The organism is Hymenobacter artigasi, assembly GCF_012275535.1.
Taxonomy (GTDB): domain Bacteria; phylum Bacteroidota; class Bacteroidia; order Cytophagales; family Hymenobacteraceae; genus Hymenobacter; species Hymenobacter artigasi.
Window position 1 is genome coordinate 189,956 of sequence record NZ_JAAVTK010000007.1, and the last position, 56,656, is coordinate 246,611.

Sequence of the window (56,656 nt, forward strand, 5' to 3'; positions counted from 1 at the left end):
CCCCGCGGCCGCGGGGCGCGTCCCCGACGCGCCCCCCCCCGCGGCGCCCTCGGCCCCCCACGCCTCTGCGCCTTCTGCGGGCTGAAAACCGTCAGAACCCTACTTGCGAATCAACGCGCCGGCCTGCTTCTCGAACTGCTGAATCAGCTTCTGCATCACCTGGTCAATGGCCTGCTCGCTGAGCGTCTGGCTGAAATCCTGCAGGGTGAAGCTTACCGAGTACGACTTTTTGCCCGCGCCCAGGTTCTCGCCAGCGTACACATCGAATACGTTGATGCTTTGCAGCAGCTTCTTCTCGGTGCGCCGGGCAATCTGCTGGAGCTGGTCAAACGTCACTGTGGAATCGACCACGATGCTCAAATCGCGGCGTACTTCCGGGAATTTCGACAGCTCGCGGGCCACCAGCGTGGGCTTGTATTTCTTCGAAAGCGCGTCCCAGTCCAGTTCGGCATACCACACCGGCTGCGTCACGTCCAGCCGCTTCAGCACCGAGGCTGACACCGCGCCCAGCTGCGCCACCGGCTGGTTGTGCACCAGCAGCGCGAGGCCGCCGGCCAGGTACTCATGCTGCACTGGCTGCGAAGCCGCGCCCCCGAAACCCAGTGCCGCCAGCACCTGCTGCACCGCCCCGGCCAGGTCGTGGAACGCCGCCTTTTCTGACTTGTGCTGCCAGGTTTCACCATCGGCGTTGCCCGTCAGGTAAATCACCAGCTTATTCTTCTCTTGGTACTTGCCGTTCTCGTTCTGCGAGTAGGCTTTGCCGAACTCGTACAGCTTCAAGTCGCGCTGGCGGCGGTTGATGTTGTGCCGGATAACCTCCAGGCCCGAGTGCAGCAGCGTGGGCCGCATCACGTTCAAATCAACGCTGTTGTAGTTCAGAATGCGGACCAGCGCCTGGTTTGGCTCGGCCTCTTTCTCAAAATACAGCGAGTTGGTGAGCGAGTTGGTGAGAATTTCCGAGAAGCCTTGGCCACTCAGCAGCGAGGCGATTTTCACGCGCGTCACCTCGGGGTCGGGGTTCGGGAATTTGGCCAGGAATGAGGCCGAGTTGTTTGCCCGCAGCGCCACGTTGTTGTAGCCGTAGATGCGCAGGATTTCCTCAATCACATCGGCCTCGCGGGTCACGTCCACTTTGTGGGGCGGCACGGTCAGGGTCCAGGTGTCCTGGTCGCCCAGGTCGGGGTTCTCTTCGCTGATTTCGATGTCCAGGTCCGTCAGAATCTGGCGGATGCGCTCGGGGGCAATGTACTGGCCCACCAGCCGCTCCACGCGGGGCAGGCGCAGGCGCACGGTAGCCGGCAGCACAGGCGCGGGGTACTCGTCCACGATGGGCGCGGCAACGGTAGCACCCGCCACTTCCTGCAACAGCAGCGCGGCCCGTTGCAGGGCTGTTATCACCATATTCGGGTCGGTGCCGCGCTCGAAGCGGAAGGACGCGTCGGTTTTCAGGTTATGCGTCTGGGAGGTGCGGCGCACGGCGGCGGGGCCGAAGTAAGCGCTTTCCAGGAACACGCGGGTGGTGCTCTCGCTCACGCCCGAGGTCTTGCCGCCGAACACGCCGGCCAGTGCCATCGGCGCGCCATTGGCATCGGCAATCACTAAGTCCTCGGCTTTCAGGCTGCGCTCGGTGCCGTCCAGCGTCACGAATTTCTCGCCGGCTTTGGCGCGCTTCACGCGAATCTGGCCGCCGGTAATCTGTTCGGCATCAAAGGCATGCAAAGGCTGGCCCAACTCGTGCAGCACGAAATTGGTCACGTCCACCACGTTGTTGATAGGGCTCAGGCCGATGCTGCGCAGGCGGCGCTGCAGCCACTCCGGCGACGGGCCGACGTGCACGTTCTCCAGCAGCAGGCCGGCGTAGCGCGGGCAGGCTTCGGCATCCTCAATAACGACGCTGATGTTGGTTGCGGCCGAAACCGGAGCCGCGAAGCCGCTCACATCCGGCAGATGGCAGGGCTGGCGCAGCAGGGCGCGCAGCTCGCGGGCCACGCCGTAGTGCGAGGCGGCATCGGCGCGGTTTGGTGTGAGGCCGATTTCGTATACCGTATCGGAGCCCAGGCCGAAGTAGTCGGCGGCGGGCGTGCCGTTGGGCAGTTCGGTGGTGAGCACCATGATGCCGGCGTGCGACTCACCCAGGCCGATTTCGTCCTCGGCGCAAATCATGCCCTCAGAGGCCGCGCCGCGAATCTTACTTTTCTTAATTTTGAACGGCTCGCCCTGGGCAGGGTGGAGCATGGCACCTTCCAGGGCCACCACCACGCGCTGGCCAGCCGCCACGTTGGGGGCGCCGCACACAATCTGGCGTGCCGTGCCGTCGCCCACGTCCACGGTGGTCAGGCTTAGCTTGTCGGCGTCGGGGTGGGGCTCGCGGGTGAGCACGGTGCCCAGCACCAAGCCGCGCAGGCCGCCGGGAATGCTTTCCAACTCCTCGGCGCTCTCCACTTCCAGGCCCGAGCCGGTGAGCAAGGCGCCAATCTCGGCGGCAGGTTTATCGGTAGGAATGAGGGTTTTAAGCCAGTCGAGGGAAATACGCATGGTTGGTTGTCCGTTGCTAGTTGTTCGTTGTCAGGGAGCAAAGGTACAAAGCGAGGCAAGGCGTCTGGGAGGATGTGCCCGGGGGATTTCCAAAACACAGAAGGCTGAGTGCAGCCGAAGCATGACCGGTTTAACGGTATCAACTCAAACTGCTTATTAGGCCCTACATCAGGTAATAGGCTTCGGCGGGTATGGGAGTAGGTACATCTTCTTTCTCCAGCAGTTCCCGCAGGTTTATCTCAATGGTGCGGGCAATGGCCGTGACGGGTGTATCGGTGGGCAGGTTGCTGAAGGGGTCCTGCATGTAGCGGGCGGTACGCTCGACCAGGAAGAAGGTAACGGCGAACATCACCAGAATCGGTATTTCCCAAAGGCCGTTGGTTTCAACCAGGCTGAGCGATAAGGTGCCCAAAAACAGATAGATAAGAAAGTGCACCAGCCGCCGATAGTTGGTCGGAAATACCGTGCTTTTAATGCGCTCGGCTCGCCCCATCGAGTCGCAGAGGCGTACCAGCGTATCATCGAGCTGCACTTGCTGATAGGGATTGATGGCCTCCTGCTCATACAGGATTTTGAACTGCTGGGTGTGCAGCGACAACAGCGCCAGCGACTTGTTGGCCTGGCGCCCCGCGTAGGCCAGCTCCTGCGCTGACAGGAAGCGGGCAAGCGTGGCCATGGGGTTCTGGCCCCGTAGCGTTTCGCCCAGGCCGTAGCACCACGCCATCTGCCGGCAGGCCAGGCTATTCAACAGGCCTTCCGATAGATAATCTGCCTTTATAAAGGTGCGCGCCTGCAGTACCAGCGTGCGCGAATCGTTGACGATGGCACCCCATATTTTGCGCGCCTCCCACCACCGCTCGTACGACTGGCTGATGGTGAAGGCCAGCAGCAGCGAGATGGCGCTACCCAGAATGGAGGGCAACGACAGCGGAATGGGGGGTAAATAAGCGGAGAGGTACGTTTTGAGCAGCAGGAATACCGCCGAGATGAGCAGCACCAGTGCCATGTCGGGCCCAATACGTCGTAGAATAAAGCGAACAGGAAGTTTTTTGTCCAGTAGCATAGGCAATCTGAAGATATTGTAAAGCTTGTTTCTACGCACCTGGGCAGCGGATAGCTAAAACCGGGCTGAAGCAGCCAGCCAGTGCAAGTCCACCATGCTACTATTCAGCGTCTGCAGTTCCGAGGAAGTGTTTTCGCAGCAGGAGCTGGCAGCAATGGCGGCCGCCAACCCGGCCTTTACGCTGCTGCTCGCCAACGGAGAAGTCGCAATTACTCGTGAAACGACTTTTCGCCGGCCTGAATGGCGACCTGTAGCCGGTTTTCGGCGGGCGGGACCGGGCAGCTGTATTCGTTATTGTAGGCGCAGTAGGGATTGTAGGCGCGGTTGAAATCGAGCTCGATTTCCGGTTCGTTAAACTTCGGAATAGGTGCATCGAGGTAGCGGCCGCCGCCGTAGGTTTCGTGGCCGTTGGTGAGGTCGGTGAAGGGAATAAATAGCGTGGAATCGCGGCCGTTGGCTTTCAAATACACCCGCAATTGTTGGGGTGAATTATTGATGTTGAATTTCACCACGCCCCAATTCAGGTATTTCTCGGCTTTGTTATCGCTCATTTGCAGCAGCGTGGTATCCGGGGTTTCGGTGCGCGAAATATCGGCGTGTGGCACGAAAGCTAAATCGGCTGCGTAATATTTCAGGCTGTCGAACTGCGCTTTTTGCGCGGCAGAAATTGGCGATTCTTCCGACTGCCGAAAAGCGCGATTTTTCTCGCTGCGAAATTTATTTAATTGCGCTAAATAGACGCTGTTATTTGGTTTCGCGTCGTTGAGCGAATAGAAGATAATGCCGATAATGGCGACGGCGAGGGCTATTTTCTTAATCATGGGCGAAACGTGGCCGGAAAGTTAAGGACCGATGCGTTGGGTTGCGACGCGCCGGTTGGCTGCTGGCTGCGGCGCGGAAAAGCTTCTGCGCGTCGGCCGTACTATTACTGCGGGGGCATTGCCGAAAGTTGTTCCCGCACTGTAACTATCCCGGGTGGGGGCAGTATCCACCGCCAACCACCTTTTTCTGCACCATGATTTTTTCTGTCCCGAAGCGCTTTTCCGGTTTGCTCCTGGGAGCCTGGCTGCTGGCGGCTACGGCCGTCGCCCAGGCCCCGCCGGAAGTACCGGCCGCACCCGCCACCTATCGCGCCGCTGCCCGCAAAGTAAACGACCTCGTGCACACCAAGCTGGTCGTGCGCTTCGACTACGCCAAACGCTACCTCTACGGCCAGGCCGAATTGACCCTGAAGCCGCACGGCGTAGCCACCGATTCGCTGCGGCTCGATGCCAAGGGCATGGACATCAAAACCGTGGCCCTGATGCAGAACACCGGCAGCATACCGCTGAAATTCGACTACAATCAGCACCAATTGCTTATCCATTTGCCTCAACCCATTCCCGCCAGCCAGGCCTACACCGTTGCCATCGAATACGTCGCCAAGCCCGACGAGCTGAACGCCAAAAGCAGCAACGCCATCGGCCCCGCCAAGGGCCTGTTCTTCATCAACCCCGACAGCGCCATTGCCGGCAAGCCCGTGCAAATCTGGACGCAGGGCGAGACGGAATCAAATTCCGCCTGGTTTCCCACCATCGACAAGCCCAACCAGAAAACCACCACCGAAATCAGCCTGACGGTACCATCCAAGTACGTTACGCTCAGCAACGGCCGGATGGTGAGCAGCGCTACCGCCGGACCCGGCCTGCGCACCGATACCTGGAAACTGGCCGAGCCCTGCGCGCCCTACCTAGTGATGCTGGCCGTGGGCGATTTCAAAATCACGAAGGACACCTGGCGCGGCAAGGAAGTTAACTACTACCTCGAACCGCGTTACGCCGCTCAGGCCCGCGCCATTTTCGGCCAGACGCCCGCGATGCTGGAGTTCTTCTCGCAGCGCCTTGGCGTGGATTTTCCGTGGAATAAGTACAGCCAGATTGTGGTGCGCGACTACACGGCCGGGGCCATGGAAAACGCCTCGGCCTCGCTGTTTGGCGAGCAGGCCCAGGGCACGGCCCGGGAATTGCTCGACTGGGAATACCCCGGCGTGGAGCGCGAAATTGCCCACGAGCTGTTCCACCACTGGTTTGGCGACTACGTGACATGCGAAAGCTGGAGCAACCTGACCGTGAACGAGTCGTTCGCCAACTTCAGCGAAATCATCTGGGCCGAACACGCCCACGGCCCCGATGCCGGCGCCGAGCAGGCCGAGCGCAGCCGCCGCACCTACCTGCGCGACCCCAGCAACTACGCGCATCCGCTGGTGCGCTTCCAATATGCCGAGCAGGACGATATGTTCGATAACGTGAGCTACCAGAAGGGCGGCAGCATCCTCAATATGCTGCGCACCGAGTTGGGCGAGGAGGTGTTTTTCAAGGGCTTGCAGCTTTATCTGAAGCAGAACGCCTTCGGCAACGGCGAGGCCCACCAGCTGCGGCTGGCCCTGGAAGAAGCTTCGGGCCGCGACCTGAACTGGTTTTTCAACCAGTGGTACTACCGCGCCGGCCACCCCGTAGTTAGCATTGATTACCAATGGGATGCCGTCCGTCAGCGCCAGGCCGTGGTAGTGCGCCAGACGCAGACTGGCGCGCCGTTCGTGCTGCCGCTGCAGGTGGATGTGTATGCCAACGGCCGCGCCCAACGCTACCCCGCCACCCTGCGCCACGCCGTCGACACCCTCTACTTCCCCGCCGCCACCCGGCCCGATTTGGTGAACATAGACGCCGAAAACGTGCTGCTCTGGCAAAAGCAGGACCACAAGACCCTGGCCGAATTCGCCTACCAGTACCGCCACGCCCCGGGCTACCTCGACCGCCGCGAAGCCCTGGCCGCCGCCAAAGCGGAGCCGGCCAACCCGCTGGCGCAAAAACTGCTGCTCGCCGGCCTCACCGATAAGTCGCCCGCCCTGCGCCAGTTGGCCACGGAGTCGCTCGACCTCAAAAACGCCTCCCTGCGCAAAGCCGCCGCGCCGCTGCTGGCAAAGCTGGCCGCCACCGATTCATCGGGCCCAGTACGGACCGCCGCGCTCACCGTGCTGGGTGGACTGAAGGAGAAGCGCTACACCGCGCTGTTCACCAGGGCCCTGGCCAGCCAGTCGTACCGGGAGCAGGGCGCGGCGCTGCTGGGCCTGTTGCCGCTGGCGCCCACCCAGGCGCTGGCCCGCGCCAAAGCCTTCGAAGCCGACAACCAGGGCGCCCTGACGGTGGCGCTGGTAAACGTGTACGGCCAGGCCGGCGGCCCCGCGCAGTGGCCCTCGATGCTGGCCAAATACGATGCCGCCGACCCCAACGGCCGCTTCGGCATGCTGGAAGGCTTTGTCGCCATCCTCGGACGCCTCGATGATGCCACGGCGCTGGAACAGGGCCTCACCCGCCTGCGCGACTTCACCGTGAAGTACAAGCCTTACATTCCTTGGGAGCGGATAATTGAGCAGTTTCAGCAGGTGCAGCAGCGGCAGGCGGCCCGCCCCCAGGCGGCGCGGGCGGCGGCGCTGGTGGCGCAGGCGGTAGCGGCTATTCGGGCGGCGAAGTGAGGGGTATTGGTAAATTTGAAACACCGTTTCAGTAAACCGAAGCGGGCAAGCCCATCTGCACGGCACTAGGCCGTAATTCCTACCTGTCTTCTTAGCGCGGATTGGCTGGGTTGCCCTTTTGTTTTTTATATGCAACAGAGGCGAAGATGAGCGATAATGCGCCCACAAAGGACAGCCCCTGCCCCAGCTTTGCCAAGGAGTCGTTGCGGCCGGAATAGTAGCCCGCCATGAAGATTCCGCCCAAGGCCAAGAGCAGGCATAAAGTGGCAACAAAGTAGAAGGAGCGGGATGGGTTTTTCATAGGGATTCGCAGTCGGTGGTGTCGTGGGAACAAAAAGGTGCCAAGGCCGTGGATTTCTTCTGGCAAATCTGGCATTTGGACGAGCCTTGCAAGATACCTGGTTTCGGGTATTTTTTGAAGCGCTTTCGGCCAGCCAAAGGTCAAATAAACACTCCTTTCGGTGAACTACTAACAGTGGCCCGAAAACGAGTGGCCCGGAAGCTACTACAGTGTCAAGCGAGCTTACGAAACCCGTCTACGAATCAAAGTTTACGAAATGCCCAAAGGGGATGAGTTTCGTAAACGCCCTCAATCCCCAGAATTATCCGGGAACAAGCAAGAATACCTACCTCAGTGTTGTCAGTTTAGGGATGCTGTTTTATCCATTTAGTTGAATTCGCCTGGCGTTCTATGCCTCACAATTTTCGGAGAAGACGTTTAGCTCACTAACTCGGCAAACAGCCGCGCCAGTGTGGCGGCTGCGTCGGTGGTGCGGCCGGGGTGCAGCGGCGAGCACTGCACCACCGTGCTGCGCGTGGCCGTGAGCCAGCGGAACCGCTCGGCCACCGGCAGCTGCCCGATAACGCCCCCGGCGGCCCGGCCCTGGCAAATTTGCTCGAAGGCGTGCAGGCGGGCGGCTACTTCGGCCTGGTCGAGGGCCGGGGCGAAGGCGTGGAGCCGGGCTTCGGGCAGCAGCCAGCGCACCTGCAAAAAGCCCAGGCCGCGGCAATAGAGCACCACGCCCACGTTCAGAAATTCTTCGCGCTCCACGCGGGGCACCACCCGCAGCACGGCGTACTCAAATACGTGCATCGCGGGCGTCGTTAATTTCCTGAATAAAAGCGGCCGATTGCGCCAGTCGGTTTTTGAGAAAGCCGACGTAGGCAGCCCGCTCTTCGGCGGGCGTGCCGGCGGCGTGGGCCAGCCACGCATCGGGCACCAGCGCCACAATGGCCCGGATAACTTCGGGCGTGAGGCGGGCGTGGCCGAGGGCATCGGCAGCGGCCAGCTCGGTGGCCTGGGACAGCAGGACGTGGGTTTTAATCTGGGGGAACGGGCGGGGGCGCGGCGCGGCCCACTCGGGGCCGGCATGGTGCACATACAGGGCCGCGCCGTGGTCGATGAGCCACAGCTCCTTGTGCCACATCAGCATGTTGGTGTTGCGGGCGGTGCGGTCCACGTTCAGCGTGAGCATATCGAGCCACACAATGAGCGAGGCCAGGCCGGGCTCCACGGTGGTCACCAGCGCATCGTAGGTGATGGCGCCGGAGAGGTAGTGCAGGGCCAGGTTCTGGCCGGTGCTGGCTTGCAGCAGGTCCTGGATTTCCTCGTCGGGCTCGGTGCGGCCGAAGGATTCGTCGAGCTCGCAGAATACCAGCTCGGGCATGCGCAGGCCCAGCACGCGGGCTATTTCGCCCACAATGAGCTCGGCAATCAGGGCCTTCACGCCCTGGCCCGCGCCCCGGAATTTCACCACGTAGAAGAAGTTGTCGTCGGCCTCCATCAGGGCCGGCAGCGAGCCGCCCTCGCGGAGCGGCGTCACGTAGCGCGTGAGCACGACGGTGCGGATTTCGGGGGCAAGGTTTGCCGGCATAGGGGACGATAAAAGGGAATTGCTGCGACTGCAAAGAACGTCATGCCGCGCGCAGCCTGCGTCACCTCACGAGACCCCTGCGGGGCGGGCCCCTCTCCCGCGGAGAGGGGAGCCTGACGATTCCATATCCGCGCCGCCGTGGCTCCCCTCTCCGCGGGAGAGGTGTCGGCGTTGAACGAGCTACCGCCCCTTCCGCAGCGCCAGATAATCCAAATAATACAGCACCTTCACCGACAGCGAGTTATTGTGCGGCGTGTTGATGGTGTTGTTGAAATTATCGAAGAACTGCGGCGTGGCTTCATTGGCCTGCAAATAGGTGGAACCGGCGTTTTTCCAGACCACGCTGATTTGCGAGCCGGGCGCGAACCACCACGAGTACACCGCGTCCACGTTGAAGGCGTTGTAGGTATTGTCGCGGTTGCGCTGGTAGGCGGCGAACTGCTCCTCGGCATTCTTGCCGAGGATGGTGAAATCGAGGTAGCGCACATTGCTGGTGTAGTGGCGCACGCGCAGCGTGAACGACATGCGGTTGGTGAACGTGTAGGCTACCGAGGCCACGTTGGCCACCGTGGCCACGTTGCGGCGGCCCAGCAGAATCTGGCCGGCGAAGGGCTGGTCGAGGGGTTCGGCCTTGTCGAGGCCGCCGTTTACGTAGCCGATTTGGTTCTGGCGCAGGCTCCAGTCCACGCTGTAGCGGAAGGTGAGGTGGGTATTCACGCGGTAGCGCGGGTAGAAGCCCAGGCTGTAGCCGGTGCGGCGGGCGCGGACCAGCCGCTCATCCTGGCCATAGCTTTGGAAGCCAGTGTTCCAGCTGATGGCCAGCGGCTTGCGAGAGTCGGAGTTGAAGAACACGGACAGGCGGGAGTTTTCCGGCACCCGCACGTAGTAGCCGCCCAGCGGGGCGGTGCGCGGCTCGTAAAAGTCGTGCGTCACGGGGTCTACGTTCAGGTCGAAGCCAATCTGGTTGAAGCTTTTGGTGAAGGTGGTATTGGCCCCGAGGTAGAAGTTGAGCGCCTGGTACAAAGTGGGCTTGTAGAGCAGCGAATGCGTCACGTTGCCAAACACATACAGGTTGTTAACCTTCCAGAAGGGCTGGTATTTGCCGTAGCTCAAATCCAAGGATTCGGTGATGTTGTTGTTGCCGAACAGGATGCCCAAATCGTTCGGGTTATAGGTGTCGGACTCGATGCCGTGGGTCAGGTTCCAGGTGAAACTGCCCGAGATTTTGCCCACGCCCACGCGGTACTTGTAGCCGTCCTGGTCGCTGATTTGGTCGGTGCTGCCGAAGCTGGTGCCCCGGCGGCGCGAGTAGATGGCGCGGCCGTCAATGGCGTAGCGGTTGGCCTTGTTGGCGAAGCGGAACAGGCCGCCGGTCACGTTGGCGTCGTAAGTGCTGCCGGCACGCGTCACGTTGGTGTTGATGAGCGAAACGTAAGAGTTGTTTTTCAGGCTCTGGTCGAGCACGGCGATGTTGTAGTTCGAGAACGGCTGCGTCAGTATCTGGCGCTCCTGCCCGGTTTCGGTGTTGCGGATGGTGGCGTAGGTGTCGTTGCTCAGGGCATTGAAAATGCCCACGCCCAGGCCCTTGCTGGTGCGTCCCGATACTTTGGTGGCGTTCAGCAGCGGCGTTTCGGAGGGGTTGCCCGTGATGATTTCGTTCGCGCCCGCCTTCACGTCGTAAAAGCCCACCGGCGTGGCCCCTACCCTTCTCGAATAGAACAGGTTGCCCTTGTTAAACAGCTCGGTGCCCTCCGTAAAAAATGGCCGATTCTCGTTGAACTGCACCTCAAACGGCGAGAGGTTGAGCACTTGGTTGTCGCTCTGCACCTGCCCGAAATCGGGCACCAGCGTGGCATCCAGGGTGAAGCTTTCGTTGATGCCCCACTTCACATCGGCCCCGCCGTTGAAGCGGGTGGTGAGGCGCTTGGTACCGTCGGCGCTCAGCGGGTTGTGGTTTACGTAGCCCGACACATAGGGCGTGAGCGAGAGGCGCAACGGCGGTTTCACGCCCTGCACACCCGTCAGGTCGCCCCACTGGTTCACGAAACCGTCGACCTGCGGCTTCACTTCGTTCCAGAAATAGACCGCGTTGTCGCGCTTGCGCTGCCGCATAAAATTCAGTCCCCAGTGCTGCACATCGGCCGTGCTGAAACGGATGGCGGAGTACGGAATCCGCATTTCGGCCACCCAGTCGGTGCCGCGCAGGGCGGTGCGGCTTTCCCACACGGCGTTCCAGTTGAAGTCCTCGCCGCCGGCCGGCGAGTAGCGCGAATCGAGCTGCACGCCGCTGCTGGTCACGATGAACGCATAGCCGTTGAGTTGGTCGTGGTAGGTATCGAGGAAGATGCCGATGAAGTCGGAGTTGCCGGTGTTGTCGCGCGCCGTCAGCTCGCGGGGGATGGAATCCGGCGATACATCGTGCATAATGGCCCCCACGTAAATCGCGGCATCGTCGTACAGCACACGCACTTCGGTGGGGTGTTTTTCGTGCGGGCCGGGCTTGGGGCGGTTCTGGATGAAATCGGTGGCCGGCAGGGCCTCGCGCCACGCGGCCTCGTCCAGCACGCCATCGAGCTTGATGGGCTGCGCGATGCGCAGGGCGGCCAGCTGGCGCTTGGGCGCGGCCGTGGCGGCCACGGTTGCCGCAGAAGGGGCCGCCGGCGTCTGGGCCCGGGCCGATGCAAGGGCCAGACTCAGCATTCCAAAAACAAAAAAACAGACGCGCAGAAAGAAAGGGTGCAACATGGCGAAGGACAGTTGAAGGTGGTTCGAGGACCTATTGGAAAGGATTTTGCAGCCTGACAGCCACCCTGAGTCAATGGAGCGGGGCGGGGTGCAGCCGGCGCACACTCACCAGGTGGCCGGGCCATACCGCTCCCATCCGGGCTGGTTTGCAGACCAGCGCGGGCGGTGCCCCAGCTCCATTGTGTCAGGTTTTTGGCGCAGCCGACGGGCCGTTAACACCCCGTCAGCTTTCGCGGTAAAACGTTTTTAATCAGGCAACAAGTATTCGATTGGCAGCCGTTGTGGCTCCATTTCGCGTGGAAACTCCCGCTGTTGGGATTGGTTACTTCCGTTTGCGGAAATAAACGTCGTTGCTCACTGATTCGAGCTTGACGAGCGGGCCGCTGCCGCTGAGCGTGCCGTGGAGCTGGTAGCCCACGATGGGGTTTTTCCGCTGGGCGGTGCTGAAGGCAATGTCCTGGTCGGTATAAACCTCGCCCGTAATGGTTTTGAGCGACAGTTCCGCGCCCTTCGCGGCGGGCCAGGCCACGTCCACAAAGCCGCTCAGCGACTTGGCTTCGATGGCATTATTGATGCCGGCAATGTCCACGTTGCCGCTGTAGGTAAATACGCGCAGGGCCACGTCGGCGGGCAGGGTGATTTCATAGCTGATGTCGTCACACACCTGCTGGCCATACCACATGTTGCGGTCGCCGGTGCGGCTGGGGCAGTCGCCGGGCCGGGCCTGACGCAGCATTTCCTTATCGAAATCGGCGGTCAGGCGCAGCTCGTCGCCGGTCGGACTCAGGTCGATTTGCAGGGCATCGTTCAGCCGATTCGAGTTGATGCTGACGGTGGCCTTCATGGTCATTTTGCCGGCCGCCCCGGGCCGGATGCGGATGTTGCTGGCCTGCTTCAGATTGAGAAATACCCGCTGGCCAGCAGTCAGATTAGCGGATTTCTCGATGATTTTCTGGGCCGAAGCCGACTGGCAGGCGGCTGCGGCGCACACCAGCAAAAGGAGGAAGAAGAACTGGCGCATGGTGTGAGAAGAATTAGCGTGAAAGGTGATATTAGGCAGGTATGTGGGGATGCGCTGGCGGGTCACCTCACGAGACCCCTGCGGGGCGGGCCCCTCTCCCGCGGAGAGGGGAGCCACGGCGGCGCGGATATGGAATCGTCAGGCTCCCCTCTCCGCGGGAGAGGGGCCGGGGGTGAGGTGACCCGCGTTAGGCATTGCTATCTACTTCGCTTTCCGCACGTAGATATCCCCACTCACCGTCTTGAACGACAGTGTATTGCCGCCGCCGTTGATGTTGCCATCCACCACCTGGCCGCCGATGTGGCTCATGTTGTCCTGGCCCTTCAGGTTCATGTCGAAATCGGTGTAGATTTCGCCCGAAATGGAGCGCAGCTTGACGGTGGCTTTGGTGTTGGTGGGCATGCTCACGTCCACGTCGCCGCTCACGGTGGAGATGGAGCTGGGGCCCTGGCGCATGGACGCGAAACGCACCAGAATGTCGCCGCTCACGGTGTTGGCCACCACGGGGCCGGCCACGTTTTTCAGGCTGATGTCGCCGCTGGTCATGCTCACTTCGATGTCGCCGCCCAGGTCGCGCATCGCCACGTCGCTGCTGCCGTTCCAGCCGGCCTGCTTGTACTGTACCGAGGCGTTGCGCGGCACCCGAATGAGGTAGCTGGCCTCCTTACGCGAGGCCCGGGAAATGCGCACCACATTATCCTGCTGCACAACGGAGAGGCCAATCCGGGTATTGTCCACCGCCGAGTTGTAGATGGGGCGCAGGCCTTTGGCGCGCTCCGGGGCCTCTTCAAAGCCGTCGCCCTTTATCACCAGGTCGCTGCCGTCGATGCCTTCCACCGTCACGTCGCTGCCCTGCATGTCGATGACAATTTTCGGGTCTTTGGCGTTGAGTTTGGTTCGGAATTCCTGGGCGTGGCCCGGCTGGGTAAATAGTAAACCCGCGAAGGCGAGTAATAAGAGCTTATTCATGGTATTGAGAAGATTACGGAGGGAAAATAGAACGTCATGCGGAGGAGGTAGCTGGTCATGCAGAGCGAAGCGAAGCATCTCGCTCACATCGTTACACGATTGGGTTACTACCACACGCGAGATGCTTCGCTACGCTCTGCATGACTCGTTCTGTTGGTTGGTTACTCAAATCAGCTTGCCGATGCCGGCCTCGGCCTGGGCCCGCACCACGGGCAGGGCATCGGCCTTTTTGGCGAGGCGCTGAAGCTGGGGCACCGCGCGGTGCACGCGCAGCGATACCACCATGTCAATCAGCGCAATCTGCACATTAGGGTCGGTTTGGATGGGCAGGGAGTTGGCCAGTCCCTCGCGCACGCCGGGGGCATCGCGGAGGCGGTAGAGGGCTTCGCAGGCCGCCAAGCGCACATTGGGGTTGGGGTCGAAGTTGAGGGTATTGAGCAGTACCTGCACCGTGGCATCGTCGGGGGCGGCGGCGGCTTTGGTAGCGTTGGTCACGAGCTGAATCCGGTCACTGGCCGATACGGGGCGGCCGTTGTCGTTGGTCAGCGCGTTGGCCAGGGTGGTGGGGGCATTTTTCTCGGTGGTGGTGGCCACGCTGTTGGCATTGTCACCCCAGTGCAGGTTGCGGCCCAGGAATACGCCGGCGGCAATCAGGACCAGGCTGGCGGCGATGCGCAGCCAATTATCAGCCAGCGCCGTGGGCCACATCGACACCACTTTGGCATTGGGCTGGATGGGGGTGGGCGCGGCAGCAGCTTCGGGGTTCAGCAGCTGCTTTTGCTGCTCCAGCATGGCCATAAAGTTGGCGCGGAGGGCCGTGCGGGGCACTTCGGGCAGGGCCGCGTCGAGGTCATCGGAGAGGGCGCGGAGTTGGGTTACCTGCAGCTGGCAGGTGGGGCAGGCGGGCAGGTGGGCGGCCACGCGCTCGGCCTCGGTGGCCGGCAGGCTGCGCTCGACGTAGGCCGGCAGCAGGGCTTCGAGCTCGTGGCAGGCAGAAAGTTCGGGCGTTTTCATGGACTTAATTGGCGAAATAAATTTTGCGCAACGCTTGCAGGGCGCGGTGCGCTTTCACGCGGGCGGCTTCGGCGGTGCAGCCCAGCAGCTTCCCGATTTCCTCGTAGCCGAACCCCTGAAAGCGGTTCAGCACCAGGATTTCGCGCTGCGGCACGGTCAGCATATCCAGGGCTTCGTGCAGGTCGTCGTGGTGGTTGTTCACCCGCATTTGCGAGAAGGCCGCGCCGCGCAGGCCGCCGGTGCGCTCCACTTCGGCTACGTCCACATCGGCGGCGCGCACTTTTTGCTGGCGCTGCCAGTAGTCGGCGTGCACGTTGCGGGCCATCTGGTACACCCAGGCTTTGAAGGGCTGGGTGGGCTGGTAGCTGCCGCGGTATTTGAGGATGCGCTCGAACACGGTTTGGGTGAGGTCTTCGCTGGTTTCGCGGTCGTTGGTAAGGCGGGTGAGGTAATTGAACAGGGGCCCGTGGTAGCGCTCGAACAGCGGCACGAGCTGGTCAAGGTCGTCGGCCCGGACGGCGGCCATCAGTGCTTCGTCGCTCGTGGTTTCCACGGAAAGTGTTTAGGTAGGAGTTGGAATGAAAGGAGTACCCGGAGTTGAGGCAGACGTTACAGCGGTGCTCAACTTTTTTTCGGGAAGGTCGGCATTAGTCCCGGAAGCACATAAAAAGGCCCCGGCGGGGCGGCCCTTGTGCGCACAAGGGCCGCCCCGCCGGGGCCTGAAAACTGCCAATCGCCTCTACTTCGCTTTCCGCAGAAAAATATCCCCGTTGAAGGTTTTCAGCATTACCTCGGGGCCGCCGCCGTTCACCTTGCCGTAGGTCCAGTCGTCGGTGCTGAGGCGGGAGAGGCCGTTCTGGCTGGTGCGGGTCACTTTGGCGGCGCCTTTGTCCACGGCCACGTCGAAGTCGCTGTACACGTCGCCGCGCTCCGATTTCATCTTGAGCGCCGCCTTAATGGAGCCCGGGAATGTCACATCAACCTTGCCATTGAGGGTGGAAAAGGCCATGGGCGCACCCGCCGTCACGCTTTTAAACACCACAATTAGGTTGCCGTTCACCGTATTCGCCACCGCCGAGCCGGCCACCTGGCTGAGCTGAATGGCCCCGTTCACGTTGGTTATTTCCAGCTCGCCGGTCACGTTGTCAACGGTGATATCGCCGTTGTTCACGGTGCTGAGCTTGAGCGAGAAATTCTGCGGCACCTTGATGGTCAGGTCGATGGGATGCTGGTAGGAGTCGGTGGTTATTTCGACGTGGTTGTTCTTTTCCTCGGCCGTCAGGTTGAGGCTGTTGGCAGATGAAAGGCGTTTCATGCCGTTGGTTTCAGCCTTGCTGCTGGAGCGCCGGTCGCCCTGCCGGGGCCGGGCCACGGCGTCAATCATCACCTCCTTGCCGCCGTAGCCAGCTACGTGGATGGAGCCGTTCACGAGGCTCAGCTCCAGCGAGCCGGGCTTGCCGGGCGCGCTCAGGGCCACGGTGAGCTGTTCTTTGGCGTCTTTTTCGGAATCCTGCGCCTGGCCGGGCCGGGCGCTACCAATCAGCAGCAGGCTCAGAACGAGAAGCGGCGAAAGTCGTTGCGGGAATAATCGGAATAAAATATTCATGGTAAAGAACTGATTAACTATTGCTTGGTGACGGTCACATCACCGTTGAGGGTTTCAAAATGCAGGTCGGGGCCGCCCTGGCCGATGCGGACGGCCGTGTCCTTGGTCAGCTTGTACATGGTGCCGCTGCTGTGCCCTTCCCGGTTTTTGGTGACTTGCACCGGCAGCATTTCGGCATTGGGAAAATCGGTGTAAAATTCCCCGTGCATGCTCTTGAAGTGCATATCGGCCGCGAAACCAGCCGGGTATTTCACCCGAATCTGGCCGTTGATGGTGTGGTACGACGACGCGCCGGGCGGATTGGCCGCGTAGCTGGCATCCACGTTGCCGTTCACGGTGCGGGCCTCGGTGCTGCCCTTCACATTGGCCAGCGTGATGGGGCCATTCACGTTGAAAACGTGTAGCGGGCCGGTCACGTCCTGCACCTTCACCTCGCCGTGGTTGATGGTCGAAACCCGCACGTTGAGCTGGCAGGGCACTTTTACCACGAAGTCGAAATCGTAGCGGTAGTTGATTTCCTTGCGGTCCCCGCCGCGACGGTCGTTGTTGTGGGGCCGCGAGTCCTGGGGGCCGGTCAGGTACACCACCACGCTGTCGCCGTGCTGCGCGAAGCCCAGCTGCGCTTCCGCCTTGCCAGTTTCCAGCGTTTTGGCATCGTCGGCCGAGATGGTTTTGGTGGCTTCCACCAGCACCTTGCTGCCGGCGTAGCCCTGCACCGTCACCGAGCCGTTGATGTTATACAGGGCCAGTGTGCTGCGCCCAGCCTCGGCCGTGAGCATGAATTCTTTGGTAATCTGCTCCTTGGATTGCAAGTGCCGGCTGGCCTGGGCCTGGCAGGCGGGGCTGCTACACAGCCAGAGCAGCGCGGGCAGGCTGAGGAGAAAATTGGGTCTGGTCATGGCGTTGGGGGGTTGCGGGGGCGGCCGGGGGGCCGTCGCTCAGGGTTTGGATGCTTTGCTCGATTTTGCTTTTCACCATGTTGTCCAGGTTTTCCTGTTTCAGCAGGCGGCGCAGCGGCGGCACCGAGCGGCGCTCCTGCAGCTGCACCATGGCATCGGCCAGGGCCGCCTGCACCAGCGGCGAGTCCTGCTGGGCCAGGGCATGCACCAGGCCCAGGCGCACGGTGGCATCGGCCTGGGCCAGGGGCGTGAGGGCTTCCAGGGTGGCCAGCCGCACGTTCACATTGTCGTCGTGGTTGAGGGTGCTCAGCAGGGCGTTCACCACCTTGGAATTGGGGTCGGGCAGCTCCTTGGTGTAGCCCACGGCCCGCAGCCGCTCGGTAGCCGAGGGGTTGTCGATGAGCGAGAGCAGCATTACCTGGCGCATTTCGCCCACCTGGGCGGCCAGCGCGGCCAGCTGCTGCTGGTCGGCGGCGGCGGTTTTGGAGCCGCTGTTCAGCCAATAGCCGCCCAGCACGCCCACGCCCAGCAGGCACAGGCTGTAGGCCAGCCGTAGCGCCGGGCGCGGAATGGACCAGGCCCGCAGCCGCAGCCACAGGCCCTGGAGCGAATAATCGGGCGTGGTTTCCAGCTCATCCTTAAAAGTGGCGAGCATGGCGTAGAACGCGGGGCGGGCCTGAGGGCCGGGCTCCGGCACGGGGGCCTGGCCCAGCGTGTGCCACACGCGCTCCATGGCCTGCAGCTCTTCGCGGCACTCGGCGCACCCGGCGAGGTGGGCCGTGAGGGCGGCGTGCTCAGCAGCGGTCAGCTGCCGGCTGAGGTAGTCGACCAGTTGCGCTTTTAGGGGTTCGCAGTTCATGGGCGAGGGGTCAGTTTTCAATGCGGAGGAATGTCGTTTTCAATTCGTTCATGGCGCGGTGCACGCGCACTTTCACGGCGCCTTCGGTGGTACCCAGCAGGCGGGCTATTTCGGCGTATTTCAATTCCTGAAACCGGCTCAGAACCAGAATTTCGCGGTCTTCGGGCCGGAGGCGGTCCAGGGCCTGATGCAGCTGGGCCACATCCTGGGCCTGCTCCAGGCCGGCATCGGCGCGGGTACCGCCGGCGAGGTGCTCGGCCAGGTCGGCAACGTCGGTGTGGTGGGCGGCGTGGCGGTGTTTCTTCACGAAATCGGCCAGTACGTTGCGGGCCAGGTGGTACATTCAGGTGCGGAACTCGCCGTCGCCGGTGAAGGTATGGCGGTATTTCAGCATGCGGTAAAACACGGTTTGCACCAAGTCGTCGCAGGCGGCGGCCCGGCCCAGCATGTGGTAAAGAAACCCAAATAGTGGGCGGTGGTAGCGCTCGAAGAGCAAGCCCATCCGGTCGACATCGCCGGCTTTCACCCGCAGCATCAGCGCATTATCCGTTAGCGAGTCCAACCTGATGAAGGGGGGTTTTAAGGGTATTTGGCTGTGGACACCGCGCCCGTAGCGGAAGGTTACAACGGCGGGCCAACATTTCTCAATACCAGCCGATAAGCAGCCCGGATTATGCAGGCAATTTTACATATAATTCTAGCCTTATTTCGATTGTAAACAGTTGAGCTTAAAATAATTGCCCAAATTATCTTGTAACCCGAGCCGCCCTCCGCAACGTAAAGGCTGCATCATATAAAGAGGCTACGTCAGCAGTTCTTTCCCATCTCCATCCTTTCAACCAATACCATGAAAACCAGCAAAATCCTCTTCGCCGCCTTACTGACCTTCGGCTTTAGCAATGCCGCCTTCGCTCAAACGACCACCGGCGGCACCATGGGCACCACTTCGGGCTCGACCACCGGCACCATGGGCACCACCTCGGGCTCGACTACCGGTACCATGGGCACCACGAGCGGTACCATGGGTACTACTACCGGCACCACAACGGGCACCATGGGTACTACCAGCGGCACCATGGGCTCGACCACGGGCACGATGAATACCAGCACGAGCGGTTCCATGGGCACCACGTCCGGTACCACTTCGGGCAGCTCCACCTCGGGCCGCCGCACCAAAACCAAGGGCAACATGTCCAATGGCAAAGGCAAGATGAAAAGCAAGTCCACCATGTAGTAACTTTTTGCGGCTCAGTGCCGTAACGAGTTGGCAGCCGGCTGTTTCTTCCCGAAGCAGCCGGCTTTTTTATTCCCCCATTCCCCCACCCCGCTATGAAATATTCCCTCTTACTAGCCGGCCTGCTATTTGCCGCCACGGCCCAGGCCCAAACCGTGCCCTTCGACCCCTCGGCCCCCGTGCGTGGCGGCAGCCAGGGCCAGACCACTGTGCCCCCCGTGAACCCGGCGCTCAACCAAAGCACCATTCAGGGCCCGCCAACCATGCAGCGCACGCCCACCAACCGCGACGCCCAGCCCACCCGCCAGCTCGACGACCAGGGCTTTTCGCCCGCCGCCACCCCGGAACAGTCGCCCAATGCCGTGCCCGATATCCGCGAGCAGCCCATCCGGCGCGCCAACATCCCGCGCCAGTCCACCGATGTGGTACCTACCCGCTCGCGTCGCAGCAGCAGCAGCAACATCGAGCAGAACACCGTACCTACCTACAATCCGAACACGCCCAAATAGCCCCGGCTACCGAACGCAAAAGCCCCGCCGGACTACTATCCGGCGGGGCTTTTTGGTTGAGGGGCGCGCGGCTGCTACGCCTTTTTGGCGGCGTGGGCCAGCAGGTCGCCGCCGTGGCGGCGCAGCAGGTCGGCCAGCTCGGTGAGCGGCTTTTTCAACTCGGCCGGGGCAGTGGCGCTGATTTCGCCAGTCTGGTCGCCCAGCATCGAGAGCGAGTTGCCGATGGCCGTGCTGCTCAGTACGCCGCTGCTGAGTAGCGACTGCAGGTTGCCGATTTCGCGGGCAATGTCCTGCAGGCCGGGCTCGCCGCTTTGCAGAAACTGCTGCTGCCAGGTTTCAGTATTGTCCATGGCCGAGCCCAGGGGCAGGCTGGTGAGGCCGTTGCGCAGGGCACTGACGGTGGCAAGAAGGTGGTCGGAAGGCATAAGGTGAGGTGGTGAAAGGTGAAATGGTGAGGTAATGGAATGCCGCGCGGCGTAATCCATCACCAGGTACGCGTCCTGTTGAAACAGGACTATTAAAGAATTGCTTTTTTAGCGCGCTTGGCCTTGGCAGGCGCGTTGGGGTCGGGGGGCAGCGTGAGGGGCGGGCTGATGGCATCGGGCGCGGCGGCGCTCAGGCCCAGCTCGCGCAGAATGGCCACGGCGCGCAGGGCGCTGGCTTCCTTGTTCTTGATTTCCAGCATCAGGTCGAAATCGAGGCCGTGCAGGTGGGTGAGGAATTCGCGAAACTGCTCATCTACCAGGTCATTGGTGTGCTTGCCTTTGCGCTCACCCAGGGCCTGCGAGCTGTAGTCCATCATGGGCACGCCGTCGGCGGTGGGGTGCCAGGTGGCGGCGGCCAGGCGCAGGGCCTCGGCCATGGGTTCGCCATGGTTTAGGCACTCGTGGTGGAAATTATCGAACAGAATGGGTACGCCCGTGAGCTGGTGCAGCGCCAGGCAGTCGCGCAGGGAAAACAGCCGGTCGTCGTTTTCAACCACCACGCGGGCTTTCACGGCCGGCGGCAGGGCAGCGTGCACCGCCGCAAAACGGCTTATGGCAAGCTCCCGCTCGCCATACAGCCCGCCCACATGAATCTGGAGCTTGGCCGTACCATCGAGCCCCATCAAATCCAGCATCGAACCCTGGTACACCAGCTCCTGAATGCTGCGCTGCACAATATCGGGGCTGGGCGAGTTCAGCACCACAAACTGGTCGGGGTGGAAGCTCACCCGCAGGCTGTTGGCCTTGATGTAGTCGCCAATGGCCCGAAAATCGGCAGCAAAGTGCGTTTGCCAGGCAAACGTGTTGATGGGATGCGAGCCAAACGGCACAATGCTGGAGCCAATCCGGAAGAAAAGCAGGCCCTGGGACACGTTCCATTCCAGCATACGGCGCAGGCAGGCCAGGTTGGCCGTCACGGCCGCCACCAGCCGCTCTTCTAAATACGAGGCCAGCCGGAAGGTATTGCCAGAGCTGCAATCCATCGCCTCATTCACGCAGGGATACCCAATTTTCATACATTGGGCTTACGCGGAAATGCAGCAGGCAGTTATCGGCTAGCAACAGGGACGGTCATGCCGAGCGCAGCCGAGGCATCTCGCGTGCAGCAGTAATCCATCCAATCGACAGGTTTACTATTGCATGCGAGATGCCTCGGCTGCGCTCGGCATGACGTTCTTCATTCCCACTGGCTCTCACGGCTGGTAGCCGCGATTATCCAAGAAGGCCTTGTTGTACTCGGCGCGGGCCTTGCGGGCTTTTTCGGCGCGCTGCTCGGCTTCAATCTGCTCCATTTTGCGGCGCTGCTTGCCCTCGCGGGAGAACTGGTCGTAGAGCAGGCTCACGGGGCTGGCGATGGTGGGGATGGGCGCTTTGGGCGCGGTCGAATCGACGGCGAAGAGCGGCTTGGGCTTGGGCGGGCGCTTGGCCCCGCTCACCACTGGCGGCGCGGGCCGCTTAACATTGCGCAGCGCCCGGTTGATAATGGCGCGGTCGGGCCGGTCGCTCACCACTTGCACTTCGCCCAGGCGCACACTGTCGCGGGCCAGCTGAATGCGCACCACCAGCTGCGACAGCCCCGTGCCGCCCAGCGCCATACGCTGCGTCTTATAGCCCAGGGCCCGAAACTGGACGGTATCCGTGGGCAGGGCATCGATGCTGAAATCGCCGGTAGTGGTGGTTACCACGCCGCGCCTGGTGCGCAGCACCTGCACCGTGGCCCCCGGAATGGGCAGCCGCGTCTGGGCCTCCGATACGCTGCCGCTCACACGTATCGGTTGCGGCGCCTGGGCCTGGGCCGCGCCGGCCAGCAGCGCCAGGGCCATGAGCAGGCCCCAGGCCCGCCCGCCGGGACGTTCGGTGCAACTAACAATTAACCAATGCGCTACGAATTCAACCATCTTACTAAGCCACTTCCATTTCGAAGTACTACCTACAAAGTAGCATCCTGTAGAGCAAAAAAGAGCCCACACCGTGGCGGCGTGGGCTCGAAATCATTGAAAAAAAGGCGCAGAATTATTTCTGCTTGATTTTTTCGCCGTCAACGGGCTTGAGCTTGATGGTGCCGTCGTCGCCAGCCATTTTCAGCTTGTTGCCTTCGGCATCCTTCATTTTCACGTCGCCGTCGCTCTTCACCTTAATCTTGCTGCCGTCTTCCATCTTGGTCTTGCCGGTTTCCATGGTGCTCATGGTGCCATCGGTGGCAGAGGACGTGGTGTTGTCGGCCGGGGCCATGCTCGAGGCGTCGTCCTGGTAGTTGCTGTCGTCGTAGGTCGAGCGGCTCGACTCGTAGGCCTGGTACTGAGTGGGGTCGGTGAATACAGTTTTAAACTCTTCGTCTTCGGCCATCATGGCGTTGCGGCGGTCGGCGGCCATGCCGGTGGTGTCGGAGGCGTACTTGGTGCTCATGTCGTTCATGCGCTTGTAACGGTTCACGTACACGGTGCGGATTTTGGTTTTCGTGGCTTCGTCCGAGATTTTCATGTCGGCTACCATTTTATCGGCAATGCGCTGGGCGCGGGCCTCAATCTGGGCGTCGGTCAGGGGCGTCATCGTGGTGGTGGTCGTCGTGGTCGTGGTGGCCATCCCATCGGCGGGGGCGGTGCTCACTTCGGTGGTTTTTTCCTGCGAGCAGGAGGCCAGCGAAAGGGCGGCAGCGCCCGCGAGAATCAACAGGGAATTTTTCATGACAAACGGAGGGATAAAAGAAAGAACCATTGTTGGTTTGGGGGCGCTTTACGCCAATGGCACGGCTGGGGTTACCTGACAGGGAATGAAGAACGTCATGCTGAGCGCAGGCTCAGCATGCCAAATGGCGTGGTAGAGATGCTTCGACTGCGCTCAGCATGACGTTCTTTTTTTGTTCAGACGCTTACGCCCGGCGCAACTCAAACACCGTGATTTCGGGCAGGAAACCTACCCGCCCCGGGTAGCCCAAAAAGCCCAGGCCCACGTTCACGTACAGCTTCTGGCGGCCCTGCTCATACAGCCCGGCCCACTGCTTATACACGTATTTCACGGGGCTCCATTTCAGAAAGGGCAGGTTCACACCGAACTGCATGCCGTGGGTGTGGCCGCTGAGGGTGAGGTCGATATCGGGGTAGTTGAGCACCTGCGCTTCCCAGTGCGAGGGGTCGTGCGAGAGCAGGATTTTGAAGGGCGCGTCGCCGCTGGCGGCGTGGGCCTGAGCCAGGTTGCCGTGCTTGGGGAAGTTGGCGTGGCTGCTCCAGTTCTGCACGCCGAGCACCGATATTTTATCGGTGCCGCGCGTGATGGTGTGGCTGGTGTCATTGAGAAGCGTCCAGCCAATTTTGGCGTGGTTCTGCATCAGGCGCTCCAGGTTGGCACGCTTGTCGGCGGGGGTTTCCCAGGCCACGTAGTCGCCATAGTCGTGGTTGCCGAGGCTGGAGAAAATGGGCAGCTCCGACTTGATGCCCGCGAGGGCCGGAATGTGCGGCTCTACCTCGGTAGCGCGGTTGTTCACCAGGTCGCCGGTCATCAGAATAAGGTCGGCGCCCTGGCGGTTTATCATGGCCACGGCCCGCTCCAGCGGCTCCGTCGAGTTGAAGCTGCCGGTGTGCAAGTCCGAGATTTGCAGCACTTTAAAACCGTCGAAGGCCGGCGGCAGGTTGGGGTAGCGCAGTGTCACGCGGCGCACCGTGTAGTCGGTGCCGCCCTTCACCATGCCCCACAGCAGCGCAAAAAACGGAATAGCCCCGATGCCCAGCGCCAGCTTCGCCAAGAATTCGCTGCGCGGAATAGCCGCCACGTCCGTGCCCGCCGGGCGGCCGGTCGAGCTCATTGCCCAGCGGCCCAGCCGCGTCACGTCTTCCAGCAGCAGCGGGATGAACATAATAAGCTTGGCCCCCAGCAGCAGCACGGGCAGGCTCATGAGGTAGCTTTTGAGCTGAATATTACCCGTTTGCCGGGTCGAGCCGGCCCAGCCCGCAATCATCCAGCTGCCCACCGTGAGCAGCCAGTAGCTGATGGCCGCCGCCCGCCGGACACCGGGCGAAAGGTGCTGCACCACCGTGCGTACTGCCTGATAACCATACCATTCGGCCAGCACCACCACGGCCAGCACTAACCATAAAACCAACGGATTTCGCATAAAACCTTTACAAATTCGAATTACACTGCCGCGCAATGTTGCAGCCACAGCTTCCGGGCTTAAACGCGCCCGGCTGGCTTTTGCTTTACATTTAATGCACTTTTTACATTCTACCGCCGCCCCACCGCATGGAACCCACCGACCACCTGCCCCAGCCCGACGCCGCTGCCCCAGCCTACGTGGCCCCGGCCGCCACCGGCATCAAGAGCTGGGCCGAGGACGACCGGCCCCGCGAAAAGCTAATGGCCAAAGGCCGCGCCGCCCTCTCCGACGCCGAGCTGATTGCCATTCTGCTGGGCTCGGGCACCACCAAGCTCTCGGCCGTGGATGTGGGCATGCTCATGCTGCAAGGCGTTGGCAACGACCTCAATGCCCTGGCCCGCGAGAGCGTGAAGCAGCTCTGCCGCCACCCCGGCATCGGCCCAGCCAAGGCCATCACGATAGTGGCCGCGCTGGAGCTGGGCCGCCGCCGCAAGGAGGCTGACGCCGCCCCGCGCACCACCATCACCTGCTCGCGCGACATCTACAATCTGATTCGGCCAAATCTGATGGACCTGCCGCACGAAGAATTCTGGGTAATCCTGCTGAACCGGGCCAACGTGGTGATGCGCAAAACCGCCATCAGCCGGGGCGGCGTGGCCGGCACCGTGGCCGACCCCAAAATGATTTTCAAGGAAGCCCTGGAGCAGCTGGCCAGCAGCATCATCCTGGTGCACAACCACCCCAGCGGCAACCGCAACCCCAGCGCCACCGACATTCAGCTCACCAAGAAGCTCAAAGAAGCCGGCAATTTCCTGGATTTACCCATTCTCGACCATCTGATTTATTCCGACCAGGGCTATTATAGCTTCGCCGACGAGGGGATGCTGTAATTCGATAGCAGACTATAAGTCTTGATAATCAGTTAAGCGGACGTGGACGAACTCCATGTCCAATGGTATAGGAAACTCATCTCCTAGCCGACTTTCGTAAACTTTGATTTGTAAACGAGTTTCTTAAACTCGGCACACGACATGAACAGCCGTTCCGAACGCTCGCGGAAGTTACAAGGCGTTTGGTTTAGCGGTTCACTAGAAGGAGCGTTTAAACGAGCAACTCCATGTTCTTACTTATCGGGTTGAAGGTTTGCGCATTTGTGGGCGTCATACCATCGCAACCAGCGCTTTTTGTCCTTCAGGAATAACTCCATGTTGGCGTACCCAACTTCATAATTCAGTACCGGGCCCATCGGCACGGCGGTATGCGTTTCGAGGAACGCCATGGCGTCCAACATTTCATCTGGCCCCAAGGTGTACACCTCCGCCCCGGTGTTGCGCTCGCGTGTGTAGGTTTCCACGACGTCAACGTGGTGAAAGAAGGCACGTTGGAAGGCCGGATTTTCCTGGCAACTGCGGCCACTATTCCCGTGCGCACACGCGGTAATTGCAAGGGCAAAGCCGGCGAAAAGCGCCTTCATAAGGGTAAGGACAGAATGCGGTTTCATGCTGGTTTGGGAAAAAAGGCCACCCGTAATGTAGCGTGATTCCGTTCATTCAAACGGTGGTTTAAGCTACAGCCGCAACTGGTGCTGCTAGCTACCGGTGTGCAGAAAAAAGCTCCCTGCCAATTAGCAAGGAGCTTTTTTAGGAAAAACAAAGTGCTATTATCGCGTCCGTTAGCGCCAACCACTACCGCGCCTCCACCACGCTGATGGCGTAGCCGCCGCCCGGCGCGCAATACTGCGCCAGCTTGGTCTTGCGCGTCACATTCATTTTGCGGATGGTGTAGGCCTGCGGGTTGGTTTCGTAGTGCGCGTCCTTGGCGTCGGCGTAGATGGTGGCCACGTACTTTTTGCCGGGGTCGAGGAAGCTCAGGCTGATGTTGGAGGTGCGGCCGTTTTCATCGCAGGTGCTGCCGATAAACCAGCTGCTCTTGCCCTTAGCCTTGCGGGCGATGGTGATGTAGTCGCCGGGCTCGGCTTCGAGCACGTGGGTGTCGTCCCAGTCCACGGCTACGTCCTTGATGAACTGGAAGGCGTCGAGGTGCTTATTGTAGTTTTCGGGCAGGTCGGCGGCCATTTGCAGGGGCGAGTACATGGTCACGTACAGGGCCATTTGCCGCACCAGCGTGCTGTGCACGAAGGACTTGTTGTTGGGATTGAGGACGCTGATTTTCGTCTGGAAAATGCCCGGCGTGTAGTCCATCGGCCCGCCGATGAGGCGGGTGAAGGGCAGGATGGTGGTGTGGTCGGCGTTGTTGCCGCCGAAGGATTCGTACTCCGTGCCCCGCGCCGCCTCGTTGCCGATGAGGTTGGGGTAGGTGCGGGCCAGGCCGGTGGGGCGCACGGCCTCGTGGCCGTTAACCATGATGTGGTGCTTGGCGGCGGTTTCCAGCACGTAGTTGTAGTGGTTAATCACCCACTGGTCGTAGTGGTGGTGGCCCAGCGGCACGATGTCGCCCACGTAGCCGGTTTTCACGGCGTCGTAGCCGTACTTGTTCATGAAGGTAAAGGCCGAGTCCAGGTGCCGCTCGTAGTTGCGCACCGAGCCCGACGTTTCGTGGTGCATTATCATCTTCACCTTCTTGCTGGCGGCGTACTGCTGTAATTCCGTCACGTTGAAATCGGGGTAGGGCGTCACGAAATCGAACACGTAGTCCTTGTGCTTGCCGAACCAGTCTTCCCAGCCGGTGTTCCAGCCTTCCACCAGCACCGCGTCGAAGCCGTGCAGGGCGGCGAAGTCGATGTATTCCTTCACGTGGGCCGTATTCGCGCCGTGCGTGCCGTTGGGCTTCACCTTGGTGTAGTCGATGGAGTCGAGCTTGATGTTGTCCATGTTCGTGTACGACCACGAGCTTTTGCCCGTAATCATCTCCCACCACACGCCCACGTATTTCACCGGCTTTATCCACGAAGTGTCCTTGAATTTGGTGGGCTCGTTCAGGTTCAGCACCAGCTTCGACTCCAGAATATCACCCGCCTTGTCGCTCACAATCACCGTGCGCCAGGGCGAAAGCGCCGGCGTCTGAATCCGGCCCTTGTCACCCACCGCGTCGGGCGTGAGGTGCGATTCCAGTACGAAATTCTTGTCGTCGAGCTCCAGGCTCATGCACGAATAATCAATCAGCGCTGCCTCGTGGATGTTGATGTACAGCCCATCCTGGCTCTTGAGCATGAGCGGCGTCTGCACGCCGGTGGGCGAGAAGGTGGTTTGCGAGGCGTTGCCCGTTACGGCCGCTTTCATTTTGCCGCGCACTTCCGACAGCTTCGACGTCACGGTGCTGTACTCCTGCGTGTCGTAGTCGCCGGGCAGCCAGAAAGCCTTGTGGTCGCCGGCCAGCGCAAACTGCGTACGCTCCTCCTTAATGGTGAAATAATCCAGCTTGGGCTGGCGCGGAAACTCGTAGCGGAAGCCCAGGCCATCATCAAACACCCGGAACCGCACCCGGATGCTCCGGCTGGTGGCGGCCTGCGTGAGCGTCACGGCCAACTCGTTGTAGTGGTTGCGAATGGTTTTCACCTCGCCCCACACCGGCTGCCAGCTCTCGTCAAAGGTGCGCTGCTTGGTATCGGCCACGGCAAAGCCGCTGATGAGCGAAGGCGTGTCTTTCAAATCCAGGCCCAGCTTGCTGGCCTTGATAACATCGCGGCCCTTGTAGGTGAGGTGGTACGTGGGCACGCCATCGCCTTGCAACGCAAATTGAAGGGTCAGTTGCCCATTAGGCGATTTGATGGTTTGGGCCTGGGCCGTGTTCCAAAGCAAAGCCAGGCAGCAAAGCGCCAGCAGCTGGCGGGTATAGTTCAGCATCGCAGAGTGGGGAAAAGTAGTGGAAGTAGCTTGTGCAAACGGTTGATTCCGGTCCGGTCTGAAAACCGAAAAACCCCGCCTGCACCAGGCAGACGGGGTTTAAAGTGGAGATGCAGGGATTCGAACCCTGGTCCAGACAAGGAAATCAACGTGCTTTCTACGTGCGTATCCAGACTTGGATTTTCATGGTATTCCAGGCGTCAGTCAGGCCTTTGAAATCCCCCTAGCTGCAGTTGGGTTTCGCCCCCGAGTCACAGCTCCTCGAAGGCTATTTTCTACTTACGACGCGCCGAACTCCCAGGTGTAGAAACTTACCCAGGCGGCACGATGGCAATTACCTAATTCTGAACTAGGCAGCCATGGCGTACGAATAGTCGCCAGTTGATTGTTGATAGATTTTTTGACAGGAGAGCTTCCATCAACTCCTGGCACGCTTACCCGCAATTTGCGCAAGCTGTCAATTCCGGTCATCCCCAAATGGTAAAGAACGAGTCCCGATTGGCCGGTTAGGGCCAGACGGGCCGCGAAGGTACGCGGTGAAGTTGAAACGATGGGGAAGGAGGGAAGGTTTCCGACGGGTTGGGTGTTTGAGTTGCATCGGAGTTGGAAAAAAGAACGTCATGTCGAGCGCAGCCGAGACATCTCGCTCGGGGTAGTAATCTAAATCGGGCAAACGATGCGAGCGAGATGTCTCGGCTGCGCTCGACATGACGTTCTGATAACCTGCTGATAAGCAAAACCGCTTCCAAAGCCGCCCATTTCTGGGTAGCTTTGTAGATAGAACTTATGGATAATTTCGTCGTTTCGGCCCGCAAGTACCGTCCTTCCACGTTTCGCAGCGTGGTGGGGCAGCAGCACGTCACCACCACGCTGCAAAACGCCATTCAGAGCCAGCACCTGGCCCAGGCGTTTCTGTTTTGCGGCCCGCGCGGGGTGGGCAAAACCACCTGCGCCCGCATCCTGGCCAAAACCATCAACTGCACCAATCTTTCGGCTGAAACCGAAGCGTGTGGCACCTGTGCCTCCTGCGTGGCCTTCCAGGAAAATGCCTCCTTTAACGTCCACGAGCTAGATGCGGCCTCGAATAACTCGGTCGAAGACATCCGCTCGCTGGTGGAGCAGGTGCGCTACGCCCCGCAGGCCGGCAAGTACAAAATCTACATCATCGACGAGGTGCACATGCTCTCGAACGCGGCCTTTAATGCGTTTCTGAAAACGCTGGAAGAGCCGCCGAGCTACGCCATTTTCATCCTCGCCACCACCGAGCGGCACAAGATTATCCCCACCATCCTGTCGCGCTGCCAGATTTTCGATTTCAGCCGCATCAAGGTGGAGGACATGCGCCAGCACCTGCGCTACGTGGCCACCCAGGAAGGTATCACCGCCGAAGACGACGCCCTGCACCTGCTGGCCCAGAAGGCCGACGGCGGCCTGCGCGATGCCCTATCGATGTTCGACCAGATGGTCACTTTCGGCGGCAACAACCTCACCTACAAAGAGGTGGTGCAAAACCTGCATATTCTCGACTACGACTACTACTTCCGCCTAATCGAGAGCCTTCTGACCGAAAACCTCTCGGCCGCCCTGCTCCTGCTTGATGAAGTGATGCAGAACGGCTTCGACCTGCACAACTTCGTGGTGGGCACCGCCGAGCACCTGCGCGGCCTGCTGGTGTGCAAAGACGCCGTAACCGTGCAGCTGCTGGAAGTGTCCGACGGCATCAAGCAGCAGTACGTGCAGCAGGCGCAGGCCGCGCCGCTGGCCTTCCTGCTCTCGGCCCTCAACCTCATCAGCCAGTGCGACCGCGAGTTCAAGCAGGCCAAAAACCAGCGCCTCCACGTTGAATTGGCGTTGATGAAGCTGGCTTACCTGAACGGGGCCGTGCAGTTCGTCCGCGAGCTAAGCCCCGCCAGTAACGGCGAGGCTAAAAAAAAAACTAGCAGCCTAACCGGTGGAGGCGAAGCCGCAGCCGTTGTCTCGGCCCCCGGCAGCAACGGCCACGCCCAACCCGCCCCAATAGCCTCGCCAACGGCCATAACCCCAGCTGCTTCCGCTGCTCCGGTTTCGGCGGCTTCTTATGCTGCCCCGGCGGCTTATGCTACAGAATCGCCGGCCGCGCCTTACGTAGCTGCGCCGCGCCCGGCGGCCGCGCCTACGCCGCTGCCCATGCCGGCCGGCGCACCCGTGGCCACCGGCCCCGCCCCGGCCGATGGTCCCGACCCGCTACCCGTCGAAAACGGCGTGGAGGAATTGCACGACACCCCCAGCATTGAGGCCGACCCGGATGCTGCCATCACCGAGCGCCACCAGATGCGCGACACGCTGCCGCACGTCGAAATCGGCGTGCCCAGCTTTGAGGGAATTGAGCCCGCGCCGCGCCCCTCACCGGCCGCTGCCTTCGCTAAAATCCCCAGCCTGGCCAGCAAAATCCCGAGCCTGAAAGACCTGAGCAGCCGCTCGGCCGCTGCCGCCAGTAAGTCGGCCCAGGACGCAGCCGCTCTGGCCGAGCCGCAGTCCACCGGCGGCCCGCTGGCTCCCGTCGACCCCGCGCTGCTACAGCGCGTGTGGAAGGAAATTGCCGAGGAGCGCCGCGCCCAGGACCGCATGAGCGAATTTTGGGTCCTGAACCGCCCCGTTACGGCCAATGCCGAGCACAGCATCGAGCTGGCCGTCGACAATCCTATCCAGATTGACCAGTTCAACGACATGCGGGTGGAGTTCCTGGCTGACCTGCGCCGCCGCACCGGCCATCCGCGCCTCAACGTGCAGCCCGTGCTCACAGTGGCCGCCCCCACAGCCAAACGGCTCTACACCACCTCGGATAAGTTCGAGTACCTGGCCGAGCGGTTCCCCGCCCTGCGCGAGGCCAAGCAACGCTTGGGCCTAGAAGCCGACTATTAGAACGAGTAGGGGCGGGGTGGTACCCAGTAGGGCTTGTCCCCGTCCGCCGTTCGCGCCGAAGCAACGATTCAGTTCAACGACGGGCGGGTACGACCCCGCCCTGCTTCCCGCAAACGATTGGGGAAGCCTCTCATTGCTGCGCCAATCAGCAGTTGGCCCTGGGAAAACCTTGCAAGATAAGACGAAATTTTGTTTTTTATTCCCCTATCAGCCAGCTACCTTTGTTTTTTGAACCCCCCAGCTACCCGCCTGCGACATTCGTGAAAAACAACTTTTTGCTGCTATTTCCTGCCCTGGCGGTACTGGGCCTCACCACGCAATGCCAATCGAGCAAGCCGGCTGTTGCTGCTTCCGCAGCCGCCAGCGCTGCGCCGGCTGCCGCGCCCCTGGCCGCCAAGGAATACCGCTACGAATCGGTGCCCGGCGACCCGCTCGGCGTGCGGATTTACAAGCTGGATAATGGCCTGACGGTCTATCTCTCAGACTACAAGGATGCGCCGCGCATTCAGACCTACTTGGCCGTGCGGGCTGGTTCCAAGAATGACCCCGCTACTGCCACCGGCCTCGCGCACTACCTGGAGCACATGGTGTTCAAGGGCACTTCGAAGCTGGGCACGCAGGACTGGGCCAAAGAAAAAATAGAGCTTGATAAGATTGAGGCGCTCTACGAAGTGTACCGTGGGCAGCGCAACGATGCCGCCGCCCGCAAGCGCACATACCACCAGATTGACTCGATTTCGGGCGTGGCCGCTACCTACGCCGTGCCGAATGAGTACGATAAAGTAATGGGCGCCATCGGCGCGAAAGGCTCCAACGCCCACACCTCGAACGAGGAAACGGTGTACCAGGAAGATATTCCCAGCAACCAGCTGGAGAAGTGGGCGGCCATTCAGGCCGAGCGGATGCGCGAGATGGTGCCGCGCCTGTTCCATACCGAGCTGGAGGCTGTGTACGAGGAGAAAAACCGGGGCCTGGATTCCGATTTCAACAAGGAGTTTGAGGCGCTGAATGCCTCGCTCTACCCCACGCACCCCTACGGCACCCAAACGACCATCGGTACGATTGAGCACCTGCAAAACCCGTCGATTACGGAAATTAAGAAGTATTTCGGCCAGTACTACGTGCCCAATAACGTGGCGCTGTGCCTGAGCGGCGATTTGGATTTCGACCAGACCATCCGGCTCATCGACAAATATTTTGGGGTGATGCCGAGCAAGCCGGTGCCGGTTTTCAACGCGCCGGTGGAACAGCCCATTACGGCCCCGATTACCAAGGAAATCATCGGGCCGCAGTCGGAGAATGTGATGATTGGCTACCGCCTGCCGGGCAAGGCCTCGAAAGATGCCGTACGCCTGCGCATGCTGGACAAAATCCTGACCAACGGCCAGGCCGGCCTCATCGACCTCGACCTGAACCAGCAGCAGAAGGTGCTGGAAGCCGCTTCGTTCACCGACCTCAACGACGACTATTCCACCCACGTCATCTATGGCACGCCGCGCGCGGGGCAGAAGCTGGAAGACGTGAAGGCGCTGCTGCAAGGCGAGCTGGCCAAGGTGAAAGCCGGCAACTTCCCCGACTGGCTGATTCCGGCCATCATCAACAACGAGAAGCTGACGCGCACCAAGAGCTACGAAAGCAACGAGGCCCGCGCCAGCGCCATGTACGAGGCGTTTATCGAACGCATCGACTGGAAAGATTACCTGCAGCAGCAGGACGATTTCGGCAAAATCACGAAAGCCGAAATCGTAAAATTCGCCAACGACAACTACGGCGAAAACTTCGTAACCGTGTTCAAGCGCACCGGCGTCGACCCCAACAAGGTGAAGGTGGTGAAGCCCGCCATCACGCCCGTGCCAGCCAACCGCGACGTGGCTTCTGCCTACTACAAGCAGCTCACGGCCCTGCCAAGCACGGAGCTGGAACCCGTGTTCGTCGACTACAAGAAAGACATTCAGGAAACGGAAATCAAGCCCGGCCTGCCGCTGTACTACACCCACAACGCCGAAAACGGCCTGTTCAACCTGTCCTACGTTTTCGACCTGGGCAAGAACAACGACCCGCGCTGGGGGCTTGCCGCCGATTACCTGCAGTACCTCGGTACCGGCAAGTACACCGCCGCGCAGTTGCAGCAGGAGTTCTACAAGCTGGGCTGCTCCTTCAACGTGAGCAGCGGCGCCGACCGCATTTTCGTGACCCTCAACGGCCTCGACAGCAACCTGGAGCCCGCATTGCAGCTGTTTGAACAGCTGATGGCCGCGCCCAAGCCCGACGCCACCGCCCTGAAAAACATGGTAGCCGGCGTGCTCAAGCAGCGCCAGGACGCCAAGCTCGAAAAGCGCGTGATTCTGAATGCAGCAATGGTGAGCTACGTGAAATACGGCCCCAAAAACCCCTTTACGAATAATCTGAGCGAGAAAGAGCTAAAGGCCCTGAAGCCCGAGCAGCTCACGGCCCTGATTAAGAAACTGGAGACATACCAGCATCGGGTGCTGTATTACGGGCCGCGCACTGAAGAGGCAACTGTAACTGTACTTAAAGCAGAGCATAAAACCCCCGCCAAACTCACGCCCGCTCCGGCGGCCAAAGACTTCGCCGAGCAGCCCCTGAAAGACAAAAAGGTCTACTGGGTGGACTACAACATGGTGCAGGCCGAAATCTTGTTCCTGACCAAGGGCGACCTATATAGTAAGGAGCTGGCTCCCACGCTGGCGCTCTACAACGAGTATTTCGGCGGTGGCATGGGCAGCATCGTGTTTCAGGATTTGCGCGAGAGCAAGGCGCTGGCCTATTCGGCCTACTCCGGCTACAACAGCGCCGACAAGCTGGGCCGCTCCAACTACAACCTGAGCTACATCGGCACGCAGAGCGACAAGCTGCCCGAGGCCATGGCCGGCATGGAAGCCCTGCTCACCGAGATGCCCGTGGCCGAAGCCAACCTGGAAATCGCCAAAAACGCCATTCGCAACAGCATCAGCACTGAGCGCATTACCAAGGGCAACATCCTGATGAGCTACGAGCGCGCCAAGCGCCTCGGCCTCGACTACGACCTGCGCCGCGACGTGTACGCGAGCACCCAGAAAATGACGTTTGATGAATTGAGGAAGTTTCAGCTAGCCAAGATTAGCGGACAAAACCAGGTTATTCTGGTTATTGGTTCGAAAGACCGGCTCAACTTCAAGGAGCTGGCCAAGTACGGCCAGGTGCAGCAGCTCACGCTGAAAGAGATTTTCGGGTACTAGGCAACGGTACCGTCCCAGGGGGCACCTCACCCCCCTAGCCCCCCTCTCCTTTGGGAGAGGGGGGGACTAGTTTCTGGCCCAGGCTGGAACAGTTCTAAGGCTAGAAATTAAAAGACCAAAAGCTAGTCCCCCTCTCCGCAAGGAGAGGGGCTAGGGGTGAGGTGACCCGCCTGAACATTAACTAAAAACACTACTTTACCCACATGGCAGAGCAAAAAATCACCATTAAAAACGGCAAGCTGACCGTTCCGGACAAACCCACTATTCCCTTCATCGAGGGCGACGGTATCGGGCCGGATATCTGGCGCGCCTCCAAACTGGTGTTCGACGCCGCAGTGGAGAAAGCCTACGGCGGTAAAAAGCAGCTGATGTGGAAGGAAGTGCTGGCTGGCGAGAAAGCCTATAAAGCCACCACCAACTGGCTGCCCACCGAAACCCTCGACGCATTCCGCGAATACCTCGTGGGCATCAAAGGCCCCCTGACTACGCCCGTGGGCGGCGGCATCCGCTCGCTGAACGTGGCCCTGCGCCAGGAGCTGGACCTGTACGCCTGCGTGCGCCCCGTGCGCTACTATGACGGCGTGCCCTCGCCGGTGAAGCACCCGGAGCTGACGGATATGGTCATCTTCCGCGAAAACACGGAGGACATCTACGCCGGCATCGAGTACATGAACGGCACGCCCCAGGCCCAGAAAATGCTCGAATTCCTGCAGGACGAGATGGGCGTGAAGAAAATCCGCTTCCCCGAGTCGTCCTCGTTCGGCATCAAGCCCGTGAGCAAGGAAGGCACCGAGCGCCTCGTGCGCGCCGCCATCAAGTACGCGCTGGAGCACAAGAAACCCTCGGTGACCATCGTGCACAAGGGCAACATCATGAAGTTCACCGAAGGCGCGTTCAAAACCTGGGGCTACGAGCTGGCCGAGAAGGAGTTTGGCGCGAAGGTGTTCACTTGGGCCCAGTACGATAAAATCGTGGCCAAGCAGGGCGTGGCCGTGGCCGACGCGCTGCAAAAGCAGGCCGTGGACCAGGGCAAGCTCATCATCAAGGACAGCATCGCTGATGCTTTCCTGCAGCAGATTCTGCTACGCCCCTCGGAGTACTCGGTGGTGGCCACCCTGAACCTGAACGGCGACTACATCTCCGATGCGCTGGCGGCTATCGTGGGCGGCATCGGCATCGCGCCGGGCGCCAACATCAACTACAGCACCGGCCACGCCATCTTCGAAGCCACCCACGGCACGGCCCCCAAATACGCCAACCTCGACAAGGTGAACCCCGGCTCGGTTATCCTCTCCGGCGTGATGATGCTGGAGTACATGGGCTGGAAAGAAGCCGCTGCCCTCATCAACAAAGGTCTCGAAGCCGCCATCGCCAGCAAGCGCGTAACCTACGACTTCGAACGCCAGATGGAAGGTGCCACCTTGCTCAAAACGAGCGAATTCGGCCAGGAAATTATCAAGAATATGTAGTAGCTTGGCTGCGGCCTAAGCACCAACAGAAACCCCCGCGTCGGCTGCAAAGCTGGCGCGGGGGTTTTGGTTTAATATTCAGACTGGCCATGCTCGTGATAAATGGGTAATTACCAAGAACAAGCCGTGCGTTAGCAGAAGCAGAATGAATAAAAAATGCGTAATCGGGCTATCGGTCGCGTCTAGTTAACTTCTTCCCCATGAAAATGCTCTTGCTACCTTGCTTTATCCTTTTGACTCGAGCCATGAGCATTCAGGTCCAGGTATCGGTGGTGGTAAACCCCGACGGCACGCATACTGTGGTGCATCAGAATGGCAATACCACCGTGGCAGTGAACCCGGATGGCACGCACTCGACCTTGATGCGCAACGGCAATATGGCCATTATCACCTACCCCAACGGGACCACCTCCACGGTTATCAACCCGGAAAGCACCCCAACGGTGATAGTAAACCCGGATGGCACGCACAGCACGCTACACCGCAACGGCAACACCACGGTGCTGGTCGGCCCCAATGGCAAGCACCGCACAATGGTCGAAAACGGCAACACCACCTTCCTAATCGGACCCGACGGCCGCACGCGTACCATCCTGCGGGCCGACAGCACCCGGTATCCCTTCTTCCCCTGGTCTTTCGGCAAGCGCCACAAATAGCTGTGAGCGTGCATGGAGTGGGGTTCCAGCCCCATTCCATGCACGTAGCCATCTCCCTGCGCTATGCCCCTGGCTTCAGCCGCTGGAACGCGTTGTTCAGTACTTCGCCCCATATCGGGGCCAGAATTATGTTTTCCAGCCCCTGCTGGCGCGCGTCTGCGACGCGCTGCCCGCTGGATTCGAGCCTGTGGCTCGGGCACTGAACAACGGGGCCAAACAGAACCACAACCCGAGCCGCAGGCTCGAATCCAGTCGGCAGCGCGTCGCAGACGCGCGCCAGCGCCACACAAAAAAGGGTGCCCACGCTCGGCGCGGGTGCCTTTCTCTATTGCCAAACGACTCCACGAAACCTAAGCCGCTTTCGGACCTTTCGTTGTGGCTGTTACTCCCCAAACTGGCGCGAGTTTAGCGCAGCGTAACTCGTGACCAAGCATGCCGGGGGGCTGAGCCTCCCCCGGCCGCGCCGATAGAAACCGGTAGCATCGTTCTACCGGGCGATTTGAAAACTCGCATCATAACCGGCACGAGTTACGCTGCGCTAAACTCGCGCTAGCGCCGCCAACTACTCCCCCGGTTTCAGCCGCTGAAAAGCATTATTCAGCACCTCACCCCACACGGGGTGGGCAAGAATCATATTCTCTAATTCCTGGTAGCGCAGGCCGCCCGCCATGGCCAGCTGGAACATGGTCATGATTTCGCCGCCCTGTTCGCAGAACACGGCCGCGCCCAGCAGCCGGTCGTCGTCGCCCACCAGCACCTCCACGAAGCCCTCGGTTTCGCCCGTTTGCACGGCCCGGCCGATGGTGCTGGCCGGCAGCCGGCTTACGCGGTAGGGGATGCCTTTTTCCTTCGCTTGGTTCTTCGAGAGGCTGATGCGGCCCAGCTGCGGCTCCGTGAATACCACGTAGGGCATGGGCCGGCCTTCGGTGGTACGCTGGCCGTTGTGCAGCAGGGCATCGCGCACAATGCGGTAATCGTCGTAGCTGATATGGGTGAATTGCGGGCCGCCCTTCACGTCGCCCAGCGCGTACACGCCGCGGGTGCTGGTTTGCAGGCGCTCGTTGGCTTCAATGTAGCCGTGTTCGTCGAGGGTGATGCTGGTGTGCTCCAGGCCGAGGTCGCTGGTGTTGGGCGTGCGGCCCACGGCCACCAGCAGGTGGCTGCCGCGTAGGCGGCGCTCGCCGTCGGGCGTGTCCACCGTCACGGTGAGAGTACCGTTGGCCCCGCGCGATACGCGGCGGGTGTTCGCATTCAGCACCAGCTCCACGCCTGATTCGGTCAGCAACTCTTCGAGCGGGTGGCTCACGTCGGGGTCTTCGCGCGACATCAGGCGGGGCTCCTTATCGATGATGGTGACGCGGGTGCCCAGCCGACAGAACATCTGGCTGAACTCAACCCCAATGTAGCTGCCGCCCAGAATGAGCAGGTGCTCGGGCTGCTCCGTCAGGTTCAGCAGGAGCGAGTCGCTGGTGAGATAGCCGCTGTCGGCCAGTCCTTCAATGTCGGGTACGGCGGCGCAGGTGCCGGTGTTGATGAAGATGAGCGGGGCCGTGAGGTGCTGCTCGCCGCCGCCCACCAGCGCCACTTGCAGCGAGTGGGGAGCCGTGAACTGCGCCCGCCCCCGGATAAGCGTAATGCCGTCGTGAACTTCCGTAATCTTGCGGTGGAGGCTGTCGCGCGAATGCTGGCGCAGCGTCTGCATCCGCTCAATTACGGCCCCGAAGTTCACCACCGGCTCAGGGGCTTCAATGCCCAGCGCGCCCGCCGTGCGCACGAGGTGCGCCCGTTGCGCCGAGGCCAGCAGCGCCTTGGTGGGCGCACAGCCGTAGTTGATGCAGGAGCCCCCCAGAAAATCGCTCTCGATGAAGGCCACGCGGCGGCCGGCGGCGGCCAGCGCGTAGGAAAGGGGCGTACCGGCCTGGCCGGCCCCAATAATGATGGCATCAAACGAATCAGCAGGCATAACGGGCGTGGCGAAGGAGATTAATTATGCCCTTACATACGGCCCGGCTTACGCGCGCGACTGAGCTCAACCCAGGAAATGCGGGAGAATGTCGGGCGGAAACACGAAATTGCCGTATCAGGCGTTGCCTGTCCTCATTCCTGCCCCGCCTCGCCCCGCTGTATGAAGCATTTGTTGCGTCTGATTTTCTTAGCTGTTTCCTCAGGCCTCACGGGCTGCGCCTCGCTGTATTTTCCGCCCCCGCCCCACGCGCCCATGCTCACGCACCAGGGCGAGTTCTACGGCACCGTAAGCACCAATCAGCACACCAATTATGCCCTGCAAGGGGCCTACGGCCTCACCAACCACCTGGCGGTAGCCGGCACGTTCTCCTCGTTGCACCGCAAAAAATCCGATAAAACCGAGAACATCGACTTCGGCGAAGCCAGCCTCGGCTACTTCACCCGCCTGCCCGACAAGCGCGTGCTGGAAGTGTACGTGGGCGGCGGCGGCGGGGCCACCGAGCGCATCGAGCGCAATGAGGCCCAAATCACCAGTCGCACCCTCGATGGCAGCCTGTCCAAAGTATTCGGGCAGGTTAACTACGCGCAGAAAAAACGCAACAACCTGCACCTCTTCAACCGCGACTTTCCGCTCACCTACGGCGTGGCCATGCGCCTGAGCTACATGCAGCTCAACAACTTCAAGATTGACGGCATGGCCGCGCCCGGCGAAAGCAACGTGTTTTTCGAGCCCATCACCTTCACCCGCACCCAGATTGCCGGCCCGGTGCAGCTACAGCTCATCAGCGGCCAGATTTTCGGCTTCCGCAGCAACAAGTACCTTAAAGCGGCTAATTCGGTGTTTCAGGTGGGCATTGTGATTAATCTGGACAAGAACACCACGCTGAACGAGTAGGCTTATTGTATGGATGTCGAGTTGGTTCCCGTGTTGGAAATTCCCATAATGGCGCAGAGGCGGCTACAGGAAATTCAGCGCCCACCTGCTACTTTCCAGCAAAACCCGATTGAGTGGGATGAGTACCAACGGCAACTTTTAGTAACGGCGGGATTCTCCGATTACCAGCGCGTAATTCAAGGTTGCAGTTTCGTGCGTGCTGACCAATGGAGCCTGACGGACTTAAGGATGCTGGTGCAGAATCATTTGGCCGGTGATAAGGAACCAATTCCCATAAAAGAGTCGTGCGCACTGTTTGGCGGATGCGTCCTTATCGTGGATGGCGTGCCGGTATTGGTGCCGCAGTGTTGCAGCACAATCGCTGATTTTGCCAGTTGGGAGGCAGTACTAACGCCACAGTTTACATCAGGGCCATTTTGCCTTGAAGGTCACCCAGGCCCAGAAGCGGTGAAAACCGATACCCGACTTATAATAACATGCGAAGACCAGGATGAAAGTTTCGACCAACCCGCGCAACCAAAAATAGAATTGGAAATAGTTGCTTTAGCTTTTGCCACGGAGCAGGCAAAGCAGATTATGGACGCGTTGTCCGATAAAATTGATTTCCTATCTACTGAGTTAGGCGTGGCAAAGGCTTCTCATTTTCTCGTTTGGGGAAAATCATGAAAAAAGGCCTCAGCATTAGCTGAGGCCTTTTTTGTGTAAACAGCAGGCTTAAATTACTTGCCGCCCAGTACGCGCAGCATGGTATCGCCAATCTCGGCGGGCGAATCCACAACGTGAATGCCGCACTCGCGCATGATGGCCATTTTAGCAGCAGCCGTATCATCGGCGCCGCCTACGATGGCACCGGCGTGGCCCATGCGGCGGCCGGGAGGGGCCGTTTGGCCGGCAATGAAGCCTACCACGGGCTTCTTGTTGCCGGTTGCTTTAATCCAACGAGCGGCTTCGGCTTCCATGCCGCCGCCGATTTCGCCAATCATCACGATGCCTTCGGTTTCGGGGTCGTTCATCAGCATTTCTACCGCCTGCTTGGTAGTAGTGCCGATGATGGGGTCGCCGCCGATGCCGATGGCCGTGGTCTGGCCCAGGCCAGCTTTGGTGAGCTGGTCAACCGCTTCGTAGGTCAACGTGCCCGACTTCGAAACGATGCCGATTTTGCCTTTGGTGAAGATAAAGCCGGGCATGATGCCCACTTTGCACTCGCCGGCGGTCATCACGCCGGGGCAGTTTGGCCCAATCATCGTCACCGTGGGGCGCTCCGAGAGGTACTGCTTCACGGCAATCATGTCCTTGGTCGGAATGCCTTCGGTGATGGTGATAATCACCTTGATGCCGGCATCAGCGGCTTCCATAATCGCGTCGGCGGCGAAAGCCGGGGGCACGAAAATGATGGTGGTGTCGGCACCGGCTTTCTCCACGGCCTCGGCCACGGTGTTGAACACGGGACGGCCCAGGTGCTCGGAGCCGCCTTTGCCGGGCGTCACGCCGCCCACCACGTTGGTGCCGTAGTCCATCATCTGCTGGGCGTGGAACGAGCCCTCGGAGCCGGTGAAGCCCTGTACGATAACCTTGGAATCTTTATTGACCAGAACGCTCATTCGGAGGTGTTTTTGGGTGTTGATGAAGTGGGGAGGCAACCCAGGCGGGCAGCGGTGGTGCAAAAGTAGGGGATTTTGAGGCTAGGGCAAGGCAAGCGTTTGTCATCCTGAGCGGAGTGAAGGACCTTATCGCCGCAGAACGGTAGTCTGGGCTCTGTTCTGCGGCGATAAGGTCCTTCGCTCCGCTCAGGATGACAACGGCCCTGAAGTACTTACTGCTGACCCCGCCGCCGAAATTCGTACCTTTGCAGACTCACTCCCCATCTCCCCACCCATCATTTTTCGATGTATTTCAACCACGTTATCGAGGCTGTTGGCAACACGCCTCTCGTTAAGCTCAATAAAGTAACCGACGGCATTAAAGGCACCGTGCTGGCCAAGGTCGAGTATTTCAACCCCGGCAACTCGGTGAAGGACCGCATGGCCATCCGCATGCTGGAAGACGCCGAGAAGGCCGGCCTAATCCAGCCCGGCGGCACCATCATCGAGGGCACCAGCGGCAATACCGGCATGGGCCTGGCCCTGGCCGCCATTGCCAAAGGCTACAACACCATCTTCGTGATGAGTGACAAGCAGAGCAAGGAAAAGCAGGACATTCTGCGCGCCGTGGGCGCCCAGGTGGTGGTGTGCCCCGTAGACGTGGCCCCCGAAGACCCGCGCAGCTACTATTCCGTGGCCAAGCGCCTGAGCGAGGAAACGCCCAATTCCTTCTACCCCAACCAGTACGACAACCTTTCGAACGCCGCCGCGCACTACGACGCCACCGGTCCCGAAATCTGGGCGCAGACCGAAGGCAAAATCACGCACTGGGCGGCCGGTGTGGGCACGGGCGGCACCATTTCCGGCGTCAGCAAGTACCTTAAGGAGCAGAACCCCGCCATCGTGACCATCGGCCTCGATACCTATGGCTCGGTGTTCAAGAAATACAAGGAAACGGGCATCTTCGACGAAAACGAAATCTACCCTTATAAAACCGAGGGCATCGGCGAAGATATTTTGCCCAAGAACGTGGACTTCGATGTTATCGATTTGTTCATTAAAGTAACCGACGAGGACGCCGCCGTGATGACGCGCCGCCTGGCCAAAGAGGAAGGCTTATTTGTGGGCTGGAGCTGCGGCTCGGCCGTTTTCGGGGCGCTGGAGTACGCCCGTGAGCACCTGAAAGAGGACGACACGATGGTGATTATCCTGCCCGACCACGGCACCCGCTACCTCGGCAAAATCTATAACGACGACTGGATGCGCGCCCAGGGCTGGCTGTAAGTAAGCCCGGTCATTGCGGAAGCGCAGTCAGGATGTTATCTTCGTAAAAGCTTGTTTTTTAACACTACAATATGTCTACTAATTTGAATCACATTGTACTCGTTGACGACAACGAAACCACGAGCTTTCTCAACAACCGGCTGCTGGGGCGGCTCGCCGTAGCCGACCACGTCAGCACGTTTTCGCGGGCCGATGAAGCCTTCGAGCAGCTCTGGGGTGATAACACTACCGAGAGCAGCGTGCCCGCGCCCGACCTCGTGTTTGTAGACCTGAAAATGCCCGGCGTGTCCGGCTTCGAGTTCCTGGAGCTCTACAATGCCCTGCCCCAACCCGTGCAGGACCAGACCGTAATGGCCGTCCTCACCACCTCCATGCACGGCGCCGATACCGCCCGCGTGGCCCAGTACCCCAACGTAGAGTACCTGACCAAGCCCCTCACCGAGGAAAAAATGCGCAAGCTGCTGGAAAAGCGCTTTCAATAACCCCTGCTTCCTGCCGGTCCGCCCGGTGGAAACGCGCATAAAAAACCGCTGCTGGTTCGCCGACAGCGGTTTTTTTATGCACGCTCAGCGCTTGTCGAAAATGCGAAAAATGCCGGTTTTTTTCTGTTTGATAAAGATGTAGCGGATGGAAAACGCCGTGGGAAACCGGTTCCAGTCGGCCGAGCCGAACTCGATGGTGGGCTTGAAATCGAGGGAGATGACGAGGGGGATGAAAGCGATTTTATACTCCGCGCCAATCATGCCATCGAAGCCCCAGAAAGTGCCATCGTCCTTATGGTTGCCCACGTGCGCCCCGGCCCCGAAATAGTAGTTCAGGCTGGGGCCGAGAATGCCGAAATGGCGCTCGGCCAGCACCGTAGCGCTCCGCTCGCGCACCCCAAACATGCCCAGGCCTTCCAACGTGGTTTTGGGCAGAATGAGCTGCTGAATGGTGAGCCCGTAGTTGTTGCCATCGCTGCGAAGGCCGGCGGCGGTGCGGTATTTCTGGGCAGCCGCGGGCTGGGTAGCCAGTAGTAGGCATGGAACAAGAAGCAGTAGCAGTTTCATAAAGTAGAGGGGCGTGGTCGTACCTGGTAGGGTTTGCCCCGCCCCTACGCAGAAATCGCGCTAAAAATTGCGCTGCCTTTATTCCACCGCATCCACAAACGTGAACTGCTGGCCGTCGAACAGCCCTTTGTCGCTTAGTTTCAAGCTCGGAATGACGAGCAGCGCCATGAACGAGAGTGTCATAAATGGCGCGCCCAGCGGCGAGCCCATTTGCTTGGACAAGGCATCAACGGCGGCATAAGCCTCCGCCACGGCCGTGCCGCTTTGGTCCGACATGAGGCCGGCTACCGGCAGCGGCACCAGAATTTCCTGGCCATCGGCCCCCACGGCGGCCAGGCCGCCTTTGGCCTGAATCACCAGGTTCACGGCGCGGGCCAGGCTTTCGTCGTCGCAGCCCACGGCCGTGATGTTGTGCGAGTCATGGCCCACGCTGCTGGCCAGCGCGCCGTGCTTCAGCCCAAAGCCCTGAATGAAGGCCACGGCCGGCGCGACGTGCGGCTGGTAGCGGTTGATAACGGCCAGCTTGAGCACGTCGGCGGCCACATCGGGCACCACGAGGCCATTTTCGATGGTGGCCGGCAAATCGACGCGGGCCGTAATGAGCTGGCCATCGAAGCATTCGATGACGCGCAGCGTGGCCGATTCCTTGGTGGTGGGCAGCTGGAAATCGGCGGCTGTCACGGGCTGGGCGTGGAAGTTATTGACCACGGCAATGGGCGCGGCGGGCAGCAGCGACTGGCCATTTTCGGCCACCAGCTGTCCATCCAGGTAGGTTTGCAGCACCTCGAAATCGCGCAGGTCTTTCACCACGATGAAGTCGGCCGGGTCACCTTCGCCCAGCAGGCCCACGGGCAGGTGGTAGTGCTTCACGGGGTTGATGCAGGCCACGCGCAGCACGTTGAACACGTCGTTGCCGAGGGCCACGGCGCGCTGCACCAGCTGGTTGATATGGCCCAGCACCAGCGTATCGGGGTGCTTGTCGTCGGAGCAGAACATGAGGTGGTGGTAGTGCTCGGGCATGAGCTCGATGAGGGCATCGAAGTTGCGGGCCGCCGAGCCCTCGCGGATGAGGATTTTCATGCCCACGGCCAGCTTGTCGAGCGCCTCGGCGGCGGTGAAGCACTCGTGGTCGGTGCTAATGCCGGCGCTGGCGTAGTGGGCGGCATCATCACCGCGCAGGCCGGGGGCGTGGCCGTCTACGGGGCGGCCGGCGGCGTGGGCCAGGGCAATTTTGGCCATCACATCGGCATCGCGGTGCAGCACGCCGGGCCAGTTCATCATCTCGGCCAGGTAGCCGATTTTGGGGTTTTCGAACAGCTTCTTGATGTCGGCCACCGTTATTTCGGCCCCGGCCGTCTCAAACGGCGTGGCCGGCACGCAACTGGGCGCACCGAAGCAGAACTTGAAGGGCGAGTGCGCCGCGTTTTCGAGCATGAACTCTACCCCGGCCACGCCCAGCACGTTGCCGATTTCGTGTGGGTCGCTCACGGTAGCTACCGTGCCGTGCGCCACGGCCAGGCGGGCAAACTCGGTGGGCACCAGCAGCGAGCTTTCAACGTGGACGTGAGCATCGACAAAACCGGGCAGCACGTAGGGTAGAGTAGGGTCGGCCTTGGCCTCGGCAATGGGGGCGATGGCGGCAATACGGCCGCGCTCAATCGTAATAATGGCGGGCTGAATGGAACGGGCAAAGATGTCAACGACGTTGGCCGTGAGCGAGAAATCAACAGTCATGGGAGGGGGCTGGAACGAGAAGCAAACCGACCTGTTGCCGGTTTTGCGAGGACAAAGAACCTTATATTTGATAAAAAACCGCTTCCGGTGAAAAAGAACCTTGCCCTTTTGCTGCTCGTGCTGCCGCTGTTGCTGGCCCAGGGCGGCTGTGCCCGCCGCACCGCCCAACAGAAAAAAACCTCTTGGTACAAGCACCACAGCGGTGGCAAGTCGGTGCCGTGCCCGTGCGGGCACTAGCAGGGCAATTGAATATTGCTCACGGGTTTGGCTTTGGGCGGGTGCGGGCTGATTGCGTCCAAACCAGTATTATTGCTGTTCGCTTTCCAATAATACCTGCCTCCGTTATGTTGTTTCTGTCTGCTTCCGCGTTCCGTCGTGGATGTGCTTTGGTGCTTTGGCTTGGTTGTTTGCCGTGGTTGAATCAATCGGCCGCTGCGCAGGGAAAAGGAAGAAATAAAAATCCGGTTCCACAGCCCGGGCATCTGCACCTGGTAGATGGCAGTACGCGACAGGCTCAATTATTATTGATTGATTTTGACCAGCTTAGAGGAACTGGGATTGATGGTGCGGCGGTAACTTACTCGCCCGACGAGGTGAGCAGTTTCGTCATGGGGGTTGACTCATTCACGGTGCTGCGCGACTTTTACGTCACCTTTACTCGCGACGCCGAACATTACAAAAGCAGTTTCATGCGCGTGCGGGCGGTCGATGCGGGGTTGGAATACTATGAGTTTCGGGGCACGATGACCCGGACGCAGTTCGATGGGGGAAATGCAGCCTTGTTTGGAGCCGGTATCGCGCTGAGAATGGTCGCGGGCAACACGGCCATACCGGGGGGCATCGGCAGCGAGGAGAAGGAGGTTATGACCACTGCCTGGCTGTTGCGGCGCGCGGGCAACCCCCGCTGGCTCACGCTGCCCACCGGTGCCCGCAACATCCGCGAGGTCATCGAGCCACTTATTGCCGACGACAAAGAACTGGCGGCCACGGTGCGCTGGGGCAGCATCCGGCGCGAAGACGTATCAGCGCTATTGAGCCAGTACGTTGAACATAAAAAGAGCCGAAAATCATAACAATGCCCCGCTCATCGGGTAATGATGATACTAACGGTAGCTTGCTTTATTTAATTATCTAACCTAACCTATGCCCGACGAACCCACGCCAACTCCCCTCGATTCCATAACCGCCGCCGCTGAGCAGGTGCGGCAGCAATTGAAGCTAAAGGCCTTCGATGCCGAAGGCGTGGCTCACCTGGATAATTTTATCCGGGCGCAGCGGGGCATTCTGGGGCCGGCCGAGCGGCCGGGCGTGGTCATGGCGCTGGGCTGCTTCCTGGGGCAGTGCCTGGTAGAGGTATATGGGGGCGAATGGGGCACCGGCAAGGACCGAACGACCGGCGTGGGGCTGGGCGGTCGATTTTTTTTTAATCCCTTTTATTTAGTCGATGCACAACTGAATGAGGGAGAAAGCGCCTCCGTAGCGGCCTTTTTTGCCTCCGTTCCCCAGCGGTTGAAGAGCCCACCTGCTGCTCGTAAGGCTTGGATTTCGTAATCTTGCGGGGCCAATGGCCGCCCGCGTCGTTATGAAACAACTCGTTATCGCCATTGATGGTTACTCCTCCTGTGGCAAAAGCACCACAGCCAAAGCCGTAGCGTCGCTGCTACACTACGCCTACGTCGATACGGGGGCGATGTATCGCGCCGTTACGCTGCACCTGCTGGAGCAGGGCATCAGCTTCGACGACATGGCCCGCATCGAGCAGGTTTTGCGCGAAATCAGCATCACCTTCCGCCGCCACCGCCGCACGGGCCGCAACGAGCTGTTCCTGAACGGCGTGAACTGCGAGGACGACATTCGCCAGATGCGAATTTCCAACTCCGTGAGCGAAGTATCCGTCATCCCGATGGTGCGGCACGCCATGGTGGCCCAGCAGCAGCAAATGGGCCGCAAGCGCGGCGTGGTGATGGACGGCCGCGACATCGGCACTACCGTGTTTCCCGATGCGGAGGTGAAAATATTCATGACTGCCGATGTGGAGTTGCGCGCCCGCCGCCGCCAGGACGAGCTGGCCGCAACAGGCGAACAGGTGCCCCTGGAAGACATCATCGAGAACCTGCGCAAGCGCGACTACCTCGACTCGACGCGCGCCGAAAGCCCGCTGCGCCGCGCCGCCGATGCCGTGCTGCTCGATACCACGCACATCACCATTTCGGAGCAGGTCGATTTTGTGCTCGACCGGGTGTCGTCGGCTCTGTTCATGGCGGGCTGGGACTAGGCATCAGAAATCGTCTGTCATCCTGAGCGGAGCGAAGGACCTTATCACGCTTGTGCCGGTTTGAAATTACTGCGAACTGTTCTGGCGTGATAAGGTCCTTCGCTCCGCTCAGGATGACAGAATTCCGCGACCAACACCTTACCCCGCCGCCTTGCCGTACCTTTGTCCCCGGTGAACTCCTCGCCGCCGCAGTGATGTTAAAGGCACAGCATGAAGGTTACGATTGATAAAAATTCCGGCTATTGCTTTGGCGTTGAATTCGCCATTCAGATGGCTGAAGATGAGCTGGCGCACGAAAAAACACTTTATTGCCTCGGCGATATCGTGCACAACCGCATGGAAGTGGAGCGCCTGCACCAGCAGGGCCTGCGCATCATCGACCGCGAGCAGCTGGCCCAGCTGCACGACTGCAAGGTGCTCATCCGGGCCCACGGCGAGCCGCCCGAAACCTACCAGCTGGCCCTGCAAAACAACCTGGAGCTGATTGACGCCAGCTGCCCGGTGGTGCTCAAGCTGCAAAACCGCGTGAAGCACGCCTTCGACCTGAGCCAGCGCCAGCACGGCCAGATTGTGATATACGGCCAGCCCGGCCACGCCGAAGTGGCCGGCCTCACGGGCCAGACCGGCAACCGCGCCATCATTGTGATGAACGAGGCCGACCTCGACCAGATTGACTTTGCCCGGCCCGTCACGCTCTTCAGCCAGACCACCAAAAGCACGGCCGGCTTTTATAAGATGAAGGCCCTGATGGAGGCCCGCATTCAGGCCGCCGGGGGCACGCTCGACAGCTTCGATGCCAATGACAGCATTTGCCGGCAGGTGAGCAACCGCGAGCCCGCCCTGGCCAGATTTGCCGCCGAATACGACGTGGTACTCTTCGTGAGCGGCCGCAAAAGCTCCAACGGCAAGGCCCTGTTCTCGGTGGTGAATGCGGTGAACCCGCGCAGCTATTTCATCGAGAACGAAACCGAGATAGAAGAAGAATGGCTGGCCGGCGCGCAGTCCGTGGGCATTTGCGGGGCCACCAGCACCCCGTTGTGGCTGATGAGGCAGGTGGCCGAGCGCGTGGAAGGCGTGGGCGAGCCAGCGTAACTCCCTGAGCGCGCCCGGGCGCTTAACTTTGGTAAAAACCCTTCCTTTTACCAATGAAAGCATCTTTATTGTTAGCCGCTATGCTGGGACTGGCCGCTACCGGCCGGGTTTGCTGCGCCCAACAAGCCCCGCCTGCTATTGCCGCTCCCACTGCCTCGGCTGCGCCAATGGCGGCTGCTCCGCCGGTGGCCGACGATTCGCTGGCGGCAGCCGTGGGTACCAGCTACCTCGACAAAACCGTTCGGGGCTTCGGCAGGGCCGAAATTCTGGGTCCCGATGGCAAGACGCATTTCGTCTGGATTCCGGTGAACCTGATGGGTTTCAGCAAATACCTGCCCTTTCATCGGCACGAAGAGGACCTGAAACGGTTTGGCCGTGAGCCGTTCAGCATTGATGTTGACAACGTGCAGTCCATTAAGGTCAACGGGCTGTATCAGGAGCACATGGTGTTGAAGGGCAAGCGTAAGCACCTCATCGCCACGCGCCTGGTGAATGGGCCGGTGGAGCTCTTCAACTATACCGAAATTGTGCAGACGTCTGCCGCGATGGTCCCGGTGGCCGGCGTAGCGGGCGGAGTGATGATGGGAGCTTCCGGGCTGGGCGGCTTTCCCGACCGCCAGTGGTTTCTGCGCCGCGCCGGCGAGGAGCTGGTGAAGGTGGGGCGGGGCGATTTCGTGGCCCAAATGACGGCCTATTTCCACGACGACCCTGAGCTGCTATCGGTCCTCAATGCCGGCCAGCTGCACTACCGCGACATGGTGAAAATAGTGCAGGGCTACAACGAATACCGCACCCGGCCGGCGGCTAAATAGCGCACCCCCGCCACCAGCTGACGGGCAATGCCGCCCTGCACGAGCTAGAGGCGGGTGGGAAGGGGAGAAGTGGGCATAAAGGGAAGGGGGTGTAATGAAACCCGCACGGCGGCGATGAATACTTTACGCAGCAGCATTTGGTACTGATGCGGGTAATACGGCGCGCAGCTCAACCCTTGCTTTCGACGCTTGGGAAGCCTTTTCCGACCGTTCGGCAACACGTGCTTGCGGATGGGAAAGCCAAACTGCTATATTTAATCATCAATTCCAACCAACCTCATCCCCAAGCTCATGGAAACCTTGCAACGCGACCCCTACCTGTGGCAAAAGGCCAAAGCCCGCGCCAAGTTCCAATCGAGCCTGCTGTCGTTTTTGTTCGTGAACGCGATACTGTGGGTTATCTGGGCTTTCGAGCCTGCGCACCATGCCGGCCGCGTATTCCACATCGAAATTCCCTGGCCGCTGTGGGTCACGTTCTTCTGGGGGCTGGGGCTGATTAAGCGCGGCATCGCAGCTTACGGCGGCTTCAGCTACGAGCAGCGCACCCAGCGCGAGTACGAGCGCCTCACGCACGAGCAGCGCACCCACGAGCAAAGAAACATCGACCCGCTGGACAAGTACCGCTAAGGTTTTGCCCGAACAGCACGTTATGCTGAGCGCTGCCGAAGCATCTCTACCGCGCAACTAATCCAATCATTTGGGTTTAGTATTGCGGCCGGGATGGTTCGGCAAGCTCAGCATGACGTTTTTTAGGCCCGCATAATGCTGGTCCACCCATTCCGCCTGCCCCATTTCACCGCATGAATCGTCCCGTCAAGCGCATCCTCGGCCGCCGCGAGCTGGTTGATTTCCCGGCTTTTGCCCTCGTGGGCGTAGAGGCCAAGGTGGACACCGGCGCGTACACCAGCGCCATTCACTGCACCAATATTCACATTGAAACTCCGGCCGGGCAGCCGCCCGTGCTGGTGGTGAACCTCCTCGACCCCGGCCATGTGGGGGCCGATGGCTGCCCGCTCACCTTCAGCGAGTTTGCCCTGCGCGACATTCGCTCCAGCAACGGCGAGGTGCAGGAGCGCTACGTCATTCGGGCGGTGGTGCAGCTCTACGGCAAAGCGTTTGAAGCCGATTTTTCGCTTTCCGACCGCTCCGACATGAAATACCCCGTATTGCTGGGGCGCAGCCTGTTGCGGCAGGGCCGGTTTGTGGTTGACGTGGCCCGGCGCAACCTTTCCTGCAAGTTCCTGGCCCGTGCCACTGCCCGGCGCACCCGCCCCTGACTAGTTTTGTGGCGCGGTACTCCACCCCATTCCATTGCCCCGCTTCTCCACCTCCTTTATAACTCCACGATGAAACTGGCCATTCTCTCGCGTGAGCCCAAATCCTACTCCACCCAGCGGCTGGTGGAGGCTGCCCTTGCGCAGGGCCACGAAGCCGTGGTCATCGACCACCTGCAGTGCAACATTGTGCTGGAAAAGGGGAAGCCCGGCATCCTCTACCAGGGCGTACTGCTGGAGGGCTTCGATGCCATTATTCCGCGCATTGGGGCCTCGGTCACGTTCTACGGCACGGCCGTGGTGCGGCAGTTTGAGATGATGAAGGTGCGGACGGCCATCGACAGCCAAGCCATTGTGCGCTCGCGCGACAAGCTGCGCTCGATGCAAATCCTGAGCCGCGCCGGCGTGGGCATGCCCAAAACCGCCTTCACCAACTTCTCGGCCGACGTGCCGGCCATGATTGAGCAGGTGGGCGGCGCGCCGGTCATCATCAAGCTCCTCGAAGGCACCCAGGGCCTGGGCGTGGTGCTGGCCGAATCGGCCAAAGCCGCGCAGTCGGTAATTGAAGCGTTTCACAACCTCAAGGCCCGCATCATCGTGCAGGAGTTTATTGCGGAAAGCAAGGGGGCCGACCTGCGCGCCTTCGTGGTGGATGGCGAAGTGGTGGGGGCCATGAAGCGCCAGGGCAAGGAGGGCGAGTTCCGCTCGAACCTGCACCGGGGTGGCTCGGGTACCCTCGTCAAGCTCACCCGCGCCGAAAAAGCTGCCGCTCTGCTGGCTACCAAAGCCCTCGGCCTGGGCATTGCCGGCGTTGATATGCTGCAAAGCAAGCGCGGCCCGCTGGTACTCGAAGTCAACTCTTCGCCGGGCCTGGAAGGCATTGAAAAAGCCACCGGGCAGGACATCGCCGGCCGCATCATCGAATACACGGCCGACCTCGCCGCCAGAAAAAGAGAGAAGCCCAAACCCAAAAAAGACTCCGTCCGGGCCGTGGATGCGCAGTCGGACGTGCCGGCGGGCAAGTAGGAGCGGGGAGGTTTTATTCCTCTTCTTACCAAGGAGAGGAAATTTTCGCGTAGCGAAAATTGGGGTGGTGCCACCGGAGGGTGGGCGTTGAACGACTCGCGGCTGGTGGGCGCGGCCTCGGAAATGAGTCGTTCTGGCATCGTTCTGGCTTTGCGGCCAACCCGTTCGACGCCCACCCTCCGGTGGCACCACCCCCGTTCGCGCTAAAGCACGACCATCCCCTCCTTGGTAAGGAGGGGCGTTTATCGTTCAACCAAGCCTATGCCTGCTACCTCCGCTGCCATTCACCTCAACGGCCTCACCATTCAGCCCGGCGAGCGGGTGCTCACGCGGCTGGTTATTTCGAAGCTGCCCTCGGGCACGGTGATTGACGTGCCGGTGCATGTGCTGCGCGCCCAGGAGCCCGGCCCCACGCTGCTGCTCATGGGCGGCATGCACGGCGATGAGGTGAACGGCATTGAAACCATCCGGCGGCTGGTGCGGCGCGAGCTGCTGGCGCCGCTGCGGGGCACGGTTATCGCCATTCCCATTCTCAATATTTACGGCTTCCTGAATTTCAGCCGCGACGTGCCCGATGGCAAGGATGTGAACCGCTCGTTTCCCGGGTTTCCGCGCGGGTCGCTGGCCGGGCGGGTGGCCCACCGCTTCATGCGCGAAATCATGCCGCTGATTGATTACGGCATCGATTTTCATACGGGCGGGGCGGCGCGGTCCAACTTCCCGCAGGTGCGCGCCCTGCTGGGCATCGACCCCGCGGTGGATGCCATGGCGGCCGCCTTTGGCGCGCCCTTCACGCTGCACGCGGGGCTGCGGGGCGGGTCATTGCGCGAGGCGGCGCAGGAACTGGGCAAGCGCATCATCGTGTACGAAACCGGCGAGAGCCTGCGGCTCGATGAGCCCGGCATTGAGGAGGCCGTGGCGGGCACGCTGCGGGTGCTGCACCACCTGGGCATGGGGCCAGAAGCCCCTGCGCCGGCCCGGCCGGGCATTATTTGTCGTCGGCATACGTGGCTGCGGGCCCGGTTTGCGGGCCTGTTCCGGGCGCACGTCGAGAACGGGCAGTTTATTGAGAAGGGCCAGATTTATGGCTCCGTGGCCGACCCCTACGGTGCGCAGTCGGTGCGGCTGGAGTCGCCCCTGAGCGGCTACGTGATTGGCCTGAACTACATGCCCGTGGTGAACCAGGGCGATGCCCTGCTGCACCTGGCCGTGCCGGCGTAGTGGGGCGGGGGGAGAGCTGCGGTTGCTGGCCGCAGTTTAGCGCGCAGCGCGTAACTGCTGGCCGATGGTAAGGTGAGTCTGTGACTCACGGCCGCGAAACGGCCATTGTAATTGGGCACTGATGATGGCCGTTGGATTGCCGCTTCGCGGCAGCGAGTTGCAAACTCGCATTACGAGGAGGCCCGCAGTTGCGCGCTGCGCACTAAACTGCGGGCAGCATACGGGCGATGCTGCGCGGCGCGCGGCATCATGTTCTGCATTGCTCTCCACCTTCTCGCGGTCTACCCTTACTTTTGTCCATTCCTCATCATTCGCTTTCAATGAAAAACCCTCTTCAGCTTACCATTAACATTGTGCTGGCGCTGGCCGTGGCCGGTTTGTACTTCCTGCATTTCAACCACACGCCCGTTGCACCCGCTCTCGCTACCGATAGCAGCACGGCCGTGATGGCCACCCCCGAGCCCGCCGCCGATACCACCACCACCGCCCCTTCGCCCGCCGATGCTGCCGCGCCCGCCGTGGCCGCCGCCCCCGTGCAGGACAACACCGGCGATTTCTCGGGCAAGCTGGCCTACGTGGAGTCGGGCAAAATGCTGGACGGCTACCAAGGCATGAAGGATGCGCGCAAAGCCTTCGAGGGCAAGGCCCGCGGCTGGGAAAAGCAGAACCAGACCATGCTAGCCGGCTTCAAAGCCAACGTGGAAGCCTACCAGAAGCAGGCGGCCAGCCTCACCGCCGAGCAGCGCGCCGCTACCGAGCAGAAGCTTCAGGAGCAGCAGCAGCAGGTGGGCCAGCAGCAGCAGATGCTGCAGCAGCAGGCGCAGCAGGAAGAAGCCAAGCTCACCCAAACCGTGCTCGAAAGCGTGAACAAGAAGGTGGAAGCCTACGGCAAAGCCCACGGCTACAAGCTGATTCTCATTGCCGCGCCCAGCGGCACCATCGCCTACGGCGAGAAAAACCTCGACATCACCACGCCCGTGCTGGCTTACCTAAACGCCGGCTACCGGAAGAAGTAAGAGCGCAGTCCCTTGGGATATAAAGACCGTCATGCCGAGCGTATTCGAGGCATGACGGTCTTTTTTTGCTCCTGGTTTTTTGTAAATTCCGCAGTACCAAAGCAGCTCTTGGCCCAGCCGGGAAGTGCTCTGCCATTCACGCGCAGCAAAATAACCGGTTCATCATCAGCGGTTACGTGCGCCCCGGCTACGACCTGTTCGGTGGCGCGGCCGATGCTACCTACCGCATCCAACTTCCCTGGCCAACGCATTAAACCTTGTGGCGGCGTTTGCGTCTAAAATCCAGTTATCGTCCTTCCATCATTAATCAGCGTGCTTCGGCGCGAATTCTTATGCGGACTAAATCAGTAGTTTTTGCTTTGGGCCTGTTCCTGCTGCTGCTCGGTAGCCAGGTGGCCAGTGCCCAGGTTTCGGTGCGTATCGGGGGCGGCTATTATGGCCCGCCCCGGGCTTATTATGGTCCCCGGTACTACCCGCCCCGCCCGCCCGTGGTATATGCCGCGCCGGCTCCGGTTATCATCGCCCCCGCGCCTTATTACGCGCCGCGCCCGGTGTACTATGCTCCCCGACCGGTGTACTATGCGCCGCGCCCGAACTATGGCTACCGGGGCCGGGGCCATGGCCGTCGCTGGTAAGCGGCGTTTCGGTCCTAAAATCAATTCCTGAAAAGCCCGGCTGCGGAAACGCGGCCGGGCTTTTTGGTTGTCCTTATCCAAATCTGGAGCCGTTGCCCCGTTAAGCTGCGCCGAGCGCTGAAAAAGCCGGGGTTCAGCAATTATGCTTAATCTTACAGCCCGAACTGCTGTCATCCCGTTTTTTATGAAATCCTCGATTCTGACCCTGAGCGCGGTCCTGCTGCTGGCCGGCTGCAACCAAACGGCCCCCGTCACTTCCGCGCCCATAGCCCCGCCCCCCGAAGCCGCCGCCACGCCTGCCGCCGCCGGCAAAGCCGACTCCATTACGGCGGTTGCCGCCGCTCCCGCCGCCGATGGCACGGCCGCCGTGCCCGAAACCGTCATACCCGCCCTCAAGGAAGTTGAAACCCTGAAAGCGTCGTTCCGCTTTCAGCCCGCCCCCGATGCCGACGACCCCGCTCACCCGCGCACCAGCGCCCACCTCGTGGTGCAGGGCAGCGCACCGATGGATATCGACCTGGGCAAATTTGTGGGCAAGCCCGATGTAGTGGACGCCGCCAAGGCCAAAGCCGCCAATTTCCCGCCCGGCATGCTCATGGGTTTCCGCAGCTACTCGGCGGCCACCGGCACCAGCTCCGATTTGGCCGTGCTGCACGTTGATGGCCGCCGCCTGCGCGTGGTGCAGCGCCGCGTGGAGGAAACCGCCCCCGAAGGCGGCAAATTCGAAACTTCCCGCGAAGTACCGCTGCCGGCCAACACCAAGGTAGTGGCCGCCGCCATGACGAAAAAATAACTGAAAATGCGTAGGTTAGGGCATGGAAATGTCCTCTCTCCTCGGCCCGATGAAGGGCGCTACGCACCGCGAAGTCGGCGGTGTGCACGTTGATGTAGTGCCCACCGGCAATGCCCGCGTCAAGCGCATTGTGTATCCGGTGGGCTTCCGGTGGTCGAAAAACCTGAAGGACATCGTGGGCACACCGCTGTGCATGCACGCGCACGTGGGCTTTTTGGCCAGCGGCCAGATAAATATTCAGTATGCCGACGGCGCGATGGAAGCGTTTGTGGCCCCGCAGGCGGTAGCCATCGCGCCGGGCCACGACGGCTGGGTGGTGGGCGACGAGCCGGCTATTCTGATTGAGTTCGACTTCGAAGGCGAAACCGTGGAGCGCATGGGCCTGGCTAGCCGGCACTAGCGGCCCCGCCGCCGCGGGAAGGCGCAAAGAGCCGCCGGCGTAGCTTTGACGGGCGTTTGCGCCCACCCTTTATTGCCCCGCCCATGCCCACCGGCACCATTTTGCTCATCGACGACGAAGCCATGCTGCGCCAGGCCGTGGCCCGCACCCTGGAGCTGGAAGGCTACCATGTGCGCCAGGCTCCCGACGCCATGCGCGGCCTCGAAGCCCTGCGAGAGCTGACTAATGAGGTACTGGTGGTGCTCAGCGACGTGAAGCTGCCCGACGGCCGCGGCCTCGACCTGCTGCCCCGCTACAAGGCCCTCGCCCCGCTGGCCGAAGTGGTGCTGATGACGGCCTACGGGACCATTCCCGACGGGGTGCGGGCCATGAAGGAAGGCGCGTTTGACTACCTCACCAAGGGCGATTCCGACGACCAGCTCCTCGTGGTAGTCGACCGCGCCGCCGAAAAAGCGCGTCTCCAGCGCCGCGTGGCCGATTTGGAGAAGCAGGTCGGCGCTCAGTATAGTTTCGAGTCGATGATTGGGCACTCGGCCGCGCTGGAGCAGGCCAAGCGCCTGGCCCAGCGTGCCGCGCCCACCGACAGCACCGTGCTGCTGGAAGGCCCCACCGGCGCGGGCAAGGAGCTGTTTGCCCAGGCCCTGCACCAGGCCAGCCCGCGCCGCAGCAAGCCGTTTGTGGCCGTGAACTGCTCGGCCTTTCCGCGCGATTTGCTCGAATCGGAGCTTTTTGGCTACAAGAAAGGGGCCTTTACGGGGGCGCTGGCCGATAAAAAGGGTTTGCTGGAAGAAGCCAGCGGCGGCACTATTTTTCTGGATGAGATAGGGGAGCTGGAGCTGAATGTGCAGGCCAAGTTTCTGCGGGTGCTGGAAACGCGGCAGTTTACCAAGCTGGGCGACACCCGGCCCACCAGCGTGGACGTGCGCATTGTGGCCGCTACCAACCGCAACCTGCGCGCCGAAGCCGAAGCCGGCCACTTCCGCCCCGACCTCTACTACCGCCTGGCCGTGTTCACGGTGCCCGTGCCCGGCCTCAATGAGCGGCGCGACGACGTGCCCGAGCTGGCCAACTACTTCCTGCAATTCTTTGCCGCCAAGCTGCGCCGCCGCCTGCGCGGCCTCGA

53 protein-coding genes, 1 other RNA gene and 1 pseudogene (1 of these 55 only partly in view) are annotated in these 56,656 nt (G+C 61.0%); 27 read left to right on the forward strand and 28 right to left on the reverse strand.

From position 1 onward, the window contains the following. Positions 1–99: 99 nt before the first annotated feature. The 3 genes from pheT to HBN54_RS13130 form a co-directional block, all read right to left on the reverse strand. Positions 100–2,535 carry a phenylalanine--tRNA ligase subunit beta gene (gene pheT / locus HBN54_RS13120; protein WP_168673665.1) on the reverse strand — a complete coding sequence of 812 codons (2,436 nt, stop codon included), beginning with the start codon at positions 2,533–2,535 and terminating at the stop codon, positions 100–102. Between the two features lie 163 nt (positions 2,536–2,698). Then, on the reverse strand, positions 2,699–3,598 hold the full coding sequence (locus tag HBN54_RS13125; RefSeq protein WP_168673666.1) for a bestrophin family protein: 900 nt from the start codon (positions 3,596–3,598) through the stop codon (positions 2,699–2,701). Between the two features lie 209 nt (positions 3,599–3,807). Continuing rightward, positions 3,808–4,419, reverse strand: coding sequence for a DUF1684 domain-containing protein (locus HBN54_RS13130; protein WP_168673667.1), 612 nt, complete (start codon positions 4,417–4,419; stop codon positions 3,808–3,810). Positions 4,420–4,613: 194 nt separating this feature from the next. On the opposite strand from HBN54_RS13130, the gene HBN54_RS13135 reads away from it, so the two are divergent. After that, positions 4,614–7,109, forward strand: a complete 2,496-nt coding sequence (locus HBN54_RS13135) for a M1 family metallopeptidase (RefSeq protein WP_168673668.1) — start codon at positions 4,614–4,616, stop codon at positions 7,107–7,109. Between the two features lie 91 nt (positions 7,110–7,200). Here HBN54_RS13135 and HBN54_RS13140 read toward each other — a convergent pair whose 3' ends face one another. From HBN54_RS13140 to HBN54_RS24015, 13 genes are all read right to left on the reverse strand, one after another. Beyond that, complete coding sequence (locus tag HBN54_RS13140) at positions 7,201–7,410, reverse strand: hypothetical protein (protein WP_168673669.1); 210 nt, start codon at positions 7,408–7,410, stop codon at positions 7,201–7,203. A 417-nt stretch (positions 7,411–7,827) separates the two neighbouring features. Further along, entirely contained in the window at positions 7,828–8,202 is a 375-nt protein-coding gene (locus HBN54_RS13145) for a DUF3037 domain-containing protein (protein WP_168673670.1), read from the reverse strand. After that, positions 8,189–8,983, reverse strand: a complete 795-nt coding sequence (locus tag HBN54_RS13150; protein ID WP_168673671.1) for a HipA family kinase — start codon at positions 8,981–8,983, stop codon at positions 8,189–8,191. The genes HBN54_RS13145 and HBN54_RS13150 overlap by 14 nt, the downstream gene beginning before the upstream one ends. A 180-nt stretch (positions 8,984–9,163) precedes the next feature. Continuing rightward, complete coding sequence (locus HBN54_RS13155; protein ID WP_168673672.1) at positions 9,164–11,728, reverse strand: DUF5916 domain-containing protein; 2,565 nt, start codon at positions 11,726–11,728, stop codon at positions 9,164–9,166. Between the two features lie 322 nt (positions 11,729–12,050). After that, positions 12,051–12,866: a DUF4097 family beta strand repeat-containing protein gene (locus HBN54_RS13160; RefSeq protein WP_168673673.1), complete on the reverse strand. Its 816-nt coding sequence runs from the start codon at positions 12,864–12,866 to the stop codon at positions 12,051–12,053. An 84-nt stretch (positions 12,867–12,950) separates the two neighbouring features. After that, positions 12,951–13,718, reverse strand: coding sequence for a DUF4097 family beta strand repeat-containing protein (locus HBN54_RS13165; RefSeq protein ID WP_168673674.1), 768 nt, complete (start codon positions 13,716–13,718; stop codon positions 12,951–12,953). A 165-nt stretch (positions 13,719–13,883) separates the two neighbouring features. Further along, positions 13,884–14,732, reverse strand: coding sequence for a HEAT repeat domain-containing protein (locus HBN54_RS13170; protein WP_168673675.1), 849 nt, complete (start codon positions 14,730–14,732; stop codon positions 13,884–13,886). Between the two features lie 4 nt (positions 14,733–14,736). Beyond that, positions 14,737–15,285, reverse strand: coding sequence for an RNA polymerase sigma factor (locus HBN54_RS13175; protein ID WP_168673676.1), 549 nt, complete (start codon positions 15,283–15,285; stop codon positions 14,737–14,739). Between the two features lie 186 nt (positions 15,286–15,471). Continuing rightward, a complete protein-coding gene (locus HBN54_RS13180; RefSeq protein WP_168673677.1) occupies positions 15,472–16,338 on the reverse strand; it encodes a DUF4097 family beta strand repeat-containing protein in 867 nt (288 codons plus the stop codon). A gap of 17 nt (positions 16,339–16,355) precedes the next feature. Further along, entirely contained in the window at positions 16,356–17,237 is an 882-nt protein-coding gene (locus HBN54_RS13185; RefSeq protein WP_235955522.1) for a DUF4097 family beta strand repeat-containing protein, read from the reverse strand. Continuing rightward, positions 17,185–18,096: a HEAT repeat domain-containing protein gene (locus tag HBN54_RS13190; protein ID WP_168673678.1), complete on the reverse strand. Its 912-nt coding sequence runs from the start codon at positions 18,094–18,096 to the stop codon at positions 17,185–17,187. Before HBN54_RS13190 ends, HBN54_RS13185 begins: the two co-directional genes overlap by 53 nt. 10 nt (positions 18,097–18,106) lie before the next feature. Then, the gene (locus HBN54_RS24010; RefSeq protein WP_317170220.1) at positions 18,107–18,439 is read right to left on the reverse strand and encodes an RNA polymerase sigma factor; all 333 of its coding nucleotides are present in this window, start codon (positions 18,437–18,439) and stop codon (positions 18,107–18,109) included. Further along, positions 18,440–18,658: an RNA polymerase sigma factor gene (locus tag HBN54_RS24015; protein ID WP_317170221.1), complete on the reverse strand. Its 219-nt coding sequence runs from the start codon at positions 18,656–18,658 to the stop codon at positions 18,440–18,442. Positions 18,659–18,943: 285 nt separating this feature from the next. On the opposite strand from HBN54_RS24015, the gene HBN54_RS23250 reads away from it, so the two are divergent. After that, positions 18,944–19,330, forward strand: a complete 387-nt coding sequence (locus HBN54_RS23250; RefSeq protein WP_210428054.1) for a hypothetical protein — start codon at positions 18,944–18,946, stop codon at positions 19,328–19,330. A gap of 95 nt (positions 19,331–19,425) precedes the next feature. Beyond that, positions 19,426–19,839 (forward strand): hypothetical protein, encoded by a 414-nt coding sequence (locus tag HBN54_RS13205; RefSeq protein WP_168673679.1) that lies wholly within the window; start codon positions 19,426–19,428, stop codon positions 19,837–19,839. Positions 19,840–19,913: 74 nt separating this feature from the next. Here the strand turns inward: HBN54_RS13205 and HBN54_RS13210 are convergent, their stop codons facing one another. The 5 genes from HBN54_RS13210 to HBN54_RS13230 form a co-directional block, all read right to left on the reverse strand. Beyond that, a complete protein-coding gene (locus HBN54_RS13210) occupies positions 19,914–20,264 on the reverse strand; it encodes a hypothetical protein (protein ID WP_168673680.1) in 351 nt (116 codons plus the stop codon). A 92-nt stretch (positions 20,265–20,356) separates the two neighbouring features. Then, positions 20,357–21,340: a UV DNA damage repair endonuclease UvsE gene (gene uvsE / locus HBN54_RS13215; RefSeq protein ID WP_168673681.1), complete on the reverse strand. Its 984-nt coding sequence runs from the start codon at positions 21,338–21,340 to the stop codon at positions 20,357–20,359. 177 nt (positions 21,341–21,517) lie between these two features. After that, positions 21,518–22,222, reverse strand: coding sequence for a carboxypeptidase-like regulatory domain-containing protein (locus HBN54_RS13220; RefSeq protein ID WP_168673682.1), 705 nt, complete (start codon positions 22,220–22,222; stop codon positions 21,518–21,520). A 115-nt stretch (positions 22,223–22,337) separates the two neighbouring features. Further along, the gene (locus tag HBN54_RS13225; protein WP_168673683.1) at positions 22,338–23,009 is read right to left on the reverse strand and encodes a BAR domain-containing protein; all 672 of its coding nucleotides are present in this window, start codon (positions 23,007–23,009) and stop codon (positions 22,338–22,340) included. 184 nt (positions 23,010–23,193) lie between these two features. Further along, positions 23,194–24,420: a metallophosphoesterase gene (locus HBN54_RS13230; RefSeq protein ID WP_235955523.1), complete on the reverse strand. Its 1,227-nt coding sequence runs from the start codon at positions 24,418–24,420 to the stop codon at positions 23,194–23,196. A 140-nt stretch (positions 24,421–24,560) separates the two neighbouring features. On the opposite strand from HBN54_RS13230, the gene radC reads away from it, so the two are divergent. Continuing rightward, positions 24,561–25,304: a RadC family protein gene (gene radC, locus HBN54_RS13235; protein WP_210428055.1), complete on the forward strand. Its 744-nt coding sequence runs from the start codon at positions 24,561–24,563 to the stop codon at positions 25,302–25,304. A gap of 233 nt (positions 25,305–25,537) precedes the next feature. Here radC and HBN54_RS13240 read toward each other — a convergent pair whose 3' ends face one another. The 3 genes from HBN54_RS13240 to ssrA all read right to left on the reverse strand — a co-directional run bounded on the left by HBN54_RS13240 (position 25,538) and on the right by ssrA (position 28,692). After that, complete coding sequence (locus HBN54_RS13240) at positions 25,538–25,888, reverse strand: hypothetical protein (protein ID WP_168673685.1); 351 nt, start codon at positions 25,886–25,888, stop codon at positions 25,538–25,540. 211 nt (positions 25,889–26,099) lie between these two features. Further along, positions 26,100–28,217, reverse strand: coding sequence for a glycoside hydrolase family 97 protein (locus HBN54_RS13245; RefSeq protein ID WP_168673686.1), 2,118 nt, complete (start codon positions 28,215–28,217; stop codon positions 26,100–26,102). Positions 28,218–28,319: 102 nt separating this feature from the next. After that, positions 28,320–28,692: a transfer-messenger RNA gene (ssrA, locus tag HBN54_RS13250) on the reverse strand. A 311-nt stretch (positions 28,693–29,003) separates the two neighbouring features. Between ssrA and HBN54_RS13255 the strand changes: the two genes are divergently transcribed. The 4 genes from HBN54_RS13255 (at position 29,004) to HBN54_RS13270 (ending at position 36,482) form a co-directional block, all read left to right on the forward strand. Beyond that, complete coding sequence (locus HBN54_RS13255) at positions 29,004–31,118, forward strand: DNA polymerase III subunit gamma/tau (protein ID WP_168673687.1); 2,115 nt, start codon at positions 29,004–29,006, stop codon at positions 31,116–31,118. Between the two features lie 275 nt (positions 31,119–31,393). Next, positions 31,394–34,357 carry a M16 family metallopeptidase gene (locus tag HBN54_RS13260; protein ID WP_168673759.1) on the forward strand — a complete coding sequence of 988 codons (2,964 nt, stop codon included), beginning with the start codon at positions 31,394–31,396 and terminating at the stop codon, positions 34,355–34,357. Between the two features lie 203 nt (positions 34,358–34,560). Continuing rightward, positions 34,561–35,826: an NADP-dependent isocitrate dehydrogenase gene (icd, locus tag HBN54_RS13265; protein ID WP_168673688.1), complete on the forward strand. Its 1,266-nt coding sequence runs from the start codon at positions 34,561–34,563 to the stop codon at positions 35,824–35,826. Between the two features lie 245 nt (positions 35,827–36,071). Further along, a complete protein-coding gene (locus tag HBN54_RS13270) occupies positions 36,072–36,482 on the forward strand; it encodes a hypothetical protein (RefSeq protein WP_168673689.1) in 411 nt (136 codons plus the stop codon). Positions 36,483–37,044: 562 nt separating this feature from the next. Here HBN54_RS13270 and HBN54_RS13275 read toward each other — a convergent pair. Continuing rightward, positions 37,045–38,445, reverse strand: coding sequence for a mercuric reductase (locus HBN54_RS13275; protein WP_168673690.1), 1,401 nt, complete (start codon positions 38,443–38,445; stop codon positions 37,045–37,047). Between the two features lie 162 nt (positions 38,446–38,607). On the opposite strand from HBN54_RS13275, the gene HBN54_RS13280 reads away from it, so the two are divergent. Then, complete coding sequence (locus tag HBN54_RS13280) at positions 38,608–39,342, forward strand: hypothetical protein (protein WP_168673691.1); 735 nt, start codon at positions 38,608–38,610, stop codon at positions 39,340–39,342. Between the two features lie 9 nt (positions 39,343–39,351). After that, positions 39,352–40,008, forward strand: a complete 657-nt coding sequence (locus tag HBN54_RS13285) for a hypothetical protein (protein WP_168673692.1) — start codon at positions 39,352–39,354, stop codon at positions 40,006–40,008. A 53-nt stretch (positions 40,009–40,061) separates the two neighbouring features. Here HBN54_RS13285 and sucD read toward each other — a convergent pair whose 3' ends face one another. Then, positions 40,062–40,943: a succinate--CoA ligase subunit alpha gene (gene sucD, locus HBN54_RS13290; RefSeq protein WP_168673693.1), complete on the reverse strand. Its 882-nt coding sequence runs from the start codon at positions 40,941–40,943 to the stop codon at positions 40,062–40,064. A gap of 285 nt (positions 40,944–41,228) precedes the next feature. On the opposite strand from sucD, the pseudogene HBN54_RS13295 reads away from it, so the two are divergent. Together HBN54_RS13295 and HBN54_RS13300 are read left to right on the forward strand one after the other, a co-directional pair. Next, positions 41,229–42,203: pseudogene (locus HBN54_RS13295) on the forward strand (PLP-dependent cysteine synthase family protein); the annotation flags it as partial. A 74-nt stretch (positions 42,204–42,277) separates the two neighbouring features. After that, positions 42,278–42,688, forward strand: a complete 411-nt coding sequence (locus tag HBN54_RS13300; RefSeq protein ID WP_168673695.1) for a response regulator — start codon at positions 42,278–42,280, stop codon at positions 42,686–42,688. An 84-nt stretch (positions 42,689–42,772) separates the two neighbouring features. Here the strand turns inward: HBN54_RS13300 and HBN54_RS13305 are convergent, their stop codons facing one another. Beyond that, on the reverse strand, positions 42,773–43,255 hold the full coding sequence (locus HBN54_RS13305) for a hypothetical protein (RefSeq protein WP_210428056.1): 483 nt from the start codon (positions 43,253–43,255) through the stop codon (positions 42,773–42,775). Between the two features lie 78 nt (positions 43,256–43,333). Continuing rightward, positions 43,334–44,989: an adenine deaminase gene (ade, locus tag HBN54_RS13310; protein ID WP_168673696.1), complete on the reverse strand. Its 1,656-nt coding sequence runs from the start codon at positions 44,987–44,989 to the stop codon at positions 43,334–43,336. 87 nt (positions 44,990–45,076) lie between these two features. Here ade and HBN54_RS13315 point away from each other — a divergent pair, with 87 nt between their 5' ends. The 15 genes from HBN54_RS13315 to HBN54_RS13385 all read left to right on the forward strand — a co-directional run. Further along, positions 45,077–45,226, forward strand: coding sequence for a hypothetical protein (locus HBN54_RS13315; RefSeq protein WP_168673697.1), 150 nt, complete (start codon positions 45,077–45,079; stop codon positions 45,224–45,226). 107 nt (positions 45,227–45,333) lie between these two features. Beyond that, a complete protein-coding gene (locus HBN54_RS13320) occupies positions 45,334–46,062 on the forward strand; it encodes a hypothetical protein (protein ID WP_168673698.1) in 729 nt (242 codons plus the stop codon). Between the two features lie 70 nt (positions 46,063–46,132). Further along, complete coding sequence (locus tag HBN54_RS13325) at positions 46,133–46,540, forward strand: hypothetical protein (protein WP_168673699.1); 408 nt, start codon at positions 46,133–46,135, stop codon at positions 46,538–46,540. Between the two features lie 31 nt (positions 46,541–46,571). Next, positions 46,572–47,264, forward strand: coding sequence for a (d)CMP kinase (cmk, locus tag HBN54_RS13330; protein WP_168673700.1), 693 nt, complete (start codon positions 46,572–46,574; stop codon positions 47,262–47,264). Between the two features lie 210 nt (positions 47,265–47,474). Continuing rightward, positions 47,475–48,356, forward strand: coding sequence for a 4-hydroxy-3-methylbut-2-enyl diphosphate reductase (locus HBN54_RS13335; protein ID WP_168673701.1), 882 nt, complete (start codon positions 47,475–47,477; stop codon positions 48,354–48,356). Positions 48,357–48,409: 53 nt separating this feature from the next. Next, positions 48,410–49,168, forward strand: coding sequence for a hypothetical protein (locus tag HBN54_RS13340; RefSeq protein WP_168673702.1), 759 nt, complete (start codon positions 48,410–48,412; stop codon positions 49,166–49,168). Between the two features lie 291 nt (positions 49,169–49,459). Next, positions 49,460–49,795 (forward strand): 2TM domain-containing protein, encoded by a 336-nt coding sequence (locus HBN54_RS13345; protein WP_168673703.1) that lies wholly within the window; start codon positions 49,460–49,462, stop codon positions 49,793–49,795. Positions 49,796–49,968: 173 nt separating this feature from the next. Beyond that, complete coding sequence (locus HBN54_RS13350; RefSeq protein ID WP_168673704.1) at positions 49,969–50,445, forward strand: ATP-dependent zinc protease family protein; 477 nt, start codon at positions 49,969–49,971, stop codon at positions 50,443–50,445. A 69-nt stretch (positions 50,446–50,514) separates the two neighbouring features. Next, entirely contained in the window at positions 50,515–51,468 is a 954-nt protein-coding gene (rimK, locus tag HBN54_RS13355) for a 30S ribosomal protein S6--L-glutamate ligase (RefSeq protein WP_168673705.1), read from the forward strand. Between the two features lie 261 nt (positions 51,469–51,729). Continuing rightward, positions 51,730–52,689 carry a succinylglutamate desuccinylase/aspartoacylase family protein gene (locus HBN54_RS13360; RefSeq protein WP_168673706.1) on the forward strand — a complete coding sequence of 320 codons (960 nt, stop codon included), beginning with the start codon at positions 51,730–51,732 and terminating at the stop codon, positions 52,687–52,689. Positions 52,690–53,009: 320 nt separating this feature from the next. Next, positions 53,010–53,705, forward strand: a complete 696-nt coding sequence (locus HBN54_RS13365; protein WP_168673707.1) for an OmpH family outer membrane protein — start codon at positions 53,010–53,012, stop codon at positions 53,703–53,705. 332 nt (positions 53,706–54,037) lie between these two features. Further along, positions 54,038–54,340 (forward strand): hypothetical protein, encoded by a 303-nt coding sequence (locus tag HBN54_RS13370; RefSeq protein ID WP_168673708.1) that lies wholly within the window; start codon positions 54,038–54,040, stop codon positions 54,338–54,340. Between the two features lie 184 nt (positions 54,341–54,524). Next, positions 54,525–55,133: a hypothetical protein gene (locus HBN54_RS13375; RefSeq protein WP_168673709.1), complete on the forward strand. Its 609-nt coding sequence runs from the start codon at positions 54,525–54,527 to the stop codon at positions 55,131–55,133. Positions 55,134–55,161: 28 nt separating this feature from the next. Beyond that, positions 55,162–55,533 carry a cupin domain-containing protein gene (locus HBN54_RS13380; RefSeq protein WP_168673760.1) on the forward strand — a complete coding sequence of 124 codons (372 nt, stop codon included), beginning with the start codon at positions 55,162–55,164 and terminating at the stop codon, positions 55,531–55,533. Positions 55,534–55,616: 83 nt separating this feature from the next. Then, positions 55,617–56,656, forward strand: the 5' portion of a protein-coding gene (locus HBN54_RS13385; RefSeq protein ID WP_168673710.1) for a sigma-54-dependent transcriptional regulator. 313 nt of this gene lie beyond the right edge of the window; the window shows 1,040 of its 1,353 coding nt (coding positions 1–1,040); it begins with the start codon at positions 55,617–55,619; the stop codon falls past the right edge of the window.

Bases quoted from the DNA above. Each gene is read 5' to 3' on its own strand.
- HBN54_RS13360 (WP_168673706.1), top strand. From the start codon at position 51,730: ATGCCTGCTACCTCCGCTGCCATTCACCTCAACGGCCTCACCATTCAG.
- HBN54_RS13325 (WP_168673699.1), top strand. From the start codon at position 46,133: ATGCCCGACGAACCCACGCCAACTCCCCTCGATTCCATAACCGCCGCC.
- HBN54_RS13375 (WP_168673709.1), top strand. From the start codon at position 54,525: ATGAAATCCTCGATTCTGACCCTGAGCGCGGTCCTGCTGCTGGCCGGC.
- HBN54_RS13305 (WP_210428056.1), bottom strand. From the start codon at position 43,255: ATGAAACTGCTACTGCTTCTTGTTCCATGCCTACTACTGGCTACCCAG.
- HBN54_RS24010 (WP_317170220.1), bottom strand. From the start codon at position 18,439: ATGTACCACCTGGCCCGCAACGTACTGGCCGATTTCGTGAAGAAACAC.
- HBN54_RS13340 (WP_168673702.1), top strand. From the start codon at position 48,410: ATGAAAGCATCTTTATTGTTAGCCGCTATGCTGGGACTGGCCGCTACC.
- HBN54_RS13270 (WP_168673689.1), top strand. From the start codon at position 36,072: ATGAGCATTCAGGTCCAGGTATCGGTGGTGGTAAACCCCGACGGCACG.
- HBN54_RS13210 (WP_168673680.1), bottom strand. From the start codon at position 20,264: ATGCCTTCCGACCACCTTCTTGCCACCGTCAGTGCCCTGCGCAACGGC.
- cmk (WP_168673700.1), top strand. From the start codon at position 46,572: ATGAAACAACTCGTTATCGCCATTGATGGTTACTCCTCCTGTGGCAAA.
- HBN54_RS13245 (WP_168673686.1), bottom strand. From the start codon at position 28,217: ATGCTGAACTATACCCGCCAGCTGCTGGCGCTTTGCTGCCTGGCTTTG.
- uvsE (WP_168673681.1), bottom strand. From the start codon at position 21,340: ATGAAAATTGGGTATCCCTGCGTGAATGAGGCGATGGATTGCAGCTCT.
- HBN54_RS13320 (WP_168673698.1), top strand. From the start codon at position 45,334: ATGTTGTTTCTGTCTGCTTCCGCGTTCCGTCGTGGATGTGCTTTGGTG.
- HBN54_RS13240 (WP_168673685.1), bottom strand. From the start codon at position 25,888: ATGAAGGCGCTTTTCGCCGGCTTTGCCCTTGCAATTACCGCGTGTGCG.
- rimK (WP_168673705.1), top strand. From the start codon at position 50,515: ATGAAACTGGCCATTCTCTCGCGTGAGCCCAAATCCTACTCCACCCAG.
- HBN54_RS13380 (WP_168673760.1), top strand. From the start codon at position 55,162: ATGTCCTCTCTCCTCGGCCCGATGAAGGGCGCTACGCACCGCGAAGTC.
- HBN54_RS13150 (WP_168673671.1), bottom strand. From the start codon at position 8,983: ATGCCGGCAAACCTTGCCCCCGAAATCCGCACCGTCGTGCTCACGCGC.
- HBN54_RS13225 (WP_168673683.1), bottom strand. From the start codon at position 23,009: ATGAAAAATTCCCTGTTGATTCTCGCGGGCGCTGCCGCCCTTTCGCTG.
- pheT (WP_168673665.1), bottom strand. From the start codon at position 2,535: ATGCGTATTTCCCTCGACTGGCTTAAAACCCTCATTCCTACCGATAAA.
- HBN54_RS13135 (WP_168673668.1), top strand. From the start codon at position 4,614: ATGATTTTTTCTGTCCCGAAGCGCTTTTCCGGTTTGCTCCTGGGAGCC.
- HBN54_RS13255 (WP_168673687.1), top strand. From the start codon at position 29,004: ATGGATAATTTCGTCGTTTCGGCCCGCAAGTACCGTCCTTCCACGTTT.
- HBN54_RS13370 (WP_168673708.1), top strand. From the start codon at position 54,038: ATGCGGACTAAATCAGTAGTTTTTGCTTTGGGCCTGTTCCTGCTGCTG.
- HBN54_RS13170 (WP_168673675.1), bottom strand. From the start codon at position 14,732: ATGAAAACGCCCGAACTTTCTGCCTGCCACGAGCTCGAAGCCCTGCTG.
- HBN54_RS13180 (WP_168673677.1), bottom strand. From the start codon at position 16,338: ATGAATATTTTATTCCGATTATTCCCGCAACGACTTTCGCCGCTTCTC.
- HBN54_RS13190 (WP_168673678.1), bottom strand. From the start codon at position 18,096: ATGAACTGCGAACCCCTAAAAGCGCAACTGGTCGACTACCTCAGCCGG.
- ade (WP_168673696.1), bottom strand. From the start codon at position 44,989: ATGACTGTTGATTTCTCGCTCACGGCCAACGTCGTTGACATCTTTGCC.
- HBN54_RS13145 (WP_168673670.1), bottom strand. From the start codon at position 8,202: ATGCACGTATTTGAGTACGCCGTGCTGCGGGTGGTGCCCCGCGTGGAG.
- HBN54_RS13205 (WP_168673679.1), top strand. From the start codon at position 19,426: ATGAAATATTCCCTCTTACTAGCCGGCCTGCTATTTGCCGCCACGGCC.
- HBN54_RS13130 (WP_168673667.1), bottom strand. From the start codon at position 4,419: ATGATTAAGAAAATAGCCCTCGCCGTCGCCATTATCGGCATTATCTTC.
- HBN54_RS13140 (WP_168673669.1), bottom strand. From the start codon at position 7,410: ATGAAAAACCCATCCCGCTCCTTCTACTTTGTTGCCACTTTATGCCTG.
- HBN54_RS13155 (WP_168673672.1), bottom strand. From the start codon at position 11,728: ATGTTGCACCCTTTCTTTCTGCGCGTCTGTTTTTTTGTTTTTGGAATG.
- HBN54_RS13275 (WP_168673690.1), bottom strand. From the start codon at position 38,445: ATGCCTGCTGATTCGTTTGATGCCATCATTATTGGGGCCGGCCAGGCC.
- HBN54_RS23250 (WP_210428054.1), top strand. From the start codon at position 18,944: ATGAAAACCAGCAAAATCCTCTTCGCCGCCTTACTGACCTTCGGCTTT.
- HBN54_RS13280 (WP_168673691.1), top strand. From the start codon at position 38,608: ATGAAGCATTTGTTGCGTCTGATTTTCTTAGCTGTTTCCTCAGGCCTC.
- HBN54_RS13185 (WP_235955522.1), bottom strand. From the start codon at position 17,237: ATGACCAGACCCAATTTTCTCCTCAGCCTGCCCGCGCTGCTCTGGCTG.
- radC (WP_210428055.1), top strand. From the start codon at position 24,561: ATGGAACCCACCGACCACCTGCCCCAGCCCGACGCCGCTGCCCCAGCC.
- HBN54_RS13165 (WP_168673674.1), bottom strand. From the start codon at position 13,718: ATGAATAAGCTCTTATTACTCGCCTTCGCGGGTTTACTATTTACCCAG.
- HBN54_RS13125 (WP_168673666.1), bottom strand. From the start codon at position 3,598: ATGCTACTGGACAAAAAACTTCCTGTTCGCTTTATTCTACGACGTATT.
- HBN54_RS13365 (WP_168673707.1), top strand. From the start codon at position 53,010: ATGAAAAACCCTCTTCAGCTTACCATTAACATTGTGCTGGCGCTGGCC.
- HBN54_RS13345 (WP_168673703.1), top strand. From the start codon at position 49,460: ATGGAAACCTTGCAACGCGACCCCTACCTGTGGCAAAAGGCCAAAGCC.
- HBN54_RS13300 (WP_168673695.1), top strand. From the start codon at position 42,278: ATGTCTACTAATTTGAATCACATTGTACTCGTTGACGACAACGAAACC.
- HBN54_RS13350 (WP_168673704.1), top strand. From the start codon at position 49,969: ATGAATCGTCCCGTCAAGCGCATCCTCGGCCGCCGCGAGCTGGTTGAT.
- HBN54_RS13220 (WP_168673682.1), bottom strand. From the start codon at position 22,222: ATGGTTGAATTCGTAGCGCATTGGTTAATTGTTAGTTGCACCGAACGT.
- sucD (WP_168673693.1), bottom strand. From the start codon at position 40,943: ATGAGCGTTCTGGTCAATAAAGATTCCAAGGTTATCGTACAGGGCTTC.
- HBN54_RS13335 (WP_168673701.1), top strand. From the start codon at position 47,475: ATGAAGGTTACGATTGATAAAAATTCCGGCTATTGCTTTGGCGTTGAA.
- icd (WP_168673688.1), top strand. From the start codon at position 34,561: ATGGCAGAGCAAAAAATCACCATTAAAAACGGCAAGCTGACCGTTCCG.
- HBN54_RS13285 (WP_168673692.1), top strand. From the start codon at position 39,352: ATGGATGTCGAGTTGGTTCCCGTGTTGGAAATTCCCATAATGGCGCAG.